The organism is Uliginosibacterium sp. TH139, assembly GCF_002855595.1.
Lineage (GTDB): Bacteria > Pseudomonadota > Gammaproteobacteria > Burkholderiales > Rhodocyclaceae > Uliginosibacterium > Uliginosibacterium aquaticum.
This window is the reverse complement of the sequence record NZ_PKRR01000003.1, coordinates 337,739-393,231: the sequence shown is the minus strand read 5'-3', so window position 1 is coordinate 393,231 and position 55,493 is coordinate 337,739. Positions and strand designations below refer to the sequence as shown.

The window sequence follows — 55,493 nt, the reverse complement described above, 5'->3', positions numbered from 1 at the left end:
GGCAGGCTTGCAGCGGCTGCCGCGTCTTCGGCTTCGTCCAGGGCGTCATGTCGGGGCGGCTGCTTCCTGTCGTCGTCTGCCGAGGCGGCGCGGCCGCCACCGGTGCCGGGCGAGCCGGACATGGCCGTGGCCAGCAGGAGCATCAGGAACATCGGGGTTTGCTTCATGGCGTGCGCCTCCGGAACTTCATGAGCTGAAGCATAGGAAGGGGTTTTCCCGCACACAAGCGCAGAATTTGTTGTTGCACTGCATCGCGTCTGAGATGGATCAAAGCCGGGGGTATCGGAATCGATCAGTGGAGTGTCAGTTTTTCAAGGCTGAGCCAGCCCGCCAGGTCTGCATCCTGTGTGCTGTTTGCAAAGCGTAGCGGCAGGCCTCTGGCAAGCGGATTGGTGGCGCGTAGCAGCAGACGGTAGTGCCCGGCACCGAGGCCCGCTAGTGACAGGCTGGCCTCGCGCCGGTGAGCGGGCTGGCCCGGCAGGATGCCGCGCAGATCGCTCACCAGATCCTGTTGCGCATGGAGCTTGCCGTGCTCATCGAGGAGAGCGAGTTGAAGTGGCCAGGGGTGATAGAAGGGGGCGACGCCACGGTTCTCGATTTCAAGCGTGATCTCCAGCTGCCCGCCAGAATGCCGCAGGGCGATGCGCGGAACATGGAATTCGTAGCCCATGCGCTGCACCTGCTCGAGGGCGCGTGCGCGGCGTTCGGGGGGATTGGCGGTTTTGAACATGCCTGAATCCATCAGCCAGCTGACATGGGTGGCCGCCACGCACTCGGCAAAGTCCTGTAGTTGCGGCAAGCCCGGCGCGGCATCGAAGACCTTGCCCCAGGCTTCGGGGCGGATCTCGCCACCGATCGGGCGGCTCTGCCAGGCCTCCAGCGCACCCGCCGCCTGCAGCTTGGCGACGAAATAGCTGGCCTTGCTGGGCAGGGTGTTCCAGGCGAAGGAGTCGTCGTGGAAACCGAATGGGCTGGCGGCATTGGCGACATACACCGGATCCGCGTCACCCGCCGGGTAGCGCAGCAGAACGGGGGTGCTGCGGAAGGCCTCTACATAGGCGTCCATCACGCTTTGCTGGAGTGCCCGGTCGGCAAACAACTCGTTGCGGGGATAGTCATGCCATTCGCCCCACAAGCCGAGCAAGCCGGCGGTGATGAAGCCGATGCGGGCGTCACCGTCGTAGCGCTGGCCGAGGGCGGCCACGAAGTCGGTGAGGGCGGAGGAGAGGGCTGGATGGCGGTAATCCGGCGTTTCGTTGAGTACCGGCGGGCGGGGTGGGGTGCTGGGGCGCTCCCAGCGCGTGAGCGTCACTACATCGCGTAGTCGGGCCGGCAGGCCTGAAGGCTTGCCAGGATATTCGAGGTAGAAGCGGAAGATGGCCTGATGGCCGCGTCCGGCCACCTGATCGAGAAAGCGCTCCAGCACGCTCCAGTCGTACTGTCCGGGGCCGCGCATCACAGCAGCGAGCGGGAAGTAGCTGAACTCCATGCTGTGCGGGAAGTCGTCCGGATTCGCTGCGCCGGCATAGGGCACCAGACCCTTGAGCGGGTTAGCCGCCGGCGCCGGCGCATAAGCCAGTGGCTGCCAGTCCAAGGCATGCGCCGGAGCGCACCAAAACCCCGTTGCCAGCAGGGCGAGAAGGCATGAAAGGCTGGCTCTCAGGGCATTTATCACACGAAACATAATGTTGCATACGCTCAGGTATGTCGCCGGGCAGGAAGGACTTAAGCTTGAGTCGAATCCTGCGCATAGTCATGCGTGGGGAGATGAGGCAGCATAGCTTGAGAGCCAAACCCGAAGTACCTCCGCGCTTTTCTTTTTCGCCCCAGGCTCGCCGCGATAGCGTCGGCTTCCTGCTGCTCGGCCTGTGCCTGACCGCCAGCCTGCTGTGGCTGGACTCCTTTGACTGGTTCGTGGGCTTTGCGATGACTCACGAGCATTGGGAGCTGGATGAGCTGGCTACCGCGCTGTGCGTGATGGGCGGGCTTGGCTACGTTTTTGCCTGGCGCCGGATTGCCGAGCTGCGGGGCGAGATCCTGCGCCGTGAGCAGGCAGAGGGGGAGGCGCGGCATCTGGCGAGCCATGATGCCCTGACTGGTTTGCCTAATCGCCGTTCGCTGAGCGCCCATTTCGATGCGCTGAGTGCCAGCCGGAGACAGAGCGATTTTTATCTGACGATCCTGGACCTCGATGGCTTCAAGGCCATCAATGACTTGCATGGTCATGCGACTGGCGATGCCTTGCTGCTGGAGGTGTCGCGCCGCCTTGAGCTGTGCTTCGGTGCGGATTTTGTGTGCCGTCTGGCCGGTGATGAGTTTGCCGTGATCGTCAGCTCGGCCGAGTCTGAAGCCGCTGCCCGCAGCCTGATCGAGCGGGCCGCTGCCGCCTTGCAACAGCCGATGCAGGTGGAGGGGCGCGCGCTGCAGGTTTCTGCAACCTTCGGGGTTGCGGTCTGGCCGGCTGATGGTCAGCAGCTGAGTCTGTTGTTGCGCCGGGCGGATCTGGCGCTCTATCAGGGCAAGAATCTGAATCGCAGCAGCGTGCGTTTCTTCAGTGCCGAGCTCGATCAGCAGATCGAGGCGCGTTCGCGCGTTGAGGCCGCAGTGCGTGAGGGGCTGAGCCATGGGCGTCTGAGCGTGCATTTTCAGCCCATCGTCGAACTCGCCAGTGGCCGCATTGCCGGCTTCGAGGCGATGGCCCGCCTGCATGATCCGGAGCTGGGGAGCGTGGCGCCGGAGAGCCTGATTGCCGCGGCGGAACGTGCGGGGCTGATCGTGCAGGTGGCGGAGCAATTGCTGGAGCGAGCCTGTCATGCGGCGGCCGCCTGGCCGGACGAGCTTTTCCTGTCGTTCAACCTGTCGCCCATGCAGTTGCGGGATCGCTTGCTGGTGGAGCGTCTGCTGCGCGTGCTGGAGCGCAGCGGGCTGGCACCGACGCGGCTGGAGCTGGAAGTGACCGAGATGGCCATCCTGCTCGATGCTGACGAAGCCGAACAGACTTTTACCCGCCTGCGGGCGCTGGGCATGCGGGTGTCGGTGGACGATTTCGGGGCCGGCTATTCGAGTCTCGGGCGCTTGCAGGGCTTCCGCTTCGACAAGCTCAAGATCGATCCGGCTTTCACCCAGGCCATTGGTCAGCCCGGGCGAGGGGAAGACATTCTGGAAAGCTTGCTGGGCCTTGCCCGGGGGTTGAACAGCGACGCGCTGGCCGAAGGTGTCGAGACGTCCGCCCAGGCGCACTGGCTGATGCAGCGGGGCTGCCGCTACGGGCAGGGCTATTTCTTCGGCGAGGTGCTGCCGGAAGAGGCCGTGCTGCCGATGCTGCGTGAGCAAACGCAAGCGGCCGACGGGGCCTGGCAGCGCGAGGCGTCCTGAGGCCGGCGGAACGCTTATTTGGCGCCAAGGCCCCGTTTCCCGGCGAAATCGCTTACCGTGGAAGCCATTCTCACTTGAGCACGGAAGACGTCACCTTGGCTAAACCTAATTACTCGTTCGAAAAACGTCAGCGCGAACTCGCGAAAAAGCAGAAGAAGGAAGAAAAGCTCAGGCGCAAGACCCTGCCGGGCGAGGCTCCTGAGGACGACGAAGCAGCCGAGCCGGATGCCGCCGCGACCGACGCTGCGCCTGAGGGCGATACGGCCTAATCGTGTTTCACCAGGATCAGCTTGCCGGTGTCGAAGCCCAGTGCGGCGGCCTTGGCGAGCAGGGCGTCGCGCACGCCCGGATCCAGCTGCGGTGAGCGGGCGAGCAGCCACAGGTAAGACTTGTCCGGCCCGCTGATCAGCGCGTACTGATAGCCCGCGTGGTCCAGCTCGAAGATGCCGTAGGCGCCGTAGAAGGGGCCGAAGAAGGACACCTTCAGGTGGCCGCTGTCCGCTGCGCCAACGAAGCGGGCCACGCCTTCAGCCTCTTTCCATTTGCCGCTGGCGGCGTCATAGCCGCGATTCACCACGCGCACAGCCCCGTCCTCACGCAGGCTGTACTCTGCTGACACATTCGAGAGCCCCCGCTCGAAAGAGTGATCAAGGCGGGCGATCTCGTACCACTTTCCTAGATAGCGATCCAGCTTGAAGTTGCTCACCGGACGCACATTGTCCGGCAGGCTGGTGCAACTGCTGAGGCCCAGCAGCGCAAGCGCCGTGAGCAGGGCGGACAATATCTTCATGGCGGGACTCCTCGGTCGGGGAGCACGATTCTCGCACGCGCCTGCCCGGCGATGTGTCTGACCGGCGGGGCAGCATGGTCGCCCCTTCCGGGTGAATGCCATACGGATTGTTTACGGGAAAACCCCCGGTATCGGTTTGCCATGCAAAGCACGTATGCTGTCCGACAACTGACGCGCCCTGCGTCAGTACGCCATTGTCCTGTTTCATTGCCCGAGGAGGAGATTCATGAAGCGACTCGCATTCCTGCTGATGCTGGCTTTTTCCGCTCCCGCTGCACTTGCCCAGGTCGAGCTGAAGCTCGGGCATTTCGGGGCTGAAGATCATCCGGCCCAGACCGCTGCCAAGCAGTTCGCCAAGAATGTCGAGGCGCGTACCGGTGGCAAGGTGAAGATCAAGCTCTTCCCCAACAACCAGCTCGGCAATCCGCCGGAGGTGCTGGAGCAGGCAGTGCTGGGCGCGATCGACATGAGCCTGTCGGGGCAGGACCAGATCGCCAAGTACGTGCCGAAATTCGATGCTGTGAGCACGCCTTTCGCGTTCAAGGATTACGCGATGGCCGACAAGGTTATCGATGGCGACTTCAAGAAATGGGTCGCCAAGGATCTGGAGGCCAAGGGGCTGGTGTATCTCTCGGCCTGGGAGTGGGGCTTCCGCGAGGTCACCAACTCCAAGCGCCCGATCCTCAAGCCGGAAGACATGAAGGGGCTCAAGATCCGCACGCCACCGGCCTTCGCCTACCAGGCCTTCGTCGAGGCCTGCGGTGGTCTGGTGCAGACCATCGGCTTCTCCGAACTGGTGATGGCCATGAAGACCGGCGTGGTCGATGGGCAGGAGAACCCGATCGCGGTGATCTACAGCCTCAAGCTGTATGAATCGCAGAAGTACATCTCGATGCTCAACTACACCTACAGCTCGATGACCCATGTGGTTTCCAAGCGGGTGTGGGACAAGCTCACGCCCGAGCAGCAGAAGGTGATCCAGGAAGAATCGGATTCGGCCAGCAAGCTGATGCGCCACATGGTGCGTGATCAGGAAGCCACCCAGATCGCCGAGATGAAGAAGATGGGCATCCGCATTGATACGCCGGATCTGGCGCCCTTCAAGGCCGCCATGCCGCCGGCGTATGAAAAAGTGAAGGCCAAGGTTGGCGCGAAGAACTTCGACGAGTTCATGGCGATCCTCAAAAAGAACGGCGGCTGAGCCTTTCTCTGCGGGCACCTGTTCTCAGGTGCCCGCCCCCTTTTCCCCTGATGAATATTCGTGGCCATGAGCCACGCAGGAGAGTTGCATGCTGACGCTTGTGATTTTCTCGGTGCTGTTGATCCTGCTGATGATTGACCTGCCGATCGCGGTGGCCATCGGCCTGACTGCGGTGGGCTTCTTCCTGTGGGAGGGCCGGCCGGAAATGCTGGTGATGCTGCCGCAGCGCATGTATTCCGGCACCACCGGCTTCACCCTGCTGGCGATTCCCTTCTTCATTCTCGCCGGCAACTTGATGAATACCGGGGGCATCACCAACCGCATCTTCCGTTTCGCCAAGGCCTGCGTGGGCCACATCTCGGGCGGGCTGGGGCAGGTCAGCGTGGTGTCATCGATGATCTTTTCCGGCATGTCTGGCTCGGCCGTGGCCGATGCTGCCGGCCTCGGCCAGATCCAGCACAAGGCGATGGTCGATAACGGCTATCCGACAGCCTTGTCGGCCGGCATCGTGGCTTCGGCCAACTGCATCGGGCCGGTGATCCCGCCCTCGATTCCCTTCGTGCTGTATGGCGCGATTACCTCGGTATCGGTCGCCAAGCTCTTCCTCGCCGGCTTCATTCCGGGCCTGTTGATGGGCGTGGCGATGATGATCGCCATCGCGTTGATGGCCAAGCCGCGTGGCCTGCCGCGCTCCGAGAAGGCCAGCTGGACCGAGCTCAAGGCGAGTACTAAAGAAGCCTTCTGGCCCTTGCTGGCGCCAGTGATCATCATTGGCGGCATCCTCACCGGTTTTTTCACGCCGACCGAAGCAGCGGTGATTGTGAGCCTGTATGCGCTGGTGCTCGGCTTCGCCTATCGCGACCTCAAACTCAAGGCCCTGCCGGCGATCCTCTTCTCTTCGCTGAAGCAGACCACCGGCCTGCTGTTCATCATGGCCGCCGCCAACTTCTTCGGCTGGCTCACCATTCACCAGGGCATCCCGAATGCCGTGATCGAAGCCCTGGCCGGCATGAGCGCATCGCCCACCGGCGTGCTGTGGATGATCATCGCCGTGGTGGTGGTGCTGGGCTGCTTCCTCGAGGGCAACGCGATCTTCCTGATCACCCTGCCGATCTTCATGCCGATCGCGCGGCTTTTCGGTATTGATCTGATCAACCTCGGCGTGGTCATGACCCTGCTGATCATGATCGGCAATCTCACGCCGCCGGTGGGCATGTGCCTGTTTGCGGTGGATAGCTTCGCGCGCACCGGTGTGTGGCCGCTGGCCAGGGAGTGTGTGCCATTCCTCATCGGTATTCTGCTGGTCACGATCCTGATTGCCTTCGTGCCGGAGATTGCGCTCTTCCTGCCCAACCATTTCATGCCCGCGATGTAAGGGAGCCTGTCCATGAAAGCTTTTCACGCTGCCTTCGACAAATTCGATGCCGTCATCACGCTGATCCTCGAATGGGTCTGCATCATCCTTTTCGCCGGGCTCACCCTGCTGCTCACGGCCAACATCGTGATGCGTTTCGTGCCGCTGTTTTCGCTGCACTGGTTCGACGAGATCGTCGAGCTGATCTTCGCGGCGCTGGTCTTCTATGGCGCGGCGGCGCTGTGGGTGACGCGCGGGCACTTCAGCGTGGGGGACTGGATCTCAGCGCGCATCGCCAACGTGCGCCTGCGTTATGCCTACCGCCTGCTGATCGAGTTGGGCTCGCTGTTCTTCATGGCGGTGTTCCTGAAGTACTCGTGGGAGCTCACGGCGCGCGCCGACGACGTGACCAATGCCTTGCAGTTGCCAAAAGCCGTGCTCTACGCGTGCATGCCGATCGCAGCGGCGATCATGCTGCTCTACAGCCTCAAGAACGTGCTCATCGAGATCGGCTGCATCATCGACCCGGTGGGCGGCGAGCAGTTTCGCGACGCGCCGCCGCCAGCGACCGAGTAAACGCGGGCGGCAGGCGCCGCTGCATCACTCATGGCGCAATGCCTCGATCGGATCGAGGCGTGCGGCGCGGCGGGCCGGCACGAAGCCGAAGAGCACGCCGATGCCGGCCGAGACGGCGAAGGCCAGCAGCATGATCTCGAAGTCCAGCACGAAGGGCAGGCCCATCGCGCTGGTCAAGCCGAAGGAGGCGACCAGCGCCAAGGCGATGCCGACCAGCCCGCCGAAGGCCGACAGGGCCACGGCTTCGACGAGAAATTGCAGCAGCACTTCGCGCTCCAGCGCGCCGATGGCGAGCCGCGTGCCGATCTCGCGGGTGCGCTCGGTGACCGACACCAGCATGATGTTCATGATGCCGATGCCACCCACCAGCAGGCTCACAGCCGCCACCGCACCGAGCAGCGCGGTGAGCACGCGGGTGGTGGAGGAGAGTGCATCCGAGATCTGGCGCGTGTCGAAGACCGAGAAGTTGTCGTTCTCGTTTGGCGCGATGCCGCGCCGCTCGCGCATCAGGGCGCTCACGTCGCGCACCACGCGCTCGGTGGACAGGCCATCGCGCACCGACAGCAGAAGGGTGCCGACATCCTGCCGCGAGCGGCGGCCGGCGATGCGGCGCTGATACGCCTTCAGCGGCATCAGCACGATGTCATCCTGGTCCTGACCCATGGCGGACTGGCCTTTGGGCGCGAGCACGCCGATCACTTCGCAGCTCACGCCGCGTGTGCGGATCTTCTCGCCGATCGGGCTGCTGCCCGAAAACAGCGCCTTCTTCACGGTGTCGCCGAGCACGCACAGCGCGCGTCCGGCGCGTTGCTCGCTGTCGTTGAAGAAGCGTCCTTCGGCGATCTTCCAGTTGCCCACTTCGAGATAGCTTGGCGTGCTGCCCACGATCGGCGTGAAGGTGCTCTCAGTCATCCAAGCCACGGTGCTGCCGCGCTGGGCGATGCCGGCCACTTCCCGCACCGCATGTACGGCCTCGAGGATGGCTTGCATGTCCTCTTCCTTGAAGGCCGGTGCCCAGCCGGCGGGCTGGCCCGGGGACATGCGCTGGCCCGGGCGCACGATCACGAGGTTGGAGCCGAGGCTCGCAACCTGGGCCGTGATCAGCGCCGTGGCGCCGTTGCCGAGCGTCACCATCGTAATGACAGCGGCCACCCCGATGATGATGCCCAGCACCGTCAGCGAAGCGCGCATCAGGTTGCGGCGGATCTCGCGCAGGGCGAGCAGGAGCGCGTTCCACAGCATCAGTCGGCTCCCATGTAGGCGGTGTCGTGGCCGATGAGGCCATCGACGAAGCGCAGGGTGCGCGAGGCGTAGGCCGCCATGTCCGGCTCGTGGGTGACCATCAGCACGGTGATGCCGTGCTCCTGATTGAGCCCGGTGAGCAGTTGCATGATTTCGGCGCTGCGTTCGGAATCGAGGTTGCCGGTCGGTTCATCGGCGAGCAGCAGGGTCGGGCGGGTGACGATGGCGCGCGCGATGGCCACACGCTGCTGCTGGCCGCCGGAGAGCTCGGCCGGGGTGTGATGCTCCCAGCCGGTGAGGCCCACCAGCGCCAGCGCTGCCTTGGCCTGGGCGTGGCGCTCGGCCAGCGGCAGGCCGCGGTAGAGCAGCGGCAGCTCGACGTTTTCCAGCGCGGTAGTGCGCGCCAACAGGTTGAAACCCTGGAATACGAAACCGAGGCAATGGCGGCGCAGCAGGGCGCGCTCGTCGCGGTTGAGCAATTCCACATGCTCGCCCAGGAACAGGTATTCGCCGGAGGTGGGCACATCGAGGCAGCCGAGGATGTTCATGACGGTGGATTTTCCGGAGCCGGATGGCCCCATCACCGCCACGAACTCGCCCTCGGCGATGTCGAAGCTCACGCCCTTCAGTGCCTGGAAGGCGGCCTGCCCGCTGCCATAGGTCTTGGTGACCTCGCGCAGGCTGATCAGCGTTTCCTTCACCGTGCCTGTTCCGCTGTATCGGTGATCACTTCGTCGCCCGGCTTCAGTTCGTCGGACTCGATCTCGGTATTGCGGCCATCGCTGAGCAGCGTGCGCACCCGGATCGGGCGCAGCTCACCCTTGGCATCCTTGACCCACACCCGGGCGCGATCCTTGCCGCCGTTGCGGCTGCCGACCTGTGGCTTGGGCGGGGCCGGCGGGCGTGGCATCAGCAGCGCCATGAAGCCGCCCTCGCTCTTGGGCTTGGCCTCCGGCGGGCGAAAGCGCAGCGCGGTGGCCGGCACCAGCATTACGCCCTTGTGCTCGGCGACCTTGATGTCGGCGGTGGCGGTCATGCCCGGGCGCAGCTTGAGATCTTCATTCTTCACCAGCAGCACGGTCTGATAGCTGACCACGTTATCCACCGTGGTGGCGCCGTAGCGCACCTGCTGGATCTTGGCCGGGAAGCTCTTGTCCGGATAGGCGTCTACCGTGAAGCTGGCACTCATGCCTTCCTTGATCTGACCGACATCGGCTTCCGACACCGAGACGATCAGCTCCATTTCGCTGAGGTCTTCGGCCAGCGAGAACAGCACTGGCGCCTGCAGCGAGGCGGCTACGGTCTGGCCGCGCTCCACGGTGCGCTTGAGCACGATGCCGTTGGTGGCCGAGCGGATGGTGGCCTTGCCGAGGTCCGTTTCGCCCTGCTTCACGGCGCCGGCCGATTCACGCGCGGCGGCTTCGGCGGCGGCCAGATCCGCCTGTGCGCGCGCGAGCTTGGCGCGGCCGGCATCCAGCTCGGTGGCCGAGGGCACCTTGCCGCCGGAGAGGCGGGCCACTTCCTCCAGCCGGGTCATGGCGATGCGTGCTTCCTCCAGCGTGGCTTTGGCCTGGCCGATCCGGGCTTCGTTGGCCGCCAGGGTGGCGCGGGCGCGTTCCAGCGCGGTGGCAAGTTTGGTGGTGTCGAGCTGGGCGAGGATCTGGCCCTTCTTCACGCGGTCGTTGAAGTCCACGAATACGTCGGCGATGGTGCCGGAGATCTCCGAGCCGACGTCCACGGTGTTGATCGGCTGCAGGTTGCCGGTGGCGGTGACGGTGACGGTGATGTCGCCCTTGCTGACCTGGGCGGTGATCCAGCTCGGGCCTTTCCTGGCATTGCTGCGCCACACGCCGATGCCGCCGGCCAGTAGGGCGAAGCAGGCGATGAGGCCGAGGATCAGCCACAGGCGCCTGGCTGGGCGCCGGGCACGGCCACTGGCAAGGATCTGGCGGAGCTTCGAGGAGGAAGTCTGGTCGTTCATGCGCGGCTCACCGGGAGGCTGTCTCGTCGGCGCTGAAGCCACCGCCGAGCGATTTGTAGAGTTGTACCAGGGCGCTGGCTTCGTCGCCTTGCGCGCTGGCTTGTGCATCGAGCACCGAGAGCGCGGTGCGCTGGGTGTCCTGCAGGGTGCTGTAGTCGATCAGGCCGGCTGCGTAGCGATAGCTGGCGAGCTTTTCGGCGAGTTGGGCCGATTCGGCGGCGCTGCGCAGGCTGGCGAGGCGGCGGCGGGTGTTGGCCAGGGCCACGAGGGCGTTTTCCACCTCGGCCAGGGCCTGCGCCACGCTCTTCTCGTAGGCGATCAGGGCCTGCTCCTGCAGCGCGCTCTGGATCTCGATGTTGCGGCGCAGGCGGCCGCCTTCGAAGATCGGCGTGGTGAGCCCGGCCAGCAGGCTGCTGGTGGCCGCTTCGGGGCGCAGCAAGCTATCTGTGCTGAGCGCTGCGACGCCGATGCTGCCGGTCAGCTTCAGGCTTGGGTAGAGGGCGGCGGTTGCGACTCCGATGTTGGCGGTGGCCGCAGCGAGCCGGCGTTCGGCGCTGCGCAGGTCGGCACGCTGGCGGATCGTCTCGGTGGGCAGGCTGAGGCCCAGCGCGGGCGGGGTGGCCGGCATGGCGGCGGGGGCGGCGACGCGTGCGGCGATCTCGGCGCGCGGGCGGCCGGTGAGCACGGCCAGCGCGTTGAGATCGGCTTCCAGCGTGGTTTCCAGTGGCGGGATGCGCGCCCGGGCCTGCTCCAGGGTGCTGGCGGACTGGACCTTGTCCAGCTCGGTGACCAGCCCGGCCTGATGGCGCCAGCCGACGAGCTCATCGCTGGCGACGAGGCTAGCCAGATTGTCGCGGGCGATCATGAGGCGGGTCTGCTGGGTGCGCAGGTCGAGATAGGTGCGAGCCACTTCGGCAGCAAGCGAAACCTGGGCGTCATGTACGCCGGCCTCGGCCGCCGCGGCCGTGGCCTCGGCCGCTTCGATACTGCGCCGGGTGCCGCCGAAGAGATCGATTTCCCAGCTGGCGTCGAAACCGATGCTGTAGCTGTCCGCCGCCACGCCGCTGCCGGCTGACTCGCTGCGCCGGGCATTGATCGTGTTGCCCACACTGGGCAGGCGTGCGGCTGCGGCTACGCCGGTGCGGGCGCGGGCTTCGCGAAGCTTGGCCTGGGCGGAGAGCAGATCGGGCGCACCCTCGAGCGCTGTGGCGATGAGGGCGTTCAGCGCCGGGTCATTGAACTGGCGCCACCAGCCGGCCAGGGCGGCCGGCCCGATGGTGGCCGGCGCGTTCCAGCTGGGCGGAACGGCCGGGTCAGGCGTCTGATAGTCGGGCCCCACCGAGATGCAGGCGGCGAGCAGGCCGCACAGGGGGACAAGGGCAAGGGAGCGGATGCGCATGCGGCTAGCTTAGCGGAACTTTGTGGCGGCATGCCTGTGACGCGTGCCGCTCGCAAACGTTCAGCGCCGTGCCGGCTTCTGTGCGCGCTCGGCGAGTTGCTTGCGCTGCTCCGGAGTGAGGATCTGTTGTGCCTTGTGGCCTGTTTCAGCCATGGCCAGTGCCAGTTCCGCATTCTTCTTGCCGATCTCGCTGGCAATTGCCGAGGCCCGCTCGGGCGTGTAGTTGCCGTCGATCACCAGCTTGTGCAGGGCCTGGCGCGCTTCGCGCAGAGCCTCGCGCTTGTCCTGGGTGGCCGTGCGCTGTTCCTGCATCAGGGCGCGCAGCTTGTCGCGCTGCTCGCTGCTGAGCTTCAGATCGCGCAGGGCGCCCATGAACTCATGGCCCTGCTCCATGCCGTGATGGCCGCGATGCGACATACCTCCGTGCGGTGCCGGGCGGGCCGCTGGGGCCGATTGCGTTGCTTCCTGTGCCTGGGCGGAGAAGGGCAGCGCCAGCGCCAGGGCGCTGACACAGAGGAAGCGGCGAATGATCTGATCGTGCTGCGACATGAGGCTCTCCTTGTGTCGGGATGGGGTGAATGGAGTGTGCGCGTGCGCTTGGTTAAGCTGGGTGAGGGCTCCGTAAATTAAGGTTAAGGAGCTGTAAGCAGACTTGGCGGGAGGGGGCGCAGTCGTATCATGCAAGCCTGTTTTGTAAGGGATATGGCATGAACAAGGTCCTGCTGGTCGATGACGACACCGAGCTGTGCGCATTGCAGGCGGAATATTTGCGCGCAGAAGGTTTCGAAGTGGCGGTGGAGCACGACGGCGAGCGCGGAGCGGTGGCGGCGCTCTCCGGCACCCATGCCATTGTGGTGCTGGACGTGATGATGCCGCGCGTGAATGGGGTCGAGGCGCTGCGCCGCATCCGTCAGTCGAGCAGCATTCCGGTGATCATGTTGACCGCGCGGGGTGACGATATCGACCGCGTGCTGGGCCTCGAACTCGGGGCCGACGATTACGTGCCCAAGCCCTGTACGCCACGTGAGCTGGTGGCGCGCATCCGCGCCATCCTGCGGCGTGCCGAGGGCAGCGGACGAGTGCGCGAATCGCATGCGCCGTTGAGTGTGGGCGTTTTGAGCCTGAGCCCGGAGCAGCGGCGCGCTGAATGGGCGGGGCAGGCGCTGGATCTGACCAGTACCGAGTTCGGCCTGCTTGAAGTGCTGGCGCGCCAGGCCGGTAGCCCGGTGAGCAAGAATGATCTGTCCGAGAAGGCGCTCGGCCGGCCACTCGCGCGCTATGACCGAAGCATCGATGTGCATGTGAGCAATCTACGCAGCAAGCTCGGTGTGCTGGCAGATGGCCGCTCGCCGATCCAGACCGTGCGCGGCGTCGGTTATCAGTACATCCTCGAGCTGTGAGCATGGGACGCCTGTTCTGGAAAATCTTCGCTGGCTTCTGGCTGACCCTGCTGCTCACCGTGCTGGTGGTGACGGCCGCCCTGGTGATCCGCGAGGAAGCTCGCCGTAGCGAAGAGAGTGTGTTGGCGGCTGGCCCGCGCAGCAGCATCGCCCTGCGCATGGCGTGGACCACGGCGCGGCATGGTGGTGAAGCTGGCCTGCGTTCGCTACTCACGAACTGGCCCGAATATGAAGGGGATCCACCGCTGGTCGTGAATGCGGCGGGAGGGGAGTTTCTGGGCCGTGAAGTACCGGCCGAAGTGTTGCAGATCGCGCGTGAGCGCTACGCCGAGTGGAACCAGTTGCGCGATAGCGAGCGCGGCGGTGAATGGCGCAAGCGCAGTGTGCGGGCCTGGCAGGATGCGGCGGGCGAAGAGTGGCTGATGTTCTTCCCGCAGACCGCTGCCCGGGCGCCGGAACGCAGCGCTTCCATCAGCATCGGGCGTATCGAGGCGCCGGCCTTGCTGGCGCTGGCCGCCTTGCTGGCAAGCCTGGCGGTGAGTGCAGTGCTGGCGCGTCACTTCTCGCAGCCGATCCGCAAGCTGCAGGATGCTTTCCTGGCTGCCTCGAAGGGCGAGCTGGGGGTGCGCGTGGCGCAGGTGATGGGCCGCCGGCGCGACGAGATTGGCGAGCTGGGGCGCGAGTTCGATGGTATGGCGCAGCAACTGCAGCAGCTCGTCGGTTCGCAGCAGCGCCTGCTGCACGATGTGTCGCATGAGTTGCGCTCACCGTTGGCGCGCCTGCAGGTGGCCGTGGGCCTGGCACGACAGAGGCCGGCGCAGGCGGAGGCCGCGCTGGCGCGCATCGAGCGCGAGGCTGAGCGGCTGGACATGCTGGTCGGCGAGATCCTGACCCTGGCCCGCCTCGAAGGCCAGACGCCGCAGCGCGGCGAGGACTATGTGGACATCGTCGAGCTGCTCGACAGCGTGGTCGAGGATGCGCGCTTTGAAGCCGAAGGCAGCGAGCGGCGGGTGGTGTTCACCACCGGCGTGGAGGGTGAGCTGGTGATTCGCGCACGCGGCGAGCTCCTGCACCGTGCGGTAGATAATGTGCTGCGCAATGCCTTGCGGCATTCCCCGTCGCAGTCCGTGGTGGAGCTCAATCTCAGCCGCGATGTGGCCAGCCGGGCGCTGCACATCACCATCGCCGATGCTGGCCCCGGTGTGCCGGAGGCCGAGCTGGCGGTGATCTTCGAGCCCTTCCATCGCGGTGAAACCACCAGTGGCAGTGGTTATGGGCTTGGCCTGGCGATTGCGCGCCGTGCAGTGGAGGCTCACGGTGGCCGCATGTGGGCGCACAACCGTGCCAGTGGCGGGCTGGAAGTGCATATTGAGCTGCCGCCCGCTGCCGCGCTGTGAGCAGATGCGCCGCCGGGCGCATAATCCGCAGCATTCCCCGCAGCGGAGCTCGTCATGGAAACAGTCGTCGTCATCGGTGCCAGCAACAACCCCGAGCGCTACTCCAACAAGGCCATCAAAATGCTCCTGGAGTACGGTCATCAGCCGATTCCGGTGGCGCCGGCGCTGCGTGAGGTGGAGGGCATCGCCGCGTTTGCCTCGCCGACCGAGGTGCTGGGGCCGGTCGACACGGTGACCCTGTATGTCGGCCCCGCGCGTCAGGCAGACCTGCTTGATGGCATCGTGGCGTTGCAGCCGCGCAGGGTGATCTTCAATCCCGGGACCGAGAATGCGCAGGCCTATGCCCGCCTCGATGCGGCGGGGATCGAGCATCTGGAGGCCTGCACCCTGGTACTGCTGCGCACCAAGCAGTTCTGAGTCAGGGCCGGGCTGCTCTGCTGCCTGCAAGCTGCTCGTGAATAGACTTTGGTGCCCGCCGGTTGCGGCTGGGTTTGCAGGATTTGAGACGCTTTTACCTGTGCCGGCAGCAGGCTTACGCAGCGAATAGCCAGAATGCGGCGTCTGCTTCTCAAGGCCCTCTGCCATGCGCCTGCCCTGCCTTTTCCTGTGTCTTTCCTTGTCCTTGCTGGCGGCCTGCGCTGGCCGCCCGCCCGCGCCGAATGCGGCGGCCATGCCACAGCGCCAGCGCAGCGCAGGCTACGAGCCGGACCAGTTTCATGCTGTGCAACTGAGTCGTGGCGCGCTGACGATTGGCGACGAGCATGTTGAACTGGTTCTGCGTGTGCCCGGTCAGCCTGGGCGCCAGCCCCTGTTGGTGTATCTGGCAGGCCTCGGCGAGCCGGCCGATGCCGCCAGCAGCCTGCTCGAGGCCTGGGCCCAGGCAGGCTATGCGGTGCTGGCGGTGCAGGGCTCACGTGAAGGGCCGGCGATTTTCAGTGCCACACGAGAGGCTGCTGCCAGTGCGCGCCAGCAGGTGCAGCAGGCCTATGCGGCCGAAGCGCTGAGGCGCCGCCTGAGCCGTCTGGAAACGGTGCTGCAGCAATTGCAGGGCGCGGAGGCGGGCGGCCTGCCGGCTGAGGGACTGGCGCGGATCGACTTCGGGCGCTTGCTCCTGGTGGGCTTCGATGTGGGGGCGCAGACGGCTCAGGCCGCCGCTGGCGAGCATTGGTCGGGCGTCAAATCGCCGACCCTGGCCGGGCTGCGTGGCGTGGTGCTGCTGAGTCCGCATGCCGAGTTTGGCGGCGAGCCCTTCGCCACGCGCTATGCGGGCATGCGGTTGCCGGTCCTCGCAGTAAGCAGTGCCGAGGATGTGGATGCTTTCGACTTCGTGAACAATCCGCGCCTGCGTCAGCAGGTGTTCAACAACCTGCCGGCAGGTGACAAGTATTCGCTGGATCTGAGCTGGGCCTCGCATGCCGTGATTGGTGGCAGCAGCGAACGGGCGCCCTTGCCGGGCGCCGAGGCGAACACGCGAGGCGCAGGTGGTAATAAGGGTGGGGACGGTGGCGGCAAAGGTGGGCGCGGGCCGTCCGGAGGTGGTGGCCCTGGCGGCGGCATGGGGGGGGGCGGGATGGGTGGGCCGGGCGGAGGTGGTGGCCCTGGTGGTTCGGGTGGCCCCGGCGGTGGTATGGCTGGTGGGCGAGGCGGCCCCGAGGGCGGCGCTGCGGCGCTGCAGCCAGCGGGTCAGACCGAACAGGCCAAGTCCCTGCGTGTGGTGTCGCTGGCCTTCATTGATGCGGTGCTGCGTGAAGATGAGGTGGCCCGCCAGTGGCTCAGCCGCGATGCGAATCGCTGGCTGGCCGAGACCGGCAAGCTGTATCAGCGCTGAGGGCGCTGCTCAGGCCTCGGCCTGCTGGGCGTCCACCTGCTCCAGGCGATAGCCGAAGTTGTAGGTGGGCACGACCCGGAAGCCGTTTTCGGGGCGCAGCTGGAGTTTGTTGCGCACCCGCGAGACGTGGGTGTCCACGGTACGGGTCGGAATGTCCGGGCTGCGGCCCCACACGGCTTCGAGCATGTGGCCGCGCGAGATCAGGCGGCCGACGTTGCGGAACATGAACAAGGCCAGTGCGAACTCTTTCTCGGTCAGCTCGAGCGCTTCGCCCTTCAGACTGATCAGGTTCTGGGCCGGATCGATGCGGTAGGGCGGCAGCTCCAGGATGGCATGCACATCCCGTGGTTTGGCGCGGCGCATTACCGCCTCGATGCGCGAGAGCAGGATGCGCTGGTTCAGCGGCTTGATGATGAAGTCATCGGCGCCCGCAGAGAGGCCGGCCACCACGTCTTCTTCGGCATCGCGCGAAGTCAGGAAAATGGCTGGGGTGGCGTCATTGCGCTCGCTACGCAACCAGCGCAGAAATTCCTCGCCACTCTGATCTGGCACGATCCAGTCCAGCAGATAGAGATCCACGCTTTCGCGTGCGCAGAAGCGCTTGAGATCGGCCGTGAGGCGGAATTCATGGACTTCATGGCCGGCGTTACGCAGGCAACTGGTGACGATGAGCGACTGGGTGGAATCGTCTTCCAGCAAGGCAATACGCATGATCTTCCTGTGCTTTGGGTGGGGTGGGCCGATTCTAGCCCAAGGCTCTCAGTCCGCCACGAAGGGATTGCTCTGGCGCTCTTCACCGAAGCTCGACATCGGGCCGTGACCCGGGATGAAGCGGGTGTCATCACCGAGCGGCCACAGCTTGAGACGGATCGATTCGAGCAGGGCCTGGTGATCGCCGCGTGGAAAATCGGTGCGGCCGATTGAGCCGGCAAACAGCACGTCGCCCACCAGTGCCAGCTGTGCGCTGCGGCTGTAGAGCACGACATGGCCCGGGGTGTGGCCAGGGGTGTGAATCACCTCCAGCACTTCCTGGCCGAGGCTGATGCGATCTCCCTCTTCGAGCCAGCGCGTGGGTGTGAAGCCTGCGACCAGCGGGAAGCCGAACATGCGGCATTGCTCGGCGAGATTCTCGATCCAGAAGGCATCCTCGCGCTGCGGGCCTTCGATCGGCAGGGCGAGCCTGGCCGCCAGTTCGGCGCTGCCACCAACGTGATCGAGATGACCATGGGTGAGCAGGATCTTGGTGAGCTTCACGCCGGCGCGCGCCACGGCCGCTTCGATGCGGGCCACGTCGCCACCCGGATCGACCACGGCGGCCTCCATGCTCTGGTCGCACCAGATCAGGCTGCAGTTCTGCTGGAAGGGGGTAACGGAGATGATCTGGTACTGGAGGGACATGTCAGGGCAGCCTAGCGCGGGCGGGTCTGGTTGAGATCGAATTCGATGGTCTTGGCGACCTGGGCACCTTGGGCCAGGGCGCTGAGTACATTGGGAAAGGCTGGATTGCCGACGTCGCCCGCCACGTAGAGACCGGGGGTGCTGGTGCGGCCCAGCGCATCGCCGCACAGGTAGCCACGTTCGTCTTTCAGCGGCGGGGCAATTTCGGCGGCCAGGATGCCGTCGAGGAAGGCGGTGTTCGGTGCATAGCCGGCGAGCAGGTGTACGCGATCGACTTCCAGCTGCCATTGGCCTGCGGCACCTTCGAGCGAGGCGAGCAGGCCGCCGGGCGAGGGCTGCAGGGCGGTGAGGCGGGCATCTGCATGCAGGGCACAGTGCCCGGCAGCTTGCAGGCGCTCGATGAAGCGGGCCTGGGCACGGAACTGGTTGCGCGCCACTACGGTGACGCTGGCACCGGCATCGAGTGCGAGGGCGGCGTTTTCCAGGGCGTTGTCGCCGCCGCCGATGACCAGCAGGCGTTTGCCGGCCAGCATCGAGAGGCGCGTGAAGCAGTGCGGGCCGTAACGCAGGCGGCCCGGATCACACTGGCCAAAACCGGGCAGGCCGATGAGGATTTCGCGGCCGCGGAAGCGGGTGCCGGTGGCCAGCACGATGGCATCTGCCTCGACGCTGCTGATGCCTTGCGGGGTTTCGAGGCTCAGCTGAAACTGGCCATGAGCATCGCGGGCAAGCCGGGTCGGACGGCATTCCAGCAGCAGCGGGATGGCCAGACTCTCGACGTGCTCGGTGAAGCGGGCGGCCATTTCGAGTCCGCTCAGGCCGCGCTGGCCCAGCACCCAGTTGTTGTTGAGGAAGTTCAGCAGCATTGCGCCGCCGGGTGATTTTTCGGTGTCGACCAGCGTCGCTTCAAGGCCCAGGTTGTGCAGCCACAGCGCACAGGACATGCCGGCCGGGCCGGCGCCGATCACGCAAACGCGGGGCGAGAAGGCGGCAGGCATGGCTCAGCTTTCCCAGGTGACGTGGGTGTTGTCGCGCCGGGCGTATTCCAGCATCGTTAGCAGCGGCGCGGCGCGGCGCGCGAAGCTGACGTTCTGCTCGCGTTCGCGCTGGACCTGTTGTTCGACGGCGTCACGCCCCCAGTTGTCGGCTTCGGGTGGCGGTGGATTGTCGGTCTTGTCCTGCTCAATCGCGGTGCGCAGGGCGGCGATGGCGGCGGGCAACTGTTCCTGGGTGACGATGCCCTTGGCGTCCTGTGGGTCTTTGCCAAGAATGGCAAGCATCTGGCGCCCGACATTGCCGAACATGATTACATCGCCATCGGCGCGGGACTTGAAGGTGATCAGCACGACTCTCTCCTGTGGCAGCGCAGCATCCAGCCTCGCAATGTAGCCGATTGGGTGCAAGGCGCCCAGCGTTCAGGCACGAGCCTCAGTCGCAGCGGCCACTGGGCTGGTCGATCAGTACCGGCCAGATGTACTTGAACACCTCCGGGCTGCTGCAGCGCGCGGCGCAGGCCGAGTAGGAGATCGTGAGTTGCGGGCCCTGATCCCAGATGCGTACGGTGCAGCCGTCAGCATGGCGCAGCTCGATGGCCGGGCTGCGGGCGGTCTGGCGGAAGCCGGCGTTGTCGAAATTGCAGTAACCGCTGGCGAGCGGTACTTCGATGCTGGTGGCGAGGCGGCGGACCTCGCTGTTGGCAATGTCGACCTGGGTCGAGCCCTTGTAGCCGGTTTCATTGCGGAAGGAGCAGCGGTGGCTGATGTTGATCGGCTTGCCTCCCTGGCGGACCTGCGCATTGAGCTTGCTGCGATCGACCTTGCCAAGCAGGCTGCCGGGCTTGGCGCGTGGCAGGCTGGGAGTGGTGGTGGCGGCCGCGGGCGGCGCGCTTGTCGCCGGGGCGGGCGCGAGCGCTTCAGGCTCGGTGGCGGGGGGCGTGCTGGTGCAGGCAGCGAGCAACAGCAGGGCCGGCAGGAGGCGGTGCGCAGTCATGCCGGCAAGGCTAGCGAATGTGGCGGACAAGGTCAGCGGCCTGTCCGATGGTCGGGGGGAATGCCTGCCCGGCAGGCAGGCTTCAGTCGCAGCGGCCGCTCGGCATGTCGATCAGTACCGGCCAGATCTTCCTGAAGTTCTGCGGTTGGGTACAGCGGGCCTCGCAATGGGTGTAGGAGATCGTCAGCTGCTGGCCCTGGGTCCATAGTCTGGCTGTGCAACCATCCGGATGGAGCAGTTCGATGGACGGACTGGAACGGGTCTGGCGAAAACCGGGGCCTTCGAAATTGCAGCGACCGCCGTCGTGGGGCAATTCGATAGCGGTGGCCAGGCTCAGGACCCGATTGTCCTCAATCTCGATCCGGTTCGAGCCCTTGTAGCCGGTTTCGTCGTGAAAGCTACAGCTGTTGCGGTAGCTCAGGCTGTGGCTGGCGCTGCGAAGTTGCTCCTGCATGCGGCCCTGATCAATCTGGCGCGAGAGCTTGCCGCCACCCGCCGCACAGGCTGCGAGCAGCAGCGCAGCCAGCACGATCAGCGGGCAACGCATCAATGCCTTCTGAAGCCTGCCAGCAGCAGGCCGGCACCGATGAAGAGGCTGCCGAAGCCGCGATTGAGCCAGCGGATGTGGCCCGGATCGCGCAGGGCGCTGAGTACCCGGGCGGCGAGCAGGGTGTAGCCGCTCATGACGACCAGATCGGTGAACACCAGGGTGGCGGCACAGATGGCGTATTGCGGCCATTGCGCCAACTGCGGATCAATGAACTGCGGCAGCACGGCGAGCATGAAAACGATGCCCTTGGGATTGCTGGCATTGATCAGGAAGGCGCGCAGGAAGAGCTGGCCAGGTGTGTCGCGCGCATCTTTGGCGTCGGGGGTGAGGGGCGCGTCCGGTGCGCGCCATTGCTGCACGCCCAGCCAGATCAGATAAGCCACCCCGGCCCATTTGATGGCCATGAACAGCGTCTGCGAGGCCGCCAGCAAGGCGCCGAGACCGGCTGCGCAGATCAGCATGATCAGGACGATGCCCGTTTGCAGGCCGAAGATGTTCCACAGGGCGCGGCGATAGCCTACGCGCTGGCCGGCTGCCATGCAGGAGACGGCTCCGGGGCCGGGCGAGAGGCTGATCAGCCAGGCGGCAACGAAGAAGGTGAGCCAGGTATCGAGCGGCATGAGAGTGAGATGCGAGTCGGCGAAGGGGCCAGTCTAGCGCTCCGCAGGCACAGAGAGAACCGCTAGCCGGCGTTCCTTGGAAGCTGTTCCCGCTCTTACTGCGAGGCCGCTCATTGATAACGGAGGGGGCTCATGCACGGCTCGGAATCCTCATTGATCAACATAAACTCCGGTTCCTGTGCGGCGCTTCCCCACGGTTTGCTTTGCACAGCAAACCGGCTGCGGCTGCGGCTGCGGCTGCGCAGAGCAGGCGCTGCTAAACCCTGCCTTGCCCCTGCTGACGGCCTCTCGCTAGAGATCGTGAACAGCTTCTTACAGGCGCAGGCCCTTGGCGATGAAGTTGTGGCCCTTGGGGTTGTGCATGTGTTCCAGCACGATGCGTGCGCGCTCCGATTCGGAGAGTCCCCAGGCCTGTGGTTCGGTTGGCACTTCGAGCTTGTAGAGCAATTCGCACAGGCGGGCGACGGGATCGGTTTCGCTCGGCCCGTAGATGCGACTGAGCACGGCATCACGCTCCGCGCTGTTGTTCTGCGCCTGCTGCCACACCCAGGGCAGTGACCAGGAACTGGCCAGACCGTGCGGGGTGCCCTGCTTGATGGTCAGCGGGTAGGACAGGGCGTGGGCCAGTGCGGTGCGGGTCTGGGCCAGGCACAGGCCGGCTTGCCATGCCGCACGGGCGATCATGATGCGGGCCTTGATATGGCCCTGGAAGTGCCAGGCGATCGGCAACTTGGCGATCAGAGTGCGCGCCGCTTCAACGGCGAGCAGATCGGTCATCGGTGTGGCATTCACGTTCCAGATCGCCTCGAGCGCGTGCGACAGCGCATCCAGTCCTGAGTTGCGCATCACCAGTTTGGGCAGGCTCAGTGTCAGCTCCGGGTCGATCAGGGCCGTCTCGGCATATATGCGCGACTGGTGCAGGGTGAATTTCGTCGGGTTGGCGTCGCGCGTATCCCACAGCACCGAGAAGGGCGTGACTTCGCTGCCGCTGCCGGCGGTGGTGGGCACGGCGATCAGGCGCAGGCGCTTGACTACCGGTGTGCTGCGCGTGATCAGGTCGAAGAAGTGGCCGGACTCAGGCAGGCACAGCAAGGCCTTGGCATAGTCGATGACGCTACCACCGCCGACGGCCACCACCAGCTCTACGCGTCGTTCGCGCCAGATGCGCTCATGGGCCTGCTGTACATCCTTGAGCTCGGGGCGGCTGGGCACCTCGTCGATGAGATCCACCAGGCGATCACCGAGCAGGCCCTTCAGGCGTGCCAGCAAGCCGGTTTCGCGGGCACTCTTGAACGTGACCAGCAGCACGCGGCGTTTGCCGACCAGCTCCGGCAGATGCTCCAGACTGCCCGGTCCGAAGATCGTGCGGACCGGGTTGTAGTGCTGGAAGTCGAAGCCGGTTTCGTGCGGCATCTACTCAGGCTTGTGGCCGCTGTAGATGCCAGTCGGTGGCTTGTTGCAGCTGGTGGGCTACGTTCAGCAGGCGCGCTTCGCCGAAGTAATTGCCAATCAGCTGCAGGCCGACCGGCAGTTTCTCGGCTGAGAAACCGGCCGGGGTGGACAGCGCCGGCAGGCCGGCGAGGTTCACCGCGATGGTGTAAATGTCCGCCAGATACATCTGCACCGGATCGTCGGCCATCTGGCCAATGCCCCATGCGGCGGTGGGCGCCACCGGGCCGGCGATGATGTCGCACTGGCTCAGGGCCTGTTTGAAATCCTCGGCGATCAGGCGGCGCAGCTGCTGGGCCTTGATGTAGTAGGCGTCGTAGTAGCCGTGCGAGAGCACATAGGTTCCGACCAGAATGCGCCGCTGTACTTCCTTGCCGAAGCCTTCCGAACGGCTCTTGGCGTACATCTCGGCCAGATCCTTGTACTCGCTGGCGCGGTGGCCGTAGCGCACCCCATCGAAACGCGACAGGTTGCTCGACGCCTCGGCCGGCGCGATCACGTAGTAGGCGGGAATCGCCAGATGGGTGTTGGGCAGGCTGACTTCGACCGTGCTGGCGCCGAGCTTGCGCAATTCCGCCAGTGCGTTTTCGATGGCGGCGCGAACGTCAGCGGCAAGGCCTTCACCGAAGTATTCCTTCGGTAGGCCGATCTTCAGGCCGGCCAGCGGCTGGTTCAGCTCGGCGCTGTAGTCGTCCTTGGCGCGTTCCAGACTGGTCGAGTCGCGCGAATCGAAACCCGCCATGTGGTTCAGCAGCAGGGCGCAGTCTTCGGCGGTGTGGGCCATCGGGCCGCCCTGATCGAGCGAGCTGGCGTAGGCCACCATGCCGTAGCGCGATACCGTGCCGTAAGTGGGCTTGATGCCGGTGACGCCGCACAGGCCTGCGGGCTGACGGATCGAGCCGCCGGTGTCGGTGCCGGTGGCGGCCGGGATCATGCCGGCTGCCACGGCAGCAGCCGAGCCGCCGGAGGAGCCGCCCGGCACGCGGGTCAGGTTCCAGGGGTTCTTCACCGCACCGTAAGCCGAGTTCTCGTTAGTCGAGCCCATCGCGAATTCGTCGCAGTTGGTCTTGCCCAGACTCACCACGCCGGCTGCCTTGAGCTGGCTGACGACATGCGCGTCGTAGGGGCTGACGAAGTTGGCGAGCATCTTCGAACCGCAGGTGGTGAGCACGCCTTCTGTGCAGAAGATGTCCTTGTGCGCGATCGGCAAGCCGGCCAGCGGGCCCGCGGTGCCGGCGGCAATCGCCGCGTCGGCGGCGTCGGCGGCGACCAGCGCACCAGCACGGTCGACGGTGATGAAGGCGTTGATCGCGGCGTTCTGCGCCTCGATGCGGGCGAGGTAATCCGTCACCAGCTCGCGGCTGGAGATTTTCTTGCTGGCAAGCTGGGCTTGCAGGGACTTGAGGGTCTGGAGGCTCATTTTGCGTCGACGTAGCCCAAGCCGATCTCGACATGGTCGATCAGGGCGTGGATGAACTTGATGTGGATTTCCTGGATGCGGTCGGCGTAGCCGAAGTGCGGCACGATGATCTCGGCGTCGGCCAGCCCCTTCATCTTGCCGCCGTCCTTGCCCATCAGCAGGATGACCTGCATGCCGCGCGCCTTGGCGGCCTTGGCGGCAGCGAGGATGTTGGCGGAATTGCCAGAAGTGGAAATGCCGAAGAACACGTCGCCAGCGCGGCCAAGGGCCTCGACCTGACGGCTGAAGATGAACTCGAAACCGTAGTCGTTGCCCACACAGGTGATGTGCGAGGGGTCTGAAATGGCCAGCGCGCCGAGTGCCGGGCGGTTGTCGCGGTAACGGCCGGAGAGCTCTTCGGCGAAGTGCATGGCGTCGCAATGCGAGCCGCCATTGCCGGCCGAGAGAATCTTGCCGCCAGCTTTGAGGCAGGCCACGAGGATGTCGCCGGCTTTGTCCACCTCATTGAGCAGGGCCTGGTCGGCGAGAACACGGGTCAGCAGTTCCTGACCTTCTTGCAGATGCTGGAGAAGACGGCTCATGACTTCCTCACTCGATGACTTTGGGGACGAGATAGAGGCCGGCTTCGGCCTCGGGGGCGACAGCCTGGTAGGCGGCGCGGCGGTCGGTTTCGCTGATGGCGTCCGGGCGCAGGCGCTGGACAACATCCTGCGGGTGCGACATTGGGGCGACGCCGGTGGTGTCCACGGCCTGCATCGCTTCGATGAGGCCGAAAATTCCGTTCAGCTTGGCCTGGGTGGCCGTGGCGTCAGCGGGGCTGAGTTCGATGTGGGCGAGTCGGGCGATACGCTCGACCTGTTCCAGCGAGAGAGACATGTTTCGGGGCCTCTGGGGATCAAGTCCACCGTCAGGCGGACACATTGGAAACAACGGGATAGGGTAACATACGCGGTTTCTCACGGTCCGGGTTTGCGCACGGCGCGCCATGCCCGTCACACAGAGGTAGCTCTCCCCATGTTCGGACTCCTGCGTTCCTATTTTTCCAACGACCTGGCCATCGACCTTGGCACGGCCAATACCCTGATCTACGTGCGTGGCAAGGGCATCGTGCTGGACGAGCCCTCGGTGGTGGCGATCCGTACTGAAGGCGGCCCGAACGCCAAGAAGACGATCCAGGCTGTTGGCCACTCGGCCAAGCAGATGCTGGGCAAGACGCCGGGCAACATTACGGCGATTCGCCCGATGAAGGATGGCGTGATCGCCGACTTCACCGTGACCGAGCAGATGCTCAAGCAGTTCATCAAGAAGGTGCACGATTCGCGCCTCTTCTCACCCTCGCCCCGCATCATCATCTGCGTGCCCTGTGGTTCGACCCAGGTCGAGCGCCGTGCGATCCGTGAGTCCGCACTGGGCGCTGGCGCTTCGCAGGTCTACCTGATTGAGGAGCCGATGGCTGCTGCCATTGGTGCTGACCTGCCGGTGGCGGATGCCACCGGTTCGATGGTGGTGGACGTCGGCGGCGGCACCACAGAAGTGGGCGTGATCTCGCTGGGCGGCATGGTGTATGCCGGCTCGGTGCGCGTGGGTGGCGACAAGTTCGACGAAGCCATCGTCAATTACATCCGTCGAAACTACGGCATGCTGATCGGCGAAACCACCGCCGAATCGATCAAGAAAACCATCGGCTCGGCGTTCCCGGGGTCCGAAGTGAAGGAAATGGAAGTCAAGGGCCGCAATCTGGCCGAAGGCATTCCGCGTTCCTTCACGATCTCGTCCAACGAAATCCTCGAAGCGTTGACCGACCCGCTGAATTCCATCGTCTCGGCGGTGAAAATCGGCCTCGAACAGACTCCGCCGGAGCTGGGCGCCGACATCGCCGAGCGCGGCATGGTGCTCACCGGTGGCGGCGCGCTGCTGCGCGATCTGGATCGCCTGCTGATGGAAGAGACCGGCCTGCCGGTGATCGTGGCCGAAGACCCGCTGACCTGCGTGGTGCGCGGCTCGGGTCTGGCGCTGGAAAAGATGGACAAGCTCGGTTCGATCTTCGCTTCCGAGTGATTTGCAAGGTGAGGCAGAACAGCTTCCCATGGAACGCGCCGCAAGGCGCGTTGTCTTGTCCTCTGCCTTGCCCCTCTACCGCCCTCTATCGCTGAGTCATGGTCACCGGCCACCAGACCCCTCCCTTCTTCAAGCGTGGCCTGCCCTTGCCGGCCCGGGCGACGATCTTCCTGTCGATCAGCCTGTCCCTGCTGGTGGCTGACCTGCGTCTGAACTATCTGGAAACGCTGCGTCAGGCGCTCACCGTGCTGAGCTATCCGCTGCAGATCGCGGCGGCGACGCCGGCCGAGTTCGTCAGCAATACGGCGACTTACTTTTCCGGGCTGGCCAGCCTGAAGCGCGAGAACCAGCGCCTGCAGGCTCAGCAGCTGGCGATGGCCGAGAAGCTGCTGTTTGCTGAGCAACTGCAGCAGGAGAACGCCACGCTGCGCGGTCTGCTGAAGGTGAATCGCGCCATCGGCCTGCGCACGATTGCGGCTGAAATCGTGTTTTCTGCGCGCGATCCGTTCTCGCGCAAGGTGATTCTCGACAAAGGCAGCCTGCAGGACATTGAGCCCGGCTCGCCGGTGGTCGATCCGCAAGGCTTGATCGGCCAGGTGACGCGCGTTTTCCCCCTGCATGCCGAGGTCACCCTGCTTTCCGACAAGGAGCAGGCCATTCCGGTGATCGTCGAGCGCAGTGGCCTGCGCGCGGTGATGTTTGGTAGTGGCAACGGTTTGCTGGAGCTTAAGTTCCTCGCCGCGAATGCGGAGGTCAAACCGGGCGACCGCATCCTGACTTCCGGGCTGGATGGCCTGTTTGCGCCGGGCCTGCCGGTCGCCACGGTGCTCAAGGTGACGCGTGACAGTGCCGAGTCGTTTGCCCGCATCCTGTGCAAACCGATTGCCAGCGTGGAGCGCAGCGGCGCCGTGCTGGTGCTGTCGCGGACCGATCCGGCGCCGCAGCGGCCGGCGGATGATCGCGACGAGGCTTCGCGCCGCGCCTCGGCGGGACGTATCCGCAACCGGGTGAGCCAGGCCTTCCCTGAGCCCGTCGCGGCAGACTCGGCCCCGGCGGCCAGTGCTTCCGCGCCGCAGGCTGCGACGATGGCACCGCAGGCAGCGGCCTCGGCACCGACGCCCGCCCCCCTGGCCAGCGCGCCGGCCGCCAGTGCTCCTGTGGCGGTCCAGAGCACACCCAGAGCGGCGGCCAGCAACCCCGCACCGAAGGGAGATTGAGGCATGCTGCCGAATCACCGCTCCTCCCGCCTGCTCCTGCCTGTGCGCATGGGCTTCGTATGGTTCAGCCTGCTGGTGGCCCTGGTGCTCAGCTGCATCCCGGTTGGCCGGGTTCAGGCCATGCCGGATTTCGTGGCCCTGGTGCTGGCCTTCTGGTGCATCCGTGAGCCGCACCGGATCGGCATGGGGGCCGGCTTCTGCCTCGGTCTGCTGGTTGATGTGGCGCATGGCTCAGTGATGGGCCAGCATGCTACGGCCTACATCCTGCTGGCCTGGGCGGCCCAGGCCAATTCGCGCCGTCTGCTGTGGTTCTCACCTTCCACCCAGACCCTGCACATGGTGCCGCTGTTCCTGATGGTGCAAGTGGTGATGCTGGTGCTGCGCATGCTGGCGGGCGGGCGTTTTCCGGGCTGGGAGTACTTCTTCACCTGTTTCACCACGGCCGTGCTGTGGCTGCCGGCCTACTATCTGCTGCTCTTGCCGCAGATGCGGCCGATTGATCGCGATGAGAATCGCCCCCTGTAGGGCTTTGAGCGTCGGAATACGGGCCTAGGCTCGCGCCCCGCCCGCTTCCCCGCTCACTGCTCCTGACTCCCGACACCATGGAATTCAAGGCCCCCGAACAGGAACTCTCCCGCTTCCGCGCCCGCGTGGCGGCTGCGGCTGCCTTCGTGCTGCTGGGCTTCGGGCTGATCGTTGCGCGCTATGTGTATCTGCAGGTGCTGCGCTACGACTATTACGCCACCCGCGCTGAGGAGAACCGCATCTCCTTGCTGCCGATCGTGCCCAATCGCGGGCTGATCACGGATCGCAATGGCGTGGTGTTGGCCCGCAACTACTCGGCCTACACCCTCGAAATCACGCCCTCCAAGGTGCATAACCTGGATGACACGATCGACGAGCTGGCCGAGTTCATCGACATCCAGCCCAAGGACCGGCGGCGCTTCCGCAAGCTGCTCGAAGAGAGCAAGAACTTCGAATCCCTGCCGATCCGTACCCGCCTGACGGATGAAGAGGTTGCCCGGTTCATCGCCCGCCGCTACAAGTTCCCGGGGGTGGACATCAAGGCGCGGCTGTTCCGCCAATATCCTTTCGGCGAACTGGCTTCGCACGCCATCGGCTATATCGGTCGGATCAACCAGAAGGAAATGGCGAAGATCGAGGACGACGAAGACCTCGCCGCCAATTACCGGGGTACCGAACACATCGGCAAGACCGGGCTGGAGCAGAGCTACGAGAAGGAGCTGCACGGCGTGACCGGCTTCGAGCAGGTCGAGGTGGACGCTTCCGGCCGGGCCGTTCGCTCCCTGGCACGCACCCCGCCAGTGCCCGGCAACAATCTGCAGCTGACCATGGATTCCGAACTGCAGCGGATTGCCGAACAGGCTTTCGGCAACCGCCGCGGTTCGCTGGTGGCCATCGAACCCGGCACCGGCGGCGTGCTGGCCCTGGTGTCCACGCCGCGTTTCGATCCCAACCTGTTTGTTGACGGCATCACGCCGGATAACTGGGATGTGCTCAATACCTCGCTGGATCGCCCGATGATCAACCGGGCGCTCAACGGCGCCTATCCGCCCGGTTCCACCTTCAAGCCCTTCATGGCGCTGGCCGCACTCGAAACCGGCAAGCGCACGCCGCACCAGGCCATCTCGGACCCGGGCTATTTCGTGTTCGGCAACAACACCTTCCGCGATGACAAGGTCGGCGGCCACGGCATGGTCGACATGATCAAATCCATCATCGTCAGCTGCGACACCTATTACTACCTGCTGGCCAACGACATGGGGATCGACCTGATCTCCGATTTCATGGGCAAGCTGGGGCTGGGCAGTCGTACCGGCATCGATATTGATGGCGAGTCCACTGGCGTGCTGCCTTCCCAGGCCTGGAAAAAGAAGCGTTTCAAGAAGCCCGAGCAGCAGAAGTGGTATGCCGGCGAAACCATCTCGATCGGCATCGGCCAGGGCTACAACGCCTACACCCCGCTGCAGCTTGCGCACGCCACCGCCACGATTGCGGCGGGCGGGGTGATGTACAAGCCGCACATCGTGAAATACGTGGTGGATGCCCAGAACGGCGCGAAACGCGTGATCGAACCGACGCCGCTGGCCGATCTGGGCTTCAAGCCTGAGAACGTCGAGGTCATCCGCAAGGGCATGGTCGGCGTGATCACCAGTGGTACTGGCGCCCGCGCCTTTGCCGGAGCGAAGTACCAGGCAGCTGGCAAGACCGGTACGGCCCAGGTCTTCTCGCTCAAGGGCGCCAAGTACAAGGAAAGCGATACGCACGAGCGCCTGCGGGACCACGCCTTGTTCATCGCTTACGCCCCTGCCGACAATCCCAAGATTGCACTGGCGGTGCTGGTCGAAAACGGCGGTTTTGGCGCCGCCGCTGCCGCACCGATCGCCCGCCAGGTGCTGGACTACTATCTGCTGGGCATCAAGCCGGCAGGTGCGGCGCCGGAAGACCCGGATGCCGACCCGGAGCATGCCCATGATTAACCTCGCCGACATCCGCCTTGGTGCCTTGCGCCTGGTGCGGCCGATCGACCCCTTCCTGCTTGTCATCACGGCTGCCATCGTTGCTGTGGCCACCCTGATGCTCGGCAGCTCCTCGCCGGAGCGCATGAACGCCCACCTGATCAACGTGGGGGTGGGGGTGGCGGTGATGTGGGCGATGGCCAGTCAGCCACCGCAGCGCCTGCACAGCTTCGCCCTGCCGCTGTATGTGGTAGGGGTACTGCTGTTGATCGGTGTGGCCCTGTTTGGCGATGTTTCAAAGGGCGCGCGACGCTGGCTTAATCTGGGCGTAATGCGCATCCAGCCCTCCGAGCTGATGAAGATCGCCATGCCGCTGATGCTGGCCTGGTACTTCCAGAAACGTGAAGGCAGCCTGAAGGTCCGCGACTTCTTCGTCGCCACCCTGCTGCTGATGGCTCCTGTTGGCCTGATCCTCAAGCAGCCGGATCTGGGCACTTCGCTGCTGGTGCTGGGCGCGGGTTTCTTCGTGATTTTCTTTGCCGGCCTGTCCTGGAAGCTGATCATCCCGGTGGCTGTGCTGGGTACCGCGGCGATCATTGCCATCATCAGCTATGAATCCCAGATCTGCGCACCCGAGGTGGCCTGGCCCGGTCTGCATGATTACCAGAAACACCGCGTGTGCACCCTGCTCGATCCTTCATCGGATCCGCTTGGCAAGGGGTTTCACACTATCCAATCCACCATCGCGGTGGGCTCCGGTGGTCTCGTCGGCAAGGGCTGGCGCCAGGGCACCCAGACCCATCTGGATTTCTTGCCCGAACGCCATACCGACTTCGTGCTGGCCGTGATCTCGGAAGAGTTCGGCCTGGCCGGTGTGCTCCTGATCGTGGTGCTCTACTGCCTGCTGATCGGGCGCGGCCTGATGATTGCCGCCAATGCCGCCACCCTCTTTGGACGCCTGCTGGCAGGTTCGATCACCATGATTTTCTTCACCTATGCTTTTGTGAACATGGGCATGGTGGCCGGTATCCTGCCTGTGGTCGGGGTGCCCCTGCCCATGGTGAGCTACGGAGGCACCGCGCTGGTGACTCTGTGCCTGGGCGTGGGAATCCTGATGAGCGTGCAGCAGCATCGCCGTCGGCGCTGAAGCCGGGGCGGGCAGGAGATATCCGATGCATTCCTTTCATTCCGTGAATCTGCTCGTCGTTCTCGCCATGCTGCTGCTCGCAGCCTGCGCCAGCACCCCTTACGAGGAGAGCACGTCGCCGCGTCCGGCTCCGGTACAGAAGCCGGTTGCCGTGCCTGCCAAGCCGGCGCCTTCCTCTCCCGTCCTTACCCGGAAAGGTGGTGGTTTTTACAAGGATGACGGTCCCGGCGAAGACGTGCCGCCCAATCTCGACGAGATCCCGGATGCGGTGCCGCGCCGTGAGCCGATACGCCCCGCCAATGCCCGTCCCTATGAAGCACTGGGCCAGACCTTCAAACCGATGCAGACCCTCGGCCCCTTCAGCCAGACCGGTGTCGGCAGCTGGTACGGCAAGAAGTTTCATGGTGCGAAGACCAGCAGTGGCGAGCGCTACGACATGTACGCGATGAGTGCCGCCCATCCCACTTTGCCACTGCCCAGCTATGCGCGTGTGACCAATCTCGAGAACGGCCGCAGTGTGGTGGTGCGAGTCAATGATCGCGGCCCATTCCTGCACAGCCGCATCATCGATCTCTCTTATACCGCTGCCTACAAGCTCGGCTATGTGAGCAAGGGCAGCGCCCGCCTGCAGGTGGATGCCATCACCGCAGAAGAAATCGACAGCGGCGTGTATGCCCGGACTCCTGTCTCGCCACCGGCGCAGGTCGCGAGTGCTGCGCCTGCGGAAGCGCCGTCCCGGCCCGTGATTGAGCCGGCCACGCCGGATCCGCTTGAAGCCCTGGCCACCGCGGTGCCGGCCGTCGAGCCCGCCGCGCCTGCGCCGCTGGTGGCCAGCGGCGTCTTCCTGCAGCTTGGCGCCTTTGCCTCCAGTGCCAATGCTGACGGGTTCCGCGACTATGTGAAGAATGAACTCAAATGGCTGGGGCAGGACGTCAGCACCCACCTCGTCGGCGACAAGTACCGCCTGCGAGTCGGCCCCTTCAACGATGCCGCCGAGGCTCGTCGTGTTGCCGACCGGATTGCCGCCGCCATCCGCATCAAGCCCTTCGTCGTGCAGTAAGCGCTTGAAAAAGCAGCCTCATCCCCCATCTGCCTGAAATGACTGAAACCCGCCAGAGCCTCCTCGAATTCCCTTGCGACTTTCCGCTCAAGATCATGGGCGCGCGCCACGATGAATTCGCCCAGACCATTGCCGCCGTGGTGCTTCGCCATGCGCCGGACTTCAACCCGGCCACCATGGAGATGCGTCCCAGCAAGGCTGGCAACTACCTGTCGCTGACCTGCACCATCCGCGCCACCTCTCAGCTGCAGCTCGATGATCTGTACCGCGAACTCTCTTCGCACCCGATGGTGAAGGTGGTTCTGTAATGGAGGCTGCGTCCTGCGTCGTCCGCGAGTTGGGCGTCGTCGGCTATGCAGAAACATTTGAAGCTCAGAAGCGCTTCACTGCCGAGCGCGGGCCGGATACCCCGGACGAGCTGTGGCTGCTGCAGCATGAGCCAGTCTACACCCTTGGCTTGGCTGGCAAGCCCGAGCACCTGCTGATTCCGAGTGAAGTGCCGGTGGTGAAGATCGACCGCGGTGGTCAGATCACCTATCACGGCCCAGGCCAGGCGGTGATCTATCTGCTGATCGACTTGGCCCGACGCAACCTCAAGGTGCGTGAGCAGGTCAGCCTGATGGAGCAGGCCATGCTCGACGTGCTGGGCAGCTATGGCATCGTCGCCTCCCGCCGCGAGGGCGCGCCTGGTGTGTATGTGCGGGAAGCCAAGATTGGCGCACTGGGCCTCAAGATCTCGCGCGGCTGCAGCTATCACGGCCTGTCGCTGAACGTGGATCTGGACTTGGCCCCCTTCCTGCGAATCAACCCTTGTGGCTACGAGGGTCTCGCCAGCACCAGCCTTAAAGAGCAAGGTGTCACTGTCAGCACTGACGCAGTGCTGGCACAATTGGCGGCTCGCCTGAGTGAATTACTCGACCGTGACTACCCCCGCATGGCATAGAACAGAAAGACCCGACCCGATGAGCAGCGAAGCCTCCAAGAAACTCCGTGGCGCCGACAAGACCGCACGCATCCCGATCAAGATCGTGCCGGCTGAAAAGCTGCGCAAGCCCGACTGGATCCGTATCAAGCTCGGCACAGCCGAGGAGACCGCGCGCTTTAACGAGATCAAGGACACCCTGCGCGATCACAAGCTGCACACTGTGTGCGAGGAAGCCTCCTGCCCCAACATTCACGAATGTTTCGGCAAGGGCACGGCCACCTTCATGATCATGGGCGACATCTGTACCCGTCGCTGCCCCTTCTGCGACGTGGGCCACGGCCGCCCCGAGCCGCTCAATGCGGATGAGCCGAAAGAGCTGGCCAAGACCATCGCCGCGATGCGCCTGAAGTACGTAGTGATCACCTCTGTAGATCGCGACGATCTGCGCGATGGCGGAGCGAAGCACTTCGTTGAATGCATTCAGGCCACCCGTGAGGCTAGCCCGCGCACCCAAATCGAAGTGCTGGTGCCGGATTTTCGTGGCCGCATGGAAGTCGCGCTGGAGATCTTCAAGAATGCGCCGCCGGACGTCATGAATCACAACATGGAAACCGTGCCGCGCCTTTACAAGGCAGCGCGTCCCGGTGCCGACTACGCCTACTCGCTCAAGCTGCTGAAAGAGTTCAAGCTCATGCATCCGGGCGTGCCGACCAAGAGTGGCCTGATGGTGGGCCTGGGCGAAACAGACGAGGAAATTCTCGAGGTGATGCGTGACATGCGCGCCCATGATGTCGAGATGCTCACCATCGGTCAGTATCTGCAGCCCTCTGGCGGCCATTTGCCAGTGCTGCGCTATGTGCCGCCGGAGACCTTCAAGATGTTCGAGACCGAGGCGCTCAAGATGGGCTTCAAGAATGCAGCCTGTGGTCCGATGGTGCGTTCGAGCTACTGGGCAGACCAGCAGGCGCATGGCGCCGGTGTGGTGGATGAGGCCAGCCTGCAGCGCAGCTGAGCCCGGGCCTGTAGTGGATGTGAAAAAGGCGACCTCAAGGTCGCCTTTTCATTTGGCTTCAGGTTTCAGCTGATATGCGGGAATTTGGCCGCATAAAGATTGATCCACTCAAAGGCTGCGGTGGCGCTGTCGATCTCGCGCCCTTCCTTTTTCATGACCTCACGGCGATAGCGCTCGATGTAACAGAGTTGCTCCACCATGCGGACGGCGAAAGCATCTTCATGGGCTTCAAACTGGATCCCCAGCTCATAGCAGGTATGGGAGTGGCGGCACCATTTCACGGCGCCTTTGGCGCGGAAGGGTTCGCGACCGATGGGGATTTCAACAGACACCTCGCTGCCGACCGGCAGGGGTTCTTCTGAACGGCATGCGAGGCCGCCGGCGCTCACATTGGCAAGTCGGCGCAGGCTGCGTCCCTTGTGGCTCTCGCAGTGGATATGGATGGGCAACTCCGATGGGTGACGGAGATAGGCTCTATCCTGATGGCAGACGGATGCGTTCACGTTTTTTAGCCCGGACTCTCTGTTGCTCTGAAGCTAGTATGACGGCAGCGTCAGCGCCATCTTGAGGGCTCGCCCGTAGAGACAGGTGTCACACTGGGCACAATAAATTGCACCGAGTCGCAGTTTTGTGCGCGCCAAGCGGGCGGATCCGGGTTCAGCGCGGCCGCAGCGGATCGAGCAGAGCACGCAGATTGTTGTGATCGAGTTCGTACATCAGGGCCAGTAATTGGCCCAGCTCGCCCTTGGGAAAGCCTTCGCGCGAGAACCAGCCGAGGTAATGCCCGGGGAGGTCGGCGATCTTCCTGCCCTGGTACTTGCCGAAGGGCATTTCGCGGCTGAGAAGCTTTTCGAGAAGTTCGGGTGACAAGGCAGGAGCGGGGAAGGGTCGGCCTTCCCCGCTGAGCATCGATCAGCGCTTGAGTTGCGTGATGTCGCGTACCGCGCCGGTGTCGGCCGAGGTGGTCAGCGCGGCATAGGCCTGCAGCGCAGCGGAGACGTGACGCACGCGGTTGACCGGCTTCCAGGCGTCCGGGCCGCTGGCGTTCATGGCAGCACGGCGCTTTTCCATTTCAGCATCCGTGATCTTGAGATTGATGCTGCGGGCCGGGATGTCGATCTCGATGATGTCGCCATCCTCGATCAGACCGATCTCGCCGCCCATGGCGGCTTCAGGCGAGGCGTGGCCGATGGAAAGGCCCGAGGTGCCGCCCGAGAAGCGGCCGTCGGTGAGCAGTGCGCACTGCTTGCCCAGCCCGCGGCTCTTCAGATACGAGGTCGGGTAGAGCATCTCCTGCATGCCGGGGCCGCCCTTGGGGCCTTCGTAGCGGATGATCACCACATCGCCCGCCTGCACTTCTTCATTCAGGATGCCTTCCACGGCGTCGTCCTGGCTTTCGTACACGCGTGCGGTGCCGGTGAACTTCCAGATCGACTCATCCACGCCGGCGGTCTTCACGATGCAGCCATTGCGCGCGATGTTGCCCTTGAGCACGGCGAGGCCGCCGTCCTGCGAGTAGGCGTTGGCCTTGTCGCGGATGCAACCCTTGCTGCGGTCCATGTCCAGTTCGGGGAAGCGTTGATTCTGGCTGAAGGCCACCTGGGTCGGCACGCCGCCGGGGGCTGCGCGGTAGAACTCGAACACGGACGGGCTACCTGAGTGCATCACGTCCCACTGCTCCAGCGCACCTTTCAGGGTGTGGCTGTGCACGGTGTAGGTGTTGTGGTTGAGCAAGCCCGCGCGATCCAGTTCGCCGAGGATGCCCATGATGCCGCCGGCGCGATGCACGTCTTCGATGTGGAACTTGTCGGTCATCGGTGCCACTTTGCACAGGCAGGGCACACGGCGGCTGATGCGGTCGATGTCTGCCATGGTGAAGTTCACCCCGGCTTCGCTGGCGGCAGCCAGCAGGTGCAGCACGGTGTTGGTGGAGCCGCCCATGGCTACGTCGAGGCTCATGGCGTTTTCGAAGGCTTCAAAGGTGGCGATCGAGCGAGGCAGCACCTTGTCGTCGTCCTTCTCGTAGTAGCGTTTGCACAGCTCGACGATGGTGCGGCCGGCCTTCAGGAACAGGCCCTTGCGGTCGGCGTGGGTGGCGACGATGGTGCCGTTGCCCGGCAGCGAGAGGCCTAGGGCTTCGGTCAGGCAGTTCATCGAGTTGGCGGTGAACATGCCGGAGCAGGAACCGCAGGTGGGGCAGGCGCTGCGCTCGACTTCTTCGACCTCGGCATCCGAGATGTTCTTGTCGGCGGCCTTCACCATTGCATCCACGAGATCGAGCTTGATGACCTGTGCCTTGCCGTCTTTTACCAGCGTGGCCTTGCCGGCTTCCATCGGGCCGCCGGAAACGAAAATCGTCGGAATGTTCAGGCGCAGTGACGCCATCAGCATTCCCGGGGTGATCTTGTCGCAGTTCGAGATGCACACCATGGCGTCGGCGCAGTGGGCGTTGACCATGTACTCCACCGAATCGGCGATCAGCTCGCGGCTCGGCAAGGAGTAAAGCATGCCTCCGTGGCCCATGGCGATACCGTCATCCACCGCGATGGTGTTGAATTCCTTGGCCACGCCGCCGGCCGCCTCGATCTCGCGAGCCACCATCTGGCCCAGGTCCTTCAGATGCACATGGCCCGGCACAAATTGCGTAAAGCTATTGACCACGGCGATGATGGGCTTGCCGAAATCGCCATCCTTCATGCCGGTGGCGCGCCACAGCGAACGGGCGCCGGCCATGTTGCGGCCGTGGGTGGAGGTGTGGGAACGATACTGGGGCATGGTGTTTTTCTCCGGGTGCGCACGGCGGCAAGGAGGAATAAGCGGATTGTCGCGCCGGTGTGGTTCAATTGAGCCCTCAATTCTAGCCTGCCGCTGCTCAAGATGCCTGCCCTGCCTTTCATCCATCCGCAGTTCGATCCGGTTGCTCTCTCTCTCGGCCCGCTGGCCGTGCGCTGGTATGGCCTGATGTACCTGCTTGCTTTCCTGCTCTTTATCGTTCTCGGTCGCCAGTACATGCGGCGTCGACCCGATATGGGCTGGACCCGCGAGGCGCAGGACGATCTGCTCTTCTACGGCATGCTCGGCGTGATTCTCGGTGGGCGCCTGGGCTATGTGCTGTTCTATAAGGCGAGCTTCTACTTCTCGCATCCGCTCGAAATCCTTAAGGTATGGGAAGGCGGCATGGCCTTCCACGGCGGCTTGCTCGGCGTGCTGATCGCGCTGTGGCTGTTCGGTCGCAAGACCGGGCGTCACTTCCTGCAGGTCGGCGATTTTGTTGCACCGCTGGTGCCCACCGGTCTCGCAGCAGGGCGTTTGGGCAATTTCATTAACGGCGAACTGTGGGGCCGCGTGACCGCGCCGGACGCACCCTGGGCCGTGATCTTCCCGCAGGCCTGGCAGGCGGACGCAAAGCAAGTCGCTGCCGACCCGGCCCTGCAGGGCTCGCTCGTGCAGTACTTCGAACCGGTCAGCCAGCAGATGGTGACCGGGCTGCCACGCCACGCCTCGCAGCTCTACCAGTTCGCGCTCGAAGGCCTGACCCTGTTCGTGATCCTGTGGCTGTTCTCGCGCAAGCCCCGGCCGATGGGCGCGGTGTCTGGCCTATTCCTGATCGGCTATGGCTCCTTCCGCTTCATCGCCGAATTTGCCCGCGAGCCGGATGATTTCCTCGGCCTGCTCGCCGGCCACCTGTCGATGGGACAGTGGCTTTCGCTGCCGATGATCCTGGCAGGCGTCGCAATGATGATTTGGGCCTATCGACGCAAGGCCTGAGCCATCCCGCGAGTCCATTGATCCAAGGGCAGCCCGGGCTGCCCTTTTTCATAGCTCGCCCGGATCGACGTCGATGTGCCAGCGCAGGTCTTTGGTGAGTTTCAGCGCGTAGAGCAGAGGCATCAGCTCGGTGAGCATGGCTTGCAGGCCGGGGCGGGTGTCACATTCGATCACCAACTGGGCACGCTCCAGCCGCGCCTTGCGCACCAGGCGCATGGGCACCACGTCGAACAGGCGTACCGGGCTTTGCAAGGCTTCGGCGGCAGCGCGGGCCTGCTGCAGGAAGGCGACTGCCGTATCCAGTTCTGGTGCTTCGGCGCGCAACACCGCGTGAAAGCCATACGGCGGGAAGCCGGCGAGCTTGCGCTCGGCCAGTTCGCGCTTGGCGAAGCCGGGGTAGTCGCGGCGGGCGAGGTGTTCGTAGAGCGGATGCTCAGGGAACTCGGTCTGCACCAGCACTTCGCCAGGCAGCTCCCCGCGCCCGCTGCGGCCGGCTACCTGCATCAGCTGCTGGAACAGGCGCTCGGGGGCGCGGTAGTCGGCGGCATACAGGCCGGCGTCGGCGCCGACGATGCCGACCAGGGTGAGCATCGGGAAGTCGTGTCCCTTGGCGAGCATCTGGGTGCCCACCAGCACGTCGATTTCGCGTGCTTCGATGCGGCCTCGAACCTCTTCCCATTGCGCAGGCGTGCGCACCGCGTCGCGGTCCACGCGTTCGATGCGGGCCTCGGGGAAGTGCTCGCGCAGGCGTTCTTCCAGCCGTTGGGTGCCGCGGCCAAAGGCGTGCAGATCCTGATTGCCGCAGCCGGGGCAGATATGCGGCACACGCCCCTCATGGCCGCAGTGGTGGCAGCGCAGCGAGCGGTCTGCTGCGTGGAAGACCATGTTGGCCGAGCAATGCGGGCAGGCCGAAATCCAGTTGCATTGCGGGCAGGCGATGACCGGGGCGTAGCCGCGTCGGTTGAGGAATACGAGGCTCTGCTCGCCGCGTGCAATGCGTGTACGGATGCCTTCGATCAGGCCCGGCGAGAGTCCGTTATCCAGCTTCACGCGACGGGTGTCGATGCGGCGCAGGCTGGGCGGCTTGTCGGCCACGGCGGGCAGCGGCAGGTCTAGTCGGGTGTAGCGCTTGGCTTCGGCGTGCAGCCAGGTTTCCAGCGAGGGCGTGGCCGAGCCGAGCACGATGGGGAGCTTTTCGTAGTTCGCCCGCCACACGGCCAGATCACGCGCCGAGTAGCGCAGGCCGTCCTGTTGCTTGAAGGAAGCGTCGTGCTCCTCGTCGATCACGATCAGGCCGAGGCGTGGCAGGGGCACGAACACGGACAGGCGCGTACCGAGCACGATATCCGCTTCGCCCTTGAGCGCCTGCACGAAGCCTAGCGAACGCGCGCCATCGGCCATGCCGCTGTGAAGCGACACCAGATTGGCGCCCGGGAAGCGGCTCGCGACGCGTTCCATGAGCTGCGGCGTGAGGCCGATCTCCGGGACTAGCATTAGCGCCTGTTTGCCCGCCGCGAGGGCGTGGGCGATCTGATGCAGGTAGACCTCGGTCTTGCCAGAGCCGGTCACGCCAAAGAGCAGAAAGGGTTTGAATGAGCCGGCGGACGCGTTGACGGCGCTTACGGCGTCGGCCTGTGCTTCGTTCAGCGTGAGCGCACCGATTGGCTCGCGCTCGCCGGCGCGGGCGACCACTTCCAGCCAGCCCTTGTTGCGCGCTTCGCGGATCGCGCCGGAAGCATCGCCTTCCAGGTCGTTCAGGAGTTGGCTGCGCCGGCGCGCGCCAGCGGCTTGCACGGCCCCGACGGCAGCCAGTGCCTTGGTTATCCGTTTGGCTTCACTCAGGGCGGCTCGTCCGTCGGCAGTGGTGGCCAGCCACGGATCGTCGTCGCGCGGCAGTTTCACTGCGCGGCGGATGCCCGGCGGCAGGGCGGCGGAGATCACTTCGCCGAGCGGGTGCTGATAGTAGCGGGCGGCGAACTGGGTGAGGGCCAGCCATTGGGCGGGCAGGGGCGGGATTTCGGCGAGCAGTTCGAGGATGGGTTTGAGCTTTTCGACCGGCAGAGCGTCAGGCGGGTCAATAGCGACAATTACGCCGGTTTTTTCACCCGGACCAAAGGGCAGGCGTACGCAGTGTCCGACTTCGGGCCGGGCTTCAGGTCCTGCCAGGTAATCGAACAGACGGGGCCTCGGAAGCGGCAGGGCGATGCGAACAATGCGGTGCGAAAGAGTCATCCCAGCGGAAGGCGAAGTCGATTTCAGATCAGTGAGTTGCGCGCTGAAGCTGAAGTTGTTTCGGCGCTTTGCACGGCAAGCATCTGCCGCGCTTGGGTCTTCTTTTTATCCACAAAAGCTGTGGATAAAAGTGTGGGTTGTAATCGTGCTGACGGTGCATGGACAGGGCTTGCTTCGTCTTTGTGATTCGTGCTAAAGGGCCTTTAAATAATAAAAACTTCTTTCTAATCAATGATATGAGTATGCAATAAGGGTTTGTGCTTAGCTGCGGAAGGAGCAATACTTGGCGGAACTGCGACTTGTGCATAAGTCAAGCCCCCTCAAACTCTTCCGCCAGGTGTTTGTTACTTAGTGCAAACCCAGTTGCAGCGGGCTTTACGCTTTCCCGGCTGCAATAAAACCGTCATTCCAGCTTCATGTGCGCAGGGCTCGGCTGTGGCGGTGCACAACGTCCACCAGCACGGCCACATTCTCCGGCGGGGTGTGCTGTGAAATGCCGTGACCAAGGTTGAAAACGTGCCCTGGCGCTGGGCCGAAGGCCTCCAGCACACGGCGGGTTTCGGCGGCGACCCCTTCGGCCGAACCCATCAGCGAGATCGGATCCATGTTGCCCTGCAGCGCGACACGCTTGCCCACAAGGGCACGCGCTTGAGCTGGGTCAACGGTCCAGTCCAGCCCCAGCGCGTCGCAGCCGGTATCGGCCATGTCGGTGAGCCACTGACCACCGCCCTTGGTGAACAGAACGACTGGCACGCGCTGACCGTTGTATTCGCGCTTCACGCCAGTAACGATGCGGCGCATGTATTCCAGCGAGAACTCGCGATAAGCCGGGCCGGTGAGGATGCCGCCCCACGTGTCGAACACCATCACGGCTTGCGCGCCGTGCTCGATCTGCTGGTTCAGGTATTTGGTAACGGTGCGCGCATTCACGTCGAGGATGTGATGGAGCAGGTCCGGGCGCGAGTACATCAGGCCCTTGATGTGACGGAAGTCGTCCGAGCCGCGACCTTCGATCATGTAGCAGGCGAGCGTGAAGGGGCTGCCGGAGAAACCGATCAGGGGCACGCGATTGCCCAGCGCCTTGCGGATCGCGGCGACTGCGTTGAAGACGTAGTCGAGCTTTTCCATCGGCGCGACATCCAGCGCACGGATCGCGGCTTCATCCCGCAGCGGGCGGGCAAAGCGCGGGCCTTCGCCCTCGGCGAAGGACAGGCCCAGGCCCATCGCGTCCGGCACGGTGAGGATGTCGGAGAACAGGATGGCAGCGTCGAGCGGGAAGCGCTCGAGCGGTTGCAGGGTGACTTCGGTGGCGAAATCGGCGTTGCGGCACAGGTCCATGAAGCTGCCTGCGGTGGCGCGGCTGGCGCGGTATTCGGGCAGGTAACGGCCAGCCTGGCGCATCAGCCACAGCGGGGTGTAGTCGGTCGGCTCGCGCAGCAGTGCGCGCAGCAGGGTGTCGTTGGTGGGGCGGGTCATGGCAGGGCGCTCGGTTTGGGGTGGAGGGATTGTAAGTGAGACCGGACTGAGTGAAGGCCCAGCCTGTGAAATGACGGGACGAAGTGCCTGGTCATACTCCGCAGTCCTTCGTCGAAGGCGGTGCTACCATCGCCCCTTTCCCCCGCCCAAGCCTCATCGTGCGCCTGTTCCGCCTCGCCAAGATCATCACCGTCAGTCTGCGCTTCGGTCTGGATCAGATGATCCGCGAACATGCAGCCAATACCCGTTTTGGAGAATGGCTGCATCGACTCCTGCCGGCTCGGCAGTTTGCAGCGCCGCGTGGCGAGCGTTTGCGCTTGGCACTGGAGTCGCTGGGGCCGATTTTCGTGAAGTTCGGCCAGATGCTGTCCACCCGCCGCGATCTGCTGCCGCTGGATATTGCCGACGAGCTGGCCCTGCTGCAGGATCGGGTGCCGCCTTTCCCGTCGAACCAGGTGCTTGAGGTTCTGGCGGCGGAATATGGTCAGCCGGTGAGCGAGGTGTTCAAGCATTTCGAGCCCGAGCCGGTGGCTTCCGCTTCGGTGGCCCAGGTGCATTTCGCAGTGCTGCCGGACGGCACCGAAGTCGCCGTGAAAGTGCTGCGTCCTGGCATCGAGCCTGTGATCGCGCATGACGTGGCGCTGCTGGATACGGCGGCTTTCCTGATCGAAAAGCTGTGGGCCGACGGCCGTCGCCTCAAGCCGCGGGAGGTCGTGCAGGAGTTCGCTCGTCATCTCGAAGACGAGCTGGATATGATGCGTGAGGCTTCCAATTGCTCGCAGCTACGGCGCAATTTCAAGGACTCGAGCCTGCTTCAGGTGCCCGAGGTGTATTGGGATTTCTGTGCGCAGCGGGCGCTGGTGATGCAGCGCATGGTCGGCACGCCGGTGTCGCGAACGGATGTTCTGCGCGCTCAAGGCGTTGATCTGAAGGCGCTGTCACGCGCCGGGGTGGAAATCTTCTTCACCCAGGTTTTCCGCGACGGCTATTTCCATGCCGACATGCATCCGGGCAACATCCTCGTCGCCGCCAACGGCCAGTACGTGGCGCTGGATTTTGGCATCATGGGCACCCTTACCGACCGCGACAAAGCCTATCTGGCGCAGAACTTCCTGGCCTTCTTTCAGCGCGACTACAAGCGTGTGGCGCAAGCGCACATCGATGCGGGCTGGGTGCCGGCGCATACCCGTGTGGATGAATTCGAAACTGCGATCCGCGCCGTGTGCGAGCCGATTTTTGACCGCCCGCTGAAAGATATTTCCTTCGGCAAAACCTTGCTGCGTCTGTTCCAGACCGCACGCCGCTTCGAGATGGAAGTGCAGCCGCAGCTCGTGATGCTGCAGAAGACCCTGCTCAACATCGAAGGCCTTGGTCGTCAGCTCGACCCCGATCTGGACCTGTGGCAGACCGCCAAGCCCTTCCTCGAGAAGTGGATGAGCGAGCAGATTGGCTGGCGAGCCTTCATCCGCCATTTGAAAGACGAGGCGCCGAACTGGGCCGCCACGCTGCCGCAGTTGCCACGGCTCCTGCACCGGGTCCTGGCCAGTGATGCAGAGGAGCGCGCGGCGGCACGCCATGCCGAGCTGATGGCCCTGCAGCAGCGCCGCAACCGCTGGCTGATCACGCTGAGCGTGATGCTTGCCGGGCTGGTTCTGCTGGACGTGCTGAAACCCTATCTTTGACCGCTATGCTGCGCTCGATGGTGGTTCCTGTCCGGTTCTTTCCTGCTTGTGCTGAAACTTGTGCTGCCTGAGTGAGCCATCAGGGCAAGGCGGAGCGGAAGTTTTCTGCTGCCCTTTAAGCTGAAGTGGGTTACGCAACAGGAGCAGACTTGTGCGTGGGCGATTTCGGCGATCTCTGGGCTCTGCACTTTTCTGCCTGCCATGGCTGGTATTCGCTCAGCAGGAGCCTGTGGTTGTCACCTATTCGACCAATCCTGGCTATCCACCCTATCACTGGGCGGTGAGCGAGACTGCGTTTGATGGGGCAAGCATCGAATTGCTGGAGCTTGTTCGACCAGCCGGCGTGACGTTCAAGGCGCTGGTCTATCCGTGGAAGCGTGTGCTGGCGCTGGCTGCCGACGGCCAGATCGACATGCTGCTGAGCTTGCGCAAAACGCCTGAGCGTGAGGAGTTTCTGAATTTCGTGCCCCACCGCGCGTTTGCAAATCCGATTGCCGTGTTCGTGCGGGAAGACCGCCGCTTCAGGTTCAGCAATTGGAATTCCTTGCAGGGGCGCCAGGGAGGCTACAGCGCGGGCGATACCTTCGGGGGCGGCTTTGATGAGTTCTTGCGGCTGAATCTGACCATGGAAGGGGCTCCGTCCATGGAAAACAATTTCCGTAAACTGCTCCTCGGGCGGATCGACTATTTCGTCACCGGTTATTACACGGGCATGACCTACGTGCAGAGCCACCCTGAAGCGGGCGTGATCAGCGCCCTCCAGCCGATGATTTCGGATCAAGCCATCCATTTTGCGTTCAGCAAAAAATCGGCACACCAGGGGTTGATAGCCGAGATCAACCGGAAACTCGAAGCGCTCGATCGCAAAGGCGTGCCGGACGCCTTGCTCAAAAAGCACCTGGAACGTTTTGCAGGCACCCCGCCGGTCATTCGTCTGCCCTGATCGTTGTGCCAGCCCTTCGCACGCTCGTGCGAAGTGGAAAAACCCTGGATTCCCCAGCCTATGAAACCTACCCCTGTGGGTATAATTCGGCACTAAACCCCTGTTTCTACGGCGGATGGCCGGATCGCAGCACTGCGGGCTCATGACGCTCGCGCACCGGAGTTTCGAGATGCTGATTGCTTTTGTGGTTCTGTACTTGCTGGTCTCCGTGGGTATCGGTTTGTATGCCGCCACGCGCGTGAAAAACTCGAGCGATTACGTTACCGCCGGCCGCCATCTGCCTTTTTACATTACTGTCGCAACCGTGTTTGCGACCTGGTTCGGCGCGGAAACCGTGCTGGGCATCTCGGCTACCTTCGTCAAGGATGGCATGTCCGGCATCATTGCCGATCCCTTTGGCTCATCGGCCGCGCTGATCTTCTTCGGCCTGTTTTTCGCACTTCCGCTGTATCGCATGAATCTCATGACGCTCGGCGACTTCTACCGTCGTCGCTACGGCCGCGCGGTGGAAATCATCACCTCAATTGTCATTACGATTTCCTACCTTGGCTGGGTGGCGGCGCAAATCTCTGCTTTGGGGCTGGTCTTCGCCGTGCTCTCTAGAGGCCAGATCACGCCGGAGTGGGGCATGGTCATTGGTACCGGCGTGGTGCTGCTCTATACGCTCTATGGCGGCATGTGGTCGGTGGCGCTGACGGATTTCATGCAGATGCTGGTGATCGTTGCAGGTCTGCTCTACATCGCTTACGCAGTGGGCGATATGGCTGGCGGCGTAGGTACGGTGGTCGATCATATGGCGGCCAATGGCAAGCTTGAGCTGCTGCCCAAGGGCAACTGGCTGCAGTGGGTGGCTTTCATTGCCGGTTTCTCGACCATGGCGCTCGGCTCCATTCCCCAGCAGGACGTGTTTCAGCGCGTGAATTCGGCGCGCAACGAAACGGGCGCAGTGTGGGGCACCGTGACTGGCGGGGTGGGGTATTTCTTCTTTGCCTTTGTGCCCCTGTTTATTGCCTACTCGGCCTCCATCGTGGCGCCTGAACTGGTGGCCACTCATCTGGCCGAAGGGGGCGATTCGCAGATGATCCTGCCTCAGCTGGTGCTGACGCACATGCCCGTATTGGCGCAGGTGCTGTTCTTTGGCGCCCTGTTGTCGGCCATCATGAGTACGGCTTCGGGCACCTTGCTGGCGCCTTCCGTGACATTCTCGGAAAACGTGCTGCGTGGCTTTATGCCTGGGATGAACGACGCGCACTTCCTGCGCATGACGCGCATCATCGTGGTGGTCTTCACTGGCCTCACGCTGAGTTTCGCGCTCAACAGCGAGGCCTCGATCTACCAGATGGTCGAACAGGCTTATTCGGTGACACTGGCCATGGCTTTCGCGCCGCTTGCCTTTGGCCTGTACTGGAAGCGTGCAACCAATCAGGGGGCGATCTTTGCTATTGCCTTCGGTGGTCTGGTGTGGATCAGCCTGTTGCTGCCAATGATGGGCTGGCTGCCCGCTCCCGCGGCCTGGATCGAATTGGCAACGACCATTCCGCCACAGTTCATTGGCCTGCTCGCCAGCGTTGCGGCGATGGTGGCGGGTTCTTTGTTGCCGCAGTGGCTGCCTACGGCGGCCGAGGGCATGCGCCAGCACCATGGCCATCATATTGGTGAGGCGGCGCATCACGGAATGGCGGCCGGTCTGACCGAGCACACCCCCCCGCGGCCGTGAGCCTGGCGGCCGGATGAACCCCCACGGTCGCCTGCCTCGCTATCTGTGCGCCCTGTGGCTGGGGCTCACCCTGTATGCCTGCCTGCACCCTTTTTCCGGCTGGACCAGTCCGGGCGTGTCGCCGCTGGCCTTTCTTGTGGCGCCCTGGCAGAAATACATCTCGCAGCTCGATGTATGGCTCAACATTGCTGGTTTCCTGCCTTTCGGTTTTACCCTGGCGGCCAGCATTGCCAGCCGGCGCAAGCCGGGCCGGATCGTGTTGGGCGTTCTGCTGGCCAGTCTGCTGCTGAGTTTTGCCATCGAATTCGCGCAGAACTGGTTGCCGGGGCGTATCTCGTCGAATCTCGATCTGGCCACCAATACCTTTGGCGGAGTGCTGGGCGCTCTGGCGGGCTTGCGCTGGGGCCATTTCCTGGCCGAGGGGGGAGCCCTGCAGCGCTGGCGGCGTCAAGCGCTGTTGCCGGGGCATGTTGGAGAGTTCGGGCTGCTGCTGGTGGGGCTGTGGTGGTTGGCACAACTGGAGCCGACCGGGCTGCTCTTCGGCAATGGCGATTTGCGTAGTCTGCTGGATCTGCCGGCGCCGCTGGCTTTCTCGGCGCGCCGCTATCTGCTGCTGGAGACGGCGGTGGTGGCCAGCAGCACCTTGGCGCTGGGACTGCTGCTGGCGCGCGGCAGTCGTGAAGCTTCGCTGCCGCGCCTGCTCGGCGTGCTGTTGGCAGGCTTGGCCCTGCGCACCCTGGCGTGTGCTTTGTTTCTGGTGCCGGCCGATCCCTGGCAATGGGCGACGCCGGGCGCTGTGCGGGGCTTGCTGCTGGGGGCCGTGTTGAGTGTGCTGGCGTTGCGCCTGCCGCGCTGGAGCCAGCACGCGCTGGTGAGCCTGACTCTGCTGCTGAGTACCGCGTTGGTCAATCTTGCGCCGGACAATCCCTTCATCGATGCTTCGGTCCGCACCCTGCAGCAGGGGCACTTTCTGAATTTCTACGGCCTCACCCAGCTGGTCAGTTCGCTGTGGCCTTTTCTGGCACTGGCCTGGCTGTCAGCGCAGGCAGGTCTGCAGCGGCGCTGAGAAGCTGCACGATCTGTAGCGAGAGGAGAGGCCGTCAGCAGGGGCGAGGCAGGGTTTAGCAGCGCCTGCTCTGCGCTGCCGCAGCCGGTTTGCTGTGCAAAGCAAACCGTGGGGAAGCGCAGCACAGGAGCCGGAGTTTATGTTGATCAATGAGGATTCCGAGCAGCGCATGAGCCCTGATCACGGCCTCGCAGCAAGATCGGGAACAGCTTCTGAGGCCAGCGCCGTTCGCGATCAGACTTCCAGTCCGAATTTGCGCAGTAACTCCGAGGTTTCAAACAGCGGCAGACCCATGATGCCGGTGTAGGAGCCGCTGATCTCGCGGATGAAGCTTGCTGCGCGCCCCTGAATGCCATAGGCGCCGGCCTTGTCGAAAGGTTCGCCGCTGGCGATGTAGCGGCGGATATCCTCGTCGTCGAGCGGGCGGAAATGCACCGTGCTGACCGACAGGCAGTGCTCCATGCGACTCGCGTCGGCGACCGCTACGGCAGTCAGTACGCGGTGGCTGCGCCCGCTCAACTGGCGCAGGATGGCGACGGCGTGGGTCTCATCATCCGGCTTGCCGATGATCTCCCCGTCCAGATCCAGCGTGGTATCGGCCGACAGCACCGGTTGTGGACGCAGGCTGCGCCAGCCCAAGCGGCGCAAGGCGCCGTCGGCCTTGGCACAGGCCACGCGCTGGACATAGGTTTCGGCATCCTCGCCGGGCAGCACGGCTTCTGATACGTCGGCATCATCGCGCGGCGGGGCGCGGAAGGTGAGGGTGTCGAACTCGACGCCGATCTGGTGCAACAACTCGCGCCGGCGCGGGCTGCGTGAGGCCAGGTAAATGCGGGGATGGCTGAAGGGCGGCATGGCGGCCTCATTCACGGTGATAAGGGTGGTTGTTCACAAGGCTCCAGGCTCGGTACAAGGCCTCGGCCAGCAAGGGCCGCACCATCGCATGCGGCAAGGTGAGGCTGGAGAGACGGATCCTCTCCTGCGCCTCGGCCTTCAGCGCAGGATCCAGCCCGTCCGGTCCGCCAATCACGAAGGCCACATCGTCGCCCATGCCCATCCATTTTTGCAGGCGTTCGGCGAGCTGGCGGGTACTGATGTCGTCGCCGCGCTCATCCAGCACCACCAGCCGGCGCCGTGCAGGCAGGGCCGCGCGTAGGCGCTCGGCTTCTGCCGCCATCATGGCCGCCGGGGTTTTTCCGGTGGTACGGGGCTCGGCTTTGACTTCGAGCAGCTCGAGCGGACAGTCGCGCGGCAGGCGCTTGGCGAATTCTGCGTATCCGGTTTCGACCCAGGCCGGCATCTTGGTGCCGACTGCGGCGATGACCAGTTTCATGGCTGGATGATTACTCGCGTGCCGCCGCCTCGTTGGCTGCGATCAGCTTGCCACGACGAGCGGGGGTGGTGGACCACAACTCTTCGAGGTTGTAGTACTCGCGTACGGCAGGTTGCATGAGATGAACGACGATGTCGCCCAGGTCGACCAGCACCCACTCGCCGCTTTCCTCACCTTCGGTGCTCAATATTTCACCGCCGGCTTCCTTGACCTTTTCCTGCACATTGTTGGCCAATGCCCGGGTCTGGCGGTTGGAGCTGCCACTGGCGATGATCACCCGATCGAATAGTGAGGTGAGCTTGGTGACGTTAATAACTTCGATATCTTGCGCCTTGATGTCTTCAAGAGCATCAACGACGATTTTCTGCAGCTTGCGGAGTTCCATGTAGCGGGTGCGTCAGGTCTGGTAGAGATGATGGTCCTGAATATAGTCCAGAACCGCGTCGGGCAGCAAAAAGCGCGGGCTGCCGTGGTGGGTGAGGGTGGCGCGGATGGCGGTGGCCGAAATGGCCAGCGGAGTCATCGCGAAACTGGCGATGCGGCCGGCGGGTGTTGCTGCCAGCAGGCCAGGGCGGGCCGCGTTGCGGCTTTGCAGCTCGGTTGCGAGGCTGTCGCCAAGGGTCTGCTCGGCCAGGGTATAGCCAGGGCGGGTGGCGACACCGATATGGGCGAGGCTGAACAGATCCTGCCAGCGGTGCCAGCTGGCGAGGCTACGAAAGGCGTCCATGCCCAGCAGTAGTACCAGCGGCTGGTCCGGACCGAGCTCGGCGCGCAGGCGCTCCAGCGTCGGCACGGTGTAGCTGGGGGCGTCGGCCAGTACTTCGGCCGGGTCGACTTCCAGATGGGGGCAATCCTCTACCGCCAGATGGGTCATGGCCAGACGCATCTCGGCCGGCGTGGCGGGTTGCTCGCGATGTGGCGGGCGGCCTGCTGGAATCAGGCGCACCCGGGCGAGGCCGAGGGCCTCACGGGCTTCCTCGGCCATGCGCAGGTGACCATAGTGGATCGGATCGAAAGTGCCGCCAAGGATACCCAGCGGCGGGCTGAGGCTCATGCCCGCAGGGCCTCGCCGAAGATGTCGCAGGCGGCGGCATGGAAGCTGGCGTAGAAGACCGGCATCATGATGAGCAGGGCTGGCGGAGCAAGAAGGCTCAGCAAAGCCGGTGCAAGGCTGACCAGCATGGCTGGCAGCGCCACGCAGATCACTGCCCAGGCCGCGAAAAAGACGCAGATCGCGCCAAGATTGCGCCAACAGGCTACCGCGCTGAAAAACACCGCCTTCATGGGCTTCACCTCGGCCAGGGCGATCAGGACCGGCGAGAACCAGAACAGCATTTCCAGTGGCAGACCGAGGACGAGGCCCCACAACATGAAGGGCTGCAGCTCGGGCGTAATGCTGGCGCTCTGGCCATCTTCGGCCACTTGCAGCAGCGGGGCCGAGCCGTCGACTCCCGCAAGCAGGCCGGCCAGCCACATCACCAGCAATTGTCCGGCGATACGCAGCAGGCCTAGCACCACCTGCTCCGGCAGATGCAGGCGGAAACCGCGGAACAGCATGCCGGGCTGGGCTGGCTGGCCAGCGCGGACGGCGCCGCACAGCAGGAACATGCCAACGCCCAGCGGCAGCAGCACGAAGGAGGCCAGGAATTGCCCCAGTAGCGGGATGATGAGCGCCACGAAGAGTGTCATCAGCAGGGTGATGCTGGCCGCGATGAGCATCAGCGGCGCGCGGCGCCACACTGCAAATCCGGTCTTCAGCCATTGCCAGCCCTGGGCGGGCGGAAAGCTTCTGGCCTGCATCAGGTGTTGGCTCCGTTCGGCAGCGGCGGTTCGGGATCCGGTTCAAAGAGTTCGGTATGCGCCGCCTGTACGGCTCCGACGACGACCGGGATATAGATCAGGATGCCCAGCCCGGCCGGTAGCAAGGCCAGGATGAAGAGCAGGTAGAACATGATCGCGAGCATGAACATCGCGCCGGGATTGCGCAGGCTGGCCTTGAGGGAGAGGCGCATGGCGTCAAAGGAGGCGATGTTGTCCTTCATGATCAGGGCCGGGGCCAGCAGCAGAGCCAGCAGCATCATGCCCCACAACAGCAGGAAGACGACGAGGGCCACACCCAGATCGGCCAGCACGCCCATGGCGCTGGCGGCCAGACTGTTGACCGTGGCGCCCAGCGAAATCCCCAGCAGGCTTACCAGCAGGCCGCCACTCAGGGCCAGGTAGGCAAGCAGGTGCAGCAGCACCAGCGGGATCGCGTAGAACAGGCCGACCAGGGTCAGGTTGCCGGCATGCAGGCGGAAACCGGCGAAGAGCAGTTCAAAACGCGTGCTTTCCCCTGCACGCTGGCGGCCCGCGGCTTCAAGCATGCCACCCATCAGCAGAGCCAGCAGCAAGGGCGGCAGGATCGGGCCGATCAGCGGGATCGGCACCAGCAAGGTGGACACGGCGAGCAGCGCGAAGGCGCCGAGAGCCATCAGGATCCAGTCTGCCGGATGGGCTGCAAACAGGCGCCAGCCGGCGGCCAGCCAGGAAAAACAGCGCAGGGGGCTGACGCGACGGGCCTGCGGCAGGTGAGCAAGGCCGTGGTGGCGAAGCGATGATGCGGTCTGGTTCATGGAGCTGCGAGGGGAGGGTAAACAGGGCCGGGCGCAGGGCGCGCGGGCGAATCAGAGGCTAGCACAGATCGCTGCCGGGCCGCAGTGCCGGGTGGTATTCGGCCACAAGCGTGACATATTCCACAGTTCGGCAGTCTGTTGGCATGCCTATAATTCGCCGCATGCGTGTGACTACCCTATTGATCCTGACCCTTCCGGCCTGGCTGCATGCCGGCCCCGGTGCGGCGAGCGAAGCTCCTTACTTTGAAGAGCTGCCGACGGTGCTGACGGCTTCGCGCCTGCCCCAGCCGCTCAATGAAGCGCCGGGGGCGGTGACTGTGCTGGATCGCGAGTTCATCAAGGCGACCGGCTACCGCGATATCGGCCGCCTGTTCCGCCTCGTGCCGGGCATGCAGGTGGGGCAGGAGCGTGCCACCACGCAGTGGGTGACCTATCACGGCTTGTCCTCCACCTATCCCTCGGAGATGCAGGTGTTGATCGATGGCCGCTCGGTGTATTCGCCGGCCGCCTTTGGCGGGGTGGACTGGAGCACGCTGCCGATCACCATCGATGACATTGAGCGTATCGAGGTAGTGCGTGGCTCCAACCCGGTTACTTATGGCGCCAATGCCTTCCTCGGTGTGATCAATATCATCACGCGTCACAGCGATGAGGCGCCGGGCGGGCATGTTGCCATCAATGGCGGATATCCCGGTCTGCTCGATATTGCAGCTGGTGGTAACGGCAAATTGGGTGACATGAGCTTGCGTGTGAACGCTCAGCGCCAGCGCGACAGTGGTTTTGCCAATGTGAATGACAGCCGCGAGGTGAATATCCTCAGCCTGCGTGGCGACTACCGGATCAGTGCCATCGACGAACTCAGCGTGCGTCTGGCGGGTAGCGATGCCGACAAGGGGGCCGGCTATCCGGACTCGGTTAACAGCAACAATGCGCTGCGCGACATTCGCAGCCAGAGCTACACCTTCCATACTGAATGGAGTCATGCGCCGAAAGCGGGCGAGGAGTTGCTGCTGCACTACTACCGCAATCAGGAACGGATAGCCGAGCGCTGGAACGCACGCGGAGCCGATTCGCCGTATTTTCCGGGAGGGCCGGTGGTGCCAGTGGATCTCGACCGGCGCGCGGTGCGTGATCACGTTGAATTGCAGCAGCGCCTCTCACCGACGGGCAATACCCAGACCGTGTGGGGCCTTGAAGTGCGTCGTGATGAAGTGGATGCGCACTATCTGTATGCCGGCGACGAGTCGGTTGTGACCCAGATGGGACGTCTCTTTGGTAATGCCGAATGGAAATTCCGGCCGGGCTGGCAGCTCACGGGTGGCGCAGCTTTGGAGCAGTACGAGCATGAGCCGGCGCATGTAGCGCCGCGACTGTTCCTGAACTGGCAGGCCAGTGCCAGCGACACCCTGCGCGCCGGTGCCGCTCGGGCCTGGACCCAGCGCCCGACCTTCGAAACCTCGGGCGATGTGCGAGCGACCGAGCAGAACACCGGCCTCCTGATCCAGCATCCCTATGTGCCGAATCCCGATCTCCGGCAGGCCCAGGTGGATAGCGTGGAGCTTGGCTATCTGGGCCGTTTCAAGCCCATGGCGTCCTCACTTGACGTGCGCCTGTACCGTGAGCGGGTGCGTGGTTTCATCTACCGTCAGGCAGCCGTGTCGCCGCTATCGCCGGTTCTGAACACCTACACGGACTCCGCACAGTATGTGAATGCGGCGAATCCGGTCACCCTCACCGGCATCGAATACCAGTTCAAGTTCAGCCCCTGGCGTGAGGGCAACTGGATCTTCAATCACAGCATGGTGAGGATGGACGCGGATGAGGCCCTGCAGCACCGCGTCTCTCCTTACACCGCCAGTCTTTCCTGGCAGCAAGGCTGGGGTGCAGGCTGGAGCTCGATGATCTCGGCTTTTCGCATGGGCCCGCTGGCGGGTGGGGATGGCATGGTGCCGATCTACAGCTATGTCGCCAAGGCATACAACACCTTCGATGCGCGCATCGCTTATGCCACCCGGATTGGCGGACGCAAGTACGAGTTTTCGCTGAATGCGATCAATATCGGCGAGCGCCATCAGGAAGTGGCCGATCGTTCGCAGCAGAGCTTGCAAGGCCAATGCCCGGCCAACCGGGTGTCGGCCGTGGGCTACCTGGGGCTGGCCGTCGAACTCTAATCCAGCCCCGCGGGAGCGAGGCCCACGTCGCGAAGCCCCGCTGCGCGACGTGGATTGTTACCAGGCTCAATTCCCCTGCTGTGTGCGCCTGAGAAAGTCTCGTAGCGCCTTGCCGGTGTGGCTGCCAGCCTGCAGCACCCCCTGCAGCGGGCCTTCATACACCACGTGCCCGCCCTCGTCGCCGCCTTCCGGCCCCATGTCGATCAGCCAGTCGGCTTCGGCCATCACGTCCAGATCGTGCTCGATGACCAGCGCGGTGTTGCCGGCCTCCACCAGCCGATGCAGCACGGTGATCAGCTTCGCCACGTCGGCCATGTGCAGACCGACAGTGGGCTCGTCCAGCACGTAGAGCGTGTGCGGGCTCTTGAACTTTGAGGCGCGTGCGGCCGGGTCGGTCTTCACTTTCGCCAGCTCGGTGACGAGCTTGATGCGTTGCGCCTCGCCACCTGACAGCGTCGGCGAGGCCTGTCCCAGCGTGAGGTAGCCGAGGCCCACGTCCTGCAGCAGCCTGAGCGGATGCGAGACCTTGGGATGCGCGGCGAAGAACTCGACGGCTTCGTCGACTTCCATCGCCAGCACCTGCGCGATGCTCTTCTCGCGCCACAGCGCGGTGAGCGTGTCGGCGTTGAAGCGCGCGCCGTCGCAGACTTCGCAATGCACTTTCACATCCGGCAGGAAGCTCATCGCCACGGTCTGCACGCCCGCGCCTTCGCAGCTTGGGCAGCGCCCGTCGCCGGTGTTGAAGGAGAAGCGTGCGGCTTGCCAGCCACGCAGCTTGGCGGTTTCGGTATTGGCGAAGAGCTTGCGGATTTCGTCCCAGAAACCGACGTAGGTGGCAGGACAACTGCGCGGCGTCTTGCCGATCGGCGTCTGGTCCACTTCAAGCACGCGGCCGACCGCCTGCCAGCCGGTGATCGACGCGCAGCCCTGTATGCCGCTGGCAAGCTTCTCTGTGCGCGGCATCAGCTTGGCGGATTTGCGTCCGGCGGGCTTGGCCTTCTCGTCTTCGTCGCCGCCGATCAGGCGTTTCAGGTTGGCGTGCAGCACATCGCGCGCCAGCGTGGATTTGCCCGAGCCGGAGACACCGGTGACCACCGTCAGGCGATTCAGCGGTACGCGTACGGCCACGTTTTGCAGGTTGTGCAGCGTGCCACCGACGAGTTCGATGAAGGGGTCTGCAGAGGCAGGCGCAGCGCGGCTGTGCAGCGGGTGCTGCAGCGGCTCGCGCAGGCATTGGCCGGTGACAGAATCGTTTGATGCGATCAGCTGTGCCGCCGTGCCCTGGGCGATCAGGCGCCCGCCGCGCGTGCCGGCGCCGGGGCCAAGGTCCAGCACTTCGTCGGCGCGGCGGATGGTTTCTTCATCGTGCTCCACCACCACCACCGTGTTGCCCTTGGCGCGCAATGCTTCAAGCATGTCCAGTAGCACGCCGTTGTCGCGCGGGTGGAGTCCGATGGAGGGTTCGTCGAGCACGTAGCACACGCCGCGCAGATTGCTGCCGAGCTGGGATGCCAGACGGATTCGCTGCGCCTCACCGCCGGAGAGTGTGGGCGCGGCGCGATCCAGCGCGAGGTAGCCGAGGCCCACGTCGTGCAGGAAGGCGAGGCGGTGCTTGAGCTCGCTGATGATGTCGCGGCCGATGCCGGCTTCGCGGCCTTCGAGCTGCAGGCCATTCACCCATTCGCCCAGCGCGTTCACCGAACGCTTGCTGTAACCGGTGATCGACACCTCGCGATAGCGCACCGCGCGTGCTACCGGGTTGAGGCGCTCGCCGTGGCAGCTGCGGCATTCCACTTCCGCGCCGTCTTCGTCATCGAGTCCGGCGAATTCCATTTCGGCGACGTCGACCTCCGGGTCTTTCATCCATTTCGGAATCTCCACGCCGGTGCCGCAGCAGCTCTCGCACCAGCCGTGCTTGGAGTTATAGGAGAAGAGACGCGGGTCCAGCTCCGGGAAGCTGGTGCCGCAAGAGGGACACGCGCGCAGGGTGGAAAACACCGCGTCGCCACCCTCCGGCGTGATCACGCGGATCGTGCCCTTGCCGATGCCCAGCGCGTCGGCGAGCTTCTCGCGCAGCTCCGCTTCGTGGTTGGCATGCACTTCCACATCGCATACCGGCAGTTCGATGTTGTGTTCCTTGAAACGGTCCAGGCGTGGCCAGGGCGAGACTGGCAGGAACTCGCCATCGACGCGCAGATGGGTGTAGCCCTTGTTCTTGGCCCAGCGCGCCAGCTCGGTGTACAGGCCTTTGCGATTGACCACCAGCGGGGCGAGCAGGCCGATCTTGTGGCCGCGGTAGTCGCGCAGCAGACGCGCGGCGATGGCGTCCTGACTCTGCGGTTCGATCGCGCAGTTGCAGTCCGGGCAATGCTGGGTGCCGAGCTTCACGAAGAGCAGGCGCAGGAAGTGATGCACCTCGGTGAGCGTGCCGACGGTGCTTTTACGCCCGCCGCGACTGGTGCGCTGCTCGATGGCCACCGTCGGCGGGATGCCGTGGATCGCATCCACATCCGGCTTGCTGGCCGGCTGCACGAATTGGCGGGCGTAGGCGTTCAGCGATTCGAGATAGCGGCGCTGGCCTTCGGCGAACAATATGTCGAACGCAAGCGTGGACTTGCCCGA

Annotated in this window: 55 protein-coding genes (2 of these 55 running past the window's edge); 24 read left to right on the top strand and 31 right to left on the bottom strand. The window is 64.3% G+C overall.

What is annotated here, in order from left to right; genetic code table 11:
- A protein-coding gene (locus tag C0V76_RS19570; protein ID WP_143707381.1) for a hypothetical protein crosses the window boundary here: on the bottom strand, positions 1–167 show its 5' portion. The gene continues 19 nt to the left of window position 1, outside the view; the window shows 167 of its 186 coding nt (coding positions 1–167); it begins with the start codon at positions 165–167; its stop codon lies beyond the left edge, outside the window.
- A gap of 125 nt (positions 168–292) precedes the next feature.
- The gene (locus C0V76_RS08900) at positions 293–1,594 is read right to left on the bottom strand and encodes a DUF4832 domain-containing protein (RefSeq protein WP_158239188.1); all 1,302 of its coding nucleotides are present in this window, start codon (positions 1,592–1,594) and stop codon (positions 293–295) included.
- Between the two features lie 188 nt (positions 1,595–1,782).
- Between C0V76_RS08900 and C0V76_RS08895 the strand changes: the two genes are divergently transcribed.
- On the top strand, positions 1,783–3,375 hold the full coding sequence (locus C0V76_RS08895) for a bifunctional diguanylate cyclase/phosphodiesterase (RefSeq protein ID WP_158239187.1): 1,593 nt from the start codon (positions 1,783–1,785) through the stop codon (positions 3,373–3,375).
- 74 nt (positions 3,376–3,449) lie between these two features.
- Positions 3,450–3,644 (top strand): hypothetical protein, encoded by a 195-nt coding sequence (locus tag C0V76_RS08890; protein ID WP_101942035.1) that lies wholly within the window; start codon positions 3,450–3,452, stop codon positions 3,642–3,644.
- On the opposite strand, the gene C0V76_RS08885 is transcribed toward C0V76_RS08890, so the two are convergent.
- Positions 3,641–4,165 (bottom strand): lipocalin family protein, encoded by a 525-nt coding sequence (locus C0V76_RS08885; RefSeq protein WP_101942034.1) that lies wholly within the window; start codon positions 4,163–4,165, stop codon positions 3,641–3,643. The two genes, C0V76_RS08890 and C0V76_RS08885, sit on opposite strands and share 4 nt — an antisense overlap.
- Positions 4,166–4,391: 226 nt before the next feature.
- Between C0V76_RS08885 and C0V76_RS08880 the strand changes: the two genes are divergently transcribed.
- The 3 genes from C0V76_RS08880 to C0V76_RS08870 all read left to right on the top strand — a co-directional run bounded on the left by C0V76_RS08880 (position 4,392) and on the right by C0V76_RS08870 (position 7,296).
- Positions 4,392–5,366, top strand: coding sequence for a TRAP transporter substrate-binding protein (locus C0V76_RS08880; RefSeq protein WP_101942033.1), 975 nt, complete (start codon positions 4,392–4,394; stop codon positions 5,364–5,366).
- An 88-nt stretch (positions 5,367–5,454) separates the two neighbouring features.
- Complete coding sequence (locus C0V76_RS08875; RefSeq protein ID WP_101942032.1) at positions 5,455–6,741, top strand: TRAP transporter large permease; 1,287 nt, start codon at positions 5,455–5,457, stop codon at positions 6,739–6,741.
- Between the two features lie 12 nt (positions 6,742–6,753).
- The gene (locus tag C0V76_RS08870) at positions 6,754–7,296 is read left to right on the top strand and encodes a TRAP transporter small permease (RefSeq protein ID WP_101942031.1); all 543 of its coding nucleotides are present in this window, start codon (positions 6,754–6,756) and stop codon (positions 7,294–7,296) included.
- A 24-nt stretch (positions 7,297–7,320) separates the two neighbouring features.
- Here C0V76_RS08870 and C0V76_RS08865 read toward each other — a convergent pair whose 3' ends face one another.
- From C0V76_RS08865 to C0V76_RS08845, 5 genes are read right to left on the bottom strand one after another with little or no spacing between them, the layout of a single operon-like run.
- Positions 7,321–8,538, bottom strand: coding sequence for an ABC transporter permease (locus C0V76_RS08865; protein WP_173893982.1), 1,218 nt, complete (start codon positions 8,536–8,538; stop codon positions 7,321–7,323).
- On the bottom strand, positions 8,538–9,239 hold the full coding sequence (locus C0V76_RS08860; RefSeq protein WP_101942029.1) for an ABC transporter ATP-binding protein: 702 nt from the start codon (positions 9,237–9,239) through the stop codon (positions 8,538–8,540). Before C0V76_RS08860 ends, C0V76_RS08865 begins: the two co-directional genes overlap by 1 nt.
- A complete protein-coding gene (locus tag C0V76_RS08855) occupies positions 9,236–10,519 on the bottom strand; it encodes an efflux RND transporter periplasmic adaptor subunit (protein ID WP_101942028.1) in 1,284 nt (427 codons plus the stop codon). Before C0V76_RS08855 ends, C0V76_RS08860 begins: the two co-directional genes overlap by 4 nt.
- Before the next feature lie 7 nt (positions 10,520–10,526).
- On the bottom strand, positions 10,527–11,918 hold the full coding sequence (locus C0V76_RS08850; protein ID WP_101942027.1) for an efflux transporter outer membrane subunit: 1,392 nt from the start codon (positions 11,916–11,918) through the stop codon (positions 10,527–10,529).
- 60 nt (positions 11,919–11,978) lie between these two features.
- Positions 11,979–12,467: a Spy/CpxP family protein refolding chaperone gene (locus C0V76_RS08845; RefSeq protein WP_158239186.1), complete on the bottom strand. Its 489-nt coding sequence runs from the start codon at positions 12,465–12,467 to the stop codon at positions 11,979–11,981.
- A gap of 158 nt (positions 12,468–12,625) precedes the next feature.
- Between C0V76_RS08845 and C0V76_RS08840 the strand changes: the two genes are divergently transcribed.
- The 4 genes from C0V76_RS08840 to C0V76_RS19565 all read left to right on the top strand — a co-directional run bounded on the left by C0V76_RS08840 (position 12,626) and on the right by C0V76_RS19565 (position 16,543).
- On the top strand, positions 12,626–13,318 hold the full coding sequence (locus C0V76_RS08840; RefSeq protein ID WP_101942026.1) for a response regulator: 693 nt from the start codon (positions 12,626–12,628) through the stop codon (positions 13,316–13,318).
- A gap of 2 nt (positions 13,319–13,320) precedes the next feature.
- On the top strand, positions 13,321–14,715 hold the full coding sequence (locus tag C0V76_RS08835; RefSeq protein WP_101942025.1) for an ATP-binding protein: 1,395 nt from the start codon (positions 13,321–13,323) through the stop codon (positions 14,713–14,715).
- A 54-nt stretch (positions 14,716–14,769) separates the two neighbouring features.
- Positions 14,770–15,132 carry a CoA-binding protein gene (locus C0V76_RS08830; RefSeq protein WP_101942024.1) on the top strand — a complete coding sequence of 121 codons (363 nt, stop codon included), beginning with the start codon at positions 14,770–14,772 and terminating at the stop codon, positions 15,130–15,132.
- Positions 15,133–15,298: 166 nt separating this feature from the next.
- Positions 15,299–16,543 carry a hypothetical protein gene (locus C0V76_RS19565; RefSeq protein ID WP_143707380.1) on the top strand — a complete coding sequence of 415 codons (1,245 nt, stop codon included), beginning with the start codon at positions 15,299–15,301 and terminating at the stop codon, positions 16,541–16,543.
- Positions 16,544–16,552: 9 nt separating this feature from the next.
- On the opposite strand, the gene C0V76_RS08810 is transcribed toward C0V76_RS19565, so the two are convergent.
- The 11 genes from C0V76_RS08810 to gatC all read right to left on the bottom strand — a co-directional run bounded on the left by C0V76_RS08810 (position 16,553) and on the right by gatC (position 24,845).
- Positions 16,553–17,254: a response regulator transcription factor gene (locus C0V76_RS08810; protein WP_173893981.1), complete on the bottom strand. Its 702-nt coding sequence runs from the start codon at positions 17,252–17,254 to the stop codon at positions 16,553–16,555.
- Positions 17,255–17,302: 48 nt separating this feature from the next.
- Positions 17,303–17,941 (bottom strand): MBL fold metallo-hydrolase, encoded by a 639-nt coding sequence (locus C0V76_RS08805; RefSeq protein WP_101942020.1) that lies wholly within the window; start codon positions 17,939–17,941, stop codon positions 17,303–17,305.
- Positions 17,942–17,952: 11 nt separating this feature from the next.
- Entirely contained in the window at positions 17,953–18,939 is a 987-nt protein-coding gene (locus C0V76_RS08800) for an NAD(P)/FAD-dependent oxidoreductase (RefSeq protein WP_101942019.1), read from the bottom strand.
- Between the two features lie 3 nt (positions 18,940–18,942).
- Positions 18,943–19,287, bottom strand: a complete 345-nt coding sequence (locus C0V76_RS08795) for a DUF1840 domain-containing protein (protein ID WP_101942018.1) — start codon at positions 19,285–19,287, stop codon at positions 18,943–18,945.
- A gap of 82 nt (positions 19,288–19,369) precedes the next feature.
- Positions 19,370–19,930: a hypothetical protein gene (locus C0V76_RS08790; RefSeq protein WP_101942017.1), complete on the bottom strand. Its 561-nt coding sequence runs from the start codon at positions 19,928–19,930 to the stop codon at positions 19,370–19,372.
- 82 nt (positions 19,931–20,012) lie between these two features.
- Positions 20,013–20,477: a hypothetical protein gene (locus tag C0V76_RS08785; RefSeq protein WP_101942016.1), complete on the bottom strand. Its 465-nt coding sequence runs from the start codon at positions 20,475–20,477 to the stop codon at positions 20,013–20,015.
- Positions 20,477–21,100 carry a LysE family transporter gene (locus tag C0V76_RS08780; protein WP_101942015.1) on the bottom strand — a complete coding sequence of 208 codons (624 nt, stop codon included), beginning with the start codon at positions 21,098–21,100 and terminating at the stop codon, positions 20,477–20,479. The genes C0V76_RS08785 and C0V76_RS08780 overlap by 1 nt, the downstream gene beginning before the upstream one ends.
- Positions 21,101–21,412: 312 nt before the next feature.
- A complete protein-coding gene (locus C0V76_RS08775; RefSeq protein ID WP_101942014.1) occupies positions 21,413–22,513 on the bottom strand; it encodes a phosphonoacetaldehyde reductase in 1,101 nt (366 codons plus the stop codon).
- A gap of 4 nt (positions 22,514–22,517) precedes the next feature.
- Entirely contained in the window at positions 22,518–23,969 is a 1,452-nt protein-coding gene (gene gatA / locus C0V76_RS08770) for an Asp-tRNA(Asn)/Glu-tRNA(Gln) amidotransferase subunit GatA (protein ID WP_101942013.1), read from the bottom strand.
- Positions 23,966–24,550 (bottom strand): D-sedoheptulose 7-phosphate isomerase, encoded by a 585-nt coding sequence (lpcA, locus tag C0V76_RS08765; RefSeq protein ID WP_101942012.1) that lies wholly within the window; start codon positions 24,548–24,550, stop codon positions 23,966–23,968. The genes gatA and lpcA overlap by 4 nt, the downstream gene beginning before the upstream one ends.
- Positions 24,551–24,557: 7 nt before the next feature.
- Complete coding sequence (gene gatC, locus C0V76_RS08760) at positions 24,558–24,845, bottom strand: Asp-tRNA(Asn)/Glu-tRNA(Gln) amidotransferase subunit GatC (protein ID WP_101942011.1); 288 nt, start codon at positions 24,843–24,845, stop codon at positions 24,558–24,560.
- Between the two features lie 138 nt (positions 24,846–24,983).
- Between gatC and C0V76_RS08755 the strand changes: the two genes are divergently transcribed.
- The 9 genes from C0V76_RS08755 to lipA all read left to right on the top strand — a co-directional run bounded on the left by C0V76_RS08755 (position 24,984) and on the right by lipA (position 33,868).
- Positions 24,984–26,027 carry a rod shape-determining protein gene (locus C0V76_RS08755; RefSeq protein WP_101942010.1) on the top strand — a complete coding sequence of 348 codons (1,044 nt, stop codon included), beginning with the start codon at positions 24,984–24,986 and terminating at the stop codon, positions 26,025–26,027.
- Between the two features lie 98 nt (positions 26,028–26,125).
- Positions 26,126–27,244 (top strand): rod shape-determining protein MreC, encoded by a 1,119-nt coding sequence (gene mreC, locus C0V76_RS08750; RefSeq protein WP_101942009.1) that lies wholly within the window; start codon positions 26,126–26,128, stop codon positions 27,242–27,244.
- A 3-nt stretch (positions 27,245–27,247) separates the two neighbouring features.
- Positions 27,248–27,769 (top strand): rod shape-determining protein MreD, encoded by a 522-nt coding sequence (mreD, locus tag C0V76_RS08745; RefSeq protein ID WP_101942008.1) that lies wholly within the window; start codon positions 27,248–27,250, stop codon positions 27,767–27,769.
- A 77-nt stretch (positions 27,770–27,846) separates the two neighbouring features.
- On the top strand, positions 27,847–29,745 hold the full coding sequence (mrdA, locus tag C0V76_RS08740) for a penicillin-binding protein 2 (RefSeq protein WP_101942007.1): 1,899 nt from the start codon (positions 27,847–27,849) through the stop codon (positions 29,743–29,745).
- The gene (gene rodA, locus C0V76_RS08735) at positions 29,738–30,871 is read left to right on the top strand and encodes a rod shape-determining protein RodA (RefSeq protein ID WP_101942006.1); all 1,134 of its coding nucleotides are present in this window, start codon (positions 29,738–29,740) and stop codon (positions 30,869–30,871) included. The genes mrdA and rodA overlap by 8 nt, the downstream gene beginning before the upstream one ends.
- A 25-nt stretch (positions 30,872–30,896) precedes the next feature.
- Positions 30,897–31,931, top strand: a complete 1,035-nt coding sequence (locus C0V76_RS08730) for a septal ring lytic transglycosylase RlpA family protein (RefSeq protein ID WP_101942005.1) — start codon at positions 30,897–30,899, stop codon at positions 31,929–31,931.
- A 38-nt stretch (positions 31,932–31,969) separates the two neighbouring features.
- Positions 31,970–32,239, top strand: a complete 270-nt coding sequence (locus C0V76_RS08725; RefSeq protein ID WP_101942004.1) for a YbeD family protein — start codon at positions 31,970–31,972, stop codon at positions 32,237–32,239.
- A complete protein-coding gene (gene lipB / locus C0V76_RS08720; protein ID WP_101942003.1) occupies positions 32,239–32,874 on the top strand; it encodes a lipoyl(octanoyl) transferase LipB in 636 nt (211 codons plus the stop codon). Before C0V76_RS08725 ends, lipB begins: the two co-directional genes overlap by 1 nt.
- Before the next feature lie 19 nt (positions 32,875–32,893).
- Positions 32,894–33,868: a lipoyl synthase gene (gene lipA / locus C0V76_RS08715; protein ID WP_101942002.1), complete on the top strand. Its 975-nt coding sequence runs from the start codon at positions 32,894–32,896 to the stop codon at positions 33,866–33,868.
- 65 nt (positions 33,869–33,933) lie between these two features.
- Here the strand turns inward: lipA and C0V76_RS08710 are convergent, their stop codons facing one another.
- The 3 genes from C0V76_RS08710 to ilvD all read right to left on the bottom strand — a co-directional run bounded on the left by C0V76_RS08710 (position 33,934) and on the right by ilvD (position 36,643).
- Positions 33,934–34,371 (bottom strand): PilZ domain-containing protein, encoded by a 438-nt coding sequence (locus tag C0V76_RS08710; protein WP_101942001.1) that lies wholly within the window; start codon positions 34,369–34,371, stop codon positions 33,934–33,936.
- A 154-nt stretch (positions 34,372–34,525) separates the two neighbouring features.
- Positions 34,526–34,738, bottom strand: coding sequence for a DUF3820 family protein (locus C0V76_RS08705; RefSeq protein WP_101942235.1), 213 nt, complete (start codon positions 34,736–34,738; stop codon positions 34,526–34,528).
- Positions 34,739–34,780: 42 nt separating this feature from the next.
- Complete coding sequence (gene ilvD / locus C0V76_RS08700; RefSeq protein ID WP_101942000.1) at positions 34,781–36,643, bottom strand: dihydroxy-acid dehydratase; 1,863 nt, start codon at positions 36,641–36,643, stop codon at positions 34,781–34,783.
- A gap of 102 nt (positions 36,644–36,745) precedes the next feature.
- Between ilvD and lgt the strand changes: the two genes are divergently transcribed.
- On the top strand, positions 36,746–37,636 hold the full coding sequence (gene lgt, locus C0V76_RS08695; protein WP_101941999.1) for a prolipoprotein diacylglyceryl transferase: 891 nt from the start codon (positions 36,746–36,748) through the stop codon (positions 37,634–37,636).
- A 48-nt stretch (positions 37,637–37,684) separates the two neighbouring features.
- Here lgt and C0V76_RS08690 read toward each other — a convergent pair whose 3' ends face one another.
- Both C0V76_RS08690 and hemE read right to left on the bottom strand, forming a co-directional pair.
- Entirely contained in the window at positions 37,685–39,868 is a 2,184-nt protein-coding gene (locus C0V76_RS08690; protein WP_101941998.1) for a primosomal protein N', read from the bottom strand.
- Positions 39,869–40,282: 414 nt separating this feature from the next.
- Complete coding sequence (gene hemE / locus C0V76_RS08685; RefSeq protein ID WP_101941997.1) at positions 40,283–41,344, bottom strand: uroporphyrinogen decarboxylase; 1,062 nt, start codon at positions 41,342–41,344, stop codon at positions 40,283–40,285.
- Positions 41,345–41,502: 158 nt separating this feature from the next.
- Between hemE and ubiB the strand changes: the two genes are divergently transcribed.
- The 4 genes from ubiB (at position 41,503) to C0V76_RS08665 (ending at position 46,752) form a co-directional block, all read left to right on the top strand.
- Complete coding sequence (gene ubiB, locus C0V76_RS08680) at positions 41,503–43,026, top strand: ubiquinone biosynthesis regulatory protein kinase UbiB (RefSeq protein WP_101942234.1); 1,524 nt, start codon at positions 41,503–41,505, stop codon at positions 43,024–43,026.
- A 229-nt stretch (positions 43,027–43,255) separates the two neighbouring features.
- Positions 43,256–43,969, top strand: a complete 714-nt coding sequence (locus C0V76_RS08675) for an ABC transporter substrate-binding protein (protein ID WP_158239185.1) — start codon at positions 43,256–43,258, stop codon at positions 43,967–43,969.
- Positions 43,970–44,138: 169 nt separating this feature from the next.
- Positions 44,139–45,686, top strand: coding sequence for a sodium:solute symporter family protein (locus C0V76_RS08670; protein WP_101941995.1), 1,548 nt, complete (start codon positions 44,139–44,141; stop codon positions 45,684–45,686).
- Positions 45,687–45,699: 13 nt separating this feature from the next.
- The gene (locus tag C0V76_RS08665) at positions 45,700–46,752 is read left to right on the top strand and encodes a VanZ family protein (RefSeq protein ID WP_101941994.1); all 1,053 of its coding nucleotides are present in this window, start codon (positions 45,700–45,702) and stop codon (positions 46,750–46,752) included.
- Positions 46,753–46,986: 234 nt separating this feature from the next.
- Here C0V76_RS08665 and C0V76_RS08660 read toward each other — a convergent pair whose 3' ends face one another.
- The 6 genes from C0V76_RS08660 to C0V76_RS08635 are packed head-to-tail and all read right to left on the bottom strand — an operon-like array spanning position 46,987 to position 50,700.
- The gene (locus C0V76_RS08660) at positions 46,987–47,607 is read right to left on the bottom strand and encodes a nucleoside triphosphate pyrophosphatase (protein WP_101941993.1); all 621 of its coding nucleotides are present in this window, start codon (positions 47,605–47,607) and stop codon (positions 46,987–46,989) included.
- Positions 47,608–47,614: 7 nt separating this feature from the next.
- The gene (gene rlmH / locus C0V76_RS08655; protein ID WP_101941992.1) at positions 47,615–48,085 is read right to left on the bottom strand and encodes a 23S rRNA (pseudouridine(1915)-N(3))-methyltransferase RlmH; all 471 of its coding nucleotides are present in this window, start codon (positions 48,083–48,085) and stop codon (positions 47,615–47,617) included.
- A gap of 10 nt (positions 48,086–48,095) precedes the next feature.
- Positions 48,096–48,470 carry a ribosome silencing factor gene (rsfS, locus tag C0V76_RS08650; RefSeq protein ID WP_101941991.1) on the bottom strand — a complete coding sequence of 125 codons (375 nt, stop codon included), beginning with the start codon at positions 48,468–48,470 and terminating at the stop codon, positions 48,096–48,098.
- Between the two features lie 12 nt (positions 48,471–48,482).
- Positions 48,483–49,139: a nicotinate-nucleotide adenylyltransferase gene (gene nadD, locus C0V76_RS08645; RefSeq protein WP_101941990.1), complete on the bottom strand. Its 657-nt coding sequence runs from the start codon at positions 49,137–49,139 to the stop codon at positions 48,483–48,485.
- A complete protein-coding gene (locus C0V76_RS08640) occupies positions 49,136–49,885 on the bottom strand; it encodes a BPSS1780 family membrane protein (protein WP_101941989.1) in 750 nt (249 codons plus the stop codon). Before C0V76_RS08640 ends, nadD begins: the two co-directional genes overlap by 4 nt.
- Positions 49,885–50,700 carry a BPSS1780 family membrane protein gene (locus C0V76_RS08635; protein WP_101941988.1) on the bottom strand — a complete coding sequence of 272 codons (816 nt, stop codon included), beginning with the start codon at positions 50,698–50,700 and terminating at the stop codon, positions 49,885–49,887. Before C0V76_RS08635 ends, C0V76_RS08640 begins: the two co-directional genes overlap by 1 nt.
- Before the next feature lie 161 nt (positions 50,701–50,861).
- Between C0V76_RS08635 and C0V76_RS08630 the strand changes: the two genes are divergently transcribed.
- Positions 50,862–52,871, top strand: a complete 2,010-nt coding sequence (locus C0V76_RS08630; protein WP_158239184.1) for a TonB-dependent siderophore receptor — start codon at positions 50,862–50,864, stop codon at positions 52,869–52,871.
- Between the two features lie 66 nt (positions 52,872–52,937).
- Here the strand turns inward: C0V76_RS08630 and uvrA are convergent, their stop codons facing one another.
- A protein-coding gene (uvrA, locus tag C0V76_RS08625; RefSeq protein WP_101941986.1) for an excinuclease ABC subunit UvrA crosses the window boundary here: on the bottom strand, positions 52,938–55,493 show its 3' portion. The gene runs 3,075 nt beyond the window's last position; the window shows 2,556 of its 5,631 coding nt (coding positions 3,076–5,631); its start codon lies beyond the right edge, outside the window — the gene reads right to left on this strand; its stop codon occupies positions 52,938–52,940.

Excerpts from the sequence above, each read along its gene's own strand:
- mreD (WP_101942008.1), top strand. The coding sequence starts at position 27,248 with ATGCTGCCGAATCACCGCTCCTCCCGCCTGCTCCTGCCTGTGCGCATG.
- mreC (WP_101942009.1), top strand. The coding sequence starts at position 26,126 with ATGGTCACCGGCCACCAGACCCCTCCCTTCTTCAAGCGTGGCCTGCCC.
- C0V76_RS08855 (WP_101942028.1), bottom strand. The coding sequence starts at position 10,519 with ATGAACGACCAGACTTCCTCCTCGAAGCTCCGCCAGATCCTTGCCAGT.
- C0V76_RS08785 (WP_101942016.1), bottom strand. The coding sequence starts at position 20,477 with ATGCGTTGCCCGCTGATCGTGCTGGCTGCGCTGCTGCTCGCAGCCTGT.
- C0V76_RS08635 (WP_101941988.1), bottom strand. The coding sequence starts at position 50,700 with ATGAACCAGACCGCATCATCGCTTCGCCACCACGGCCTTGCTCACCTG.
- rsfS (WP_101941991.1), bottom strand. The coding sequence starts at position 48,470 with ATGGAACTCCGCAAGCTGCAGAAAATCGTCGTTGATGCTCTTGAAGAC.
- C0V76_RS19565 (WP_143707380.1), top strand. The coding sequence starts at position 15,299 with ATGCGCCTGCCCTGCCTTTTCCTGTGTCTTTCCTTGTCCTTGCTGGCG.
- C0V76_RS08725 (WP_101942004.1), top strand. The coding sequence starts at position 31,970 with ATGACTGAAACCCGCCAGAGCCTCCTCGAATTCCCTTGCGACTTTCCG.
- C0V76_RS08690 (WP_101941998.1), bottom strand. The coding sequence starts at position 39,868 with ATGACTCTTTCGCACCGCATTGTTCGCATCGCCCTGCCGCTTCCGAGG.
- C0V76_RS08870 (WP_101942031.1), top strand. The coding sequence starts at position 6,754 with ATGAAAGCTTTTCACGCTGCCTTCGACAAATTCGATGCCGTCATCACG.
- gatC (WP_101942011.1), bottom strand. The coding sequence starts at position 24,845 with ATGTCTCTCTCGCTGGAACAGGTCGAGCGTATCGCCCGACTCGCCCAC.
- C0V76_RS08845 (WP_158239186.1), bottom strand. The coding sequence starts at position 12,467 with ATGTCGCAGCACGATCAGATCATTCGCCGCTTCCTCTGTGTCAGCGCC.
- C0V76_RS08805 (WP_101942020.1), bottom strand. The coding sequence starts at position 17,941 with ATGTCCCTCCAGTACCAGATCATCTCCGTTACCCCCTTCCAGCAGAAC.
- rlmH (WP_101941992.1), bottom strand. The coding sequence starts at position 48,085 with ATGAAACTGGTCATCGCCGCAGTCGGCACCAAGATGCCGGCCTGGGTC.
- C0V76_RS08885 (WP_101942034.1), bottom strand. The coding sequence starts at position 4,165 with ATGAAGATATTGTCCGCCCTGCTCACGGCGCTTGCGCTGCTGGGCCTC.
- lipB (WP_101942003.1), top strand. The coding sequence starts at position 32,239 with ATGGAGGCTGCGTCCTGCGTCGTCCGCGAGTTGGGCGTCGTCGGCTAT.
- lipA (WP_101942002.1), top strand. The coding sequence starts at position 32,894 with ATGAGCAGCGAAGCCTCCAAGAAACTCCGTGGCGCCGACAAGACCGCA.
- ilvD (WP_101942000.1), bottom strand. The coding sequence starts at position 36,643 with ATGCCCCAGTATCGTTCCCACACCTCCACCCACGGCCGCAACATGGCC.
- rodA (WP_101942006.1), top strand. The coding sequence starts at position 29,738 with ATGATTAACCTCGCCGACATCCGCCTTGGTGCCTTGCGCCTGGTGCGG.
- C0V76_RS08865 (WP_173893982.1), bottom strand. The coding sequence starts at position 8,538 with ATGCTGTGGAACGCGCTCCTGCTCGCCCTGCGCGAGATCCGCCGCAAC.
- C0V76_RS08830 (WP_101942024.1), top strand. The coding sequence starts at position 14,770 with ATGGAAACAGTCGTCGTCATCGGTGCCAGCAACAACCCCGAGCGCTAC.
- C0V76_RS08790 (WP_101942017.1), bottom strand. The coding sequence starts at position 19,930 with ATGACTGCGCACCGCCTCCTGCCGGCCCTGCTGTTGCTCGCTGCCTGC.
- gatA (WP_101942013.1), bottom strand. The coding sequence starts at position 23,969 with ATGAGCCTCCAGACCCTCAAGTCCCTGCAAGCCCAGCTTGCCAGCAAG.
- C0V76_RS08810 (WP_173893981.1), bottom strand. The coding sequence starts at position 17,254 with ATGCGTATTGCCTTGCTGGAAGACGATTCCACCCAGTCGCTCATCGTC.
- mrdA (WP_101942007.1), top strand. The coding sequence starts at position 27,847 with ATGGAATTCAAGGCCCCCGAACAGGAACTCTCCCGCTTCCGCGCCCGC.
- lgt (WP_101941999.1), top strand. The coding sequence starts at position 36,746 with ATGCCTGCCCTGCCTTTCATCCATCCGCAGTTCGATCCGGTTGCTCTC.
- C0V76_RS08850 (WP_101942027.1), bottom strand. The coding sequence starts at position 11,918 with ATGCGCATCCGCTCCCTTGCCCTTGTCCCCCTGTGCGGCCTGCTCGCC.
- C0V76_RS08665 (WP_101941994.1), top strand. The coding sequence starts at position 45,700 with ATGAACCCCCACGGTCGCCTGCCTCGCTATCTGTGCGCCCTGTGGCTG.
- C0V76_RS08780 (WP_101942015.1), bottom strand. The coding sequence starts at position 21,100 with ATGCCGCTCGATACCTGGCTCACCTTCTTCGTTGCCGCCTGGCTGATC.
- C0V76_RS08775 (WP_101942014.1), bottom strand. The coding sequence starts at position 22,513 with ATGCCGCACGAAACCGGCTTCGACTTCCAGCACTACAACCCGGTCCGC.
- C0V76_RS08730 (WP_101942005.1), top strand. The coding sequence starts at position 30,897 with ATGCATTCCTTTCATTCCGTGAATCTGCTCGTCGTTCTCGCCATGCTG.
- C0V76_RS08840 (WP_101942026.1), top strand. The coding sequence starts at position 12,626 with ATGAACAAGGTCCTGCTGGTCGATGACGACACCGAGCTGTGCGCATTG.
- nadD (WP_101941990.1), bottom strand. The coding sequence starts at position 49,139 with ATGAGCCTCAGCCCGCCGCTGGGTATCCTTGGCGGCACTTTCGATCCG.
- C0V76_RS08875 (WP_101942032.1), top strand. The coding sequence starts at position 5,455 with ATGCTGACGCTTGTGATTTTCTCGGTGCTGTTGATCCTGCTGATGATT.
- C0V76_RS08880 (WP_101942033.1), top strand. The coding sequence starts at position 4,392 with ATGAAGCGACTCGCATTCCTGCTGATGCTGGCTTTTTCCGCTCCCGCT.
- C0V76_RS08800 (WP_101942019.1), bottom strand. The coding sequence starts at position 18,939 with ATGCCTGCCGCCTTCTCGCCCCGCGTTTGCGTGATCGGCGCCGGCCCG.
- hemE (WP_101941997.1), bottom strand. The coding sequence starts at position 41,344 with ATGACCCGCCCCACCAACGACACCCTGCTGCGCGCACTGCTGCGCGAG.
- lpcA (WP_101942012.1), bottom strand. The coding sequence starts at position 24,550 with ATGAGCCGTCTTCTCCAGCATCTGCAAGAAGGTCAGGAACTGCTGACC.
- C0V76_RS08670 (WP_101941995.1), top strand. The coding sequence starts at position 44,139 with ATGCTGATTGCTTTTGTGGTTCTGTACTTGCTGGTCTCCGTGGGTATC.
- C0V76_RS08755 (WP_101942010.1), top strand. The coding sequence starts at position 24,984 with ATGTTCGGACTCCTGCGTTCCTATTTTTCCAACGACCTGGCCATCGAC.
- C0V76_RS08835 (WP_101942025.1), top strand. The coding sequence starts at position 13,321 with ATGGGACGCCTGTTCTGGAAAATCTTCGCTGGCTTCTGGCTGACCCTG.
- C0V76_RS08640 (WP_101941989.1), bottom strand. The coding sequence starts at position 49,885 with ATGCAGGCCAGAAGCTTTCCGCCCGCCCAGGGCTGGCAATGGCTGAAG.
- C0V76_RS08660 (WP_101941993.1), bottom strand. The coding sequence starts at position 47,607 with ATGCCGCCCTTCAGCCATCCCCGCATTTACCTGGCCTCACGCAGCCCG.
- C0V76_RS08630 (WP_158239184.1), top strand. The coding sequence starts at position 50,862 with ATGCGTGTGACTACCCTATTGATCCTGACCCTTCCGGCCTGGCTGCAT.